Annotated in this window: 51 protein-coding genes and 9 pseudogenes (1 of these 60 cut by a window edge); 31 read left to right on the top strand and 29 right to left on the bottom strand. The window is 58.7% G+C overall.

Annotated elements, in window-relative coordinates:
• The 4 genes from gvpA to gvpO all read left to right on the top strand — a co-directional run.
• On the top strand, positions 1 to 95 hold the 3' end of the coding sequence (gene gvpA / locus HALNA_RS00900; RefSeq protein WP_049934333.1) for a gas vesicle protein GvpA. It extends 136 nt beyond the left edge of the window; the window shows 95 of its 231 coding nt (coding positions 137–231); its start codon lies off the left edge, out of view; it ends in the stop codon at positions 93 to 95.
• Between the two features lie 80 nt (positions 96 to 175).
• Positions 176 to 1285, top strand: a complete 1110-nt coding sequence (locus tag HALNA_RS00905; protein WP_084509832.1) for a MucR family transcriptional regulator — start codon at positions 176 to 178, stop codon at positions 1283 to 1285.
• On the top strand, positions 1282 to 2328 hold the full coding sequence (gene gvpN / locus HALNA_RS00910) for a gas vesicle protein GvpN (protein ID WP_049934337.1): 1047 nt from the start codon (positions 1282 to 1284) through the stop codon (positions 2326 to 2328). The genes HALNA_RS00905 and gvpN overlap by 4 nt, the downstream gene beginning before the upstream one ends.
• Before the next feature lie 25 nt (positions 2329 to 2353).
• Positions 2354 to 2764, top strand: coding sequence for a gas vesicle protein GvpO (gene gvpO / locus HALNA_RS00915; protein WP_049934338.1), 411 nt, complete (start codon positions 2354 to 2356; stop codon positions 2762 to 2764).
• A gap of 82 nt (positions 2765 to 2846) precedes the next feature.
• Here gvpO and HALNA_RS00920 read toward each other — a convergent pair whose 3' ends face one another.
• Complete coding sequence (locus HALNA_RS00920) at positions 2847 to 4097, bottom strand: RNA-guided endonuclease InsQ/TnpB family protein (RefSeq protein ID WP_049934339.1); 1251 nt, start codon at positions 4095 to 4097, stop codon at positions 2847 to 2849.
• 519 nt (positions 4098 to 4616) lie between these two features.
• On the opposite strand from HALNA_RS00920, the gene gvpF reads away from it, so the two are divergent.
• From gvpF to HALNA_RS00980, 14 genes and pseudogenes are all read left to right on the top strand, one after another.
• Positions 4617 to 5255, top strand: coding sequence for a gas vesicle protein GvpF (gene gvpF / locus HALNA_RS00925; protein ID WP_049934340.1), 639 nt, complete (start codon positions 4617 to 4619; stop codon positions 5253 to 5255).
• Positions 5256 to 5259: 4 nt separating this feature from the next.
• Positions 5260 to 5511 (top strand): gas vesicle protein GvpG, encoded by a 252-nt coding sequence (gvpG, locus tag HALNA_RS00930; protein WP_049934588.1) that lies wholly within the window; start codon positions 5260 to 5262, stop codon positions 5509 to 5511.
• Positions 5511 to 6068: a gas vesicle protein GvpH gene (gene gvpH / locus HALNA_RS00935; protein WP_084509833.1), complete on the top strand. Its 558-nt coding sequence runs from the start codon at positions 5511 to 5513 to the stop codon at positions 6066 to 6068. The genes gvpG and gvpH overlap by 1 nt, the downstream gene beginning before the upstream one ends.
• Positions 6058 to 6192 (top strand): annotated as a pseudogene (locus HALNA_RS21510) (protein gvpI); the annotation flags it as partial. The gene gvpH and the pseudogene HALNA_RS21510, both read left to right, overlap by 11 nt.
• A gap of 45 nt (positions 6193 to 6237) precedes the next feature.
• A pseudogene (locus HALNA_RS21515) lies at positions 6238 to 6394 on the top strand (protein gvpI); the annotation flags it as partial.
• Between the two features lie 75 nt (positions 6395 to 6469).
• Positions 6470 to 6811, top strand: coding sequence for a gas vesicle protein GvpJ (gvpJ, locus tag HALNA_RS21425; protein WP_049934342.1), 342 nt, complete (start codon positions 6470 to 6472; stop codon positions 6809 to 6811).
• Positions 6812 to 6815: 4 nt separating this feature from the next.
• Positions 6816 to 7151, top strand: a complete 336-nt coding sequence (locus HALNA_RS00945; RefSeq protein ID WP_049934344.1) for a gas vesicle protein GvpK — start codon at positions 6816 to 6818, stop codon at positions 7149 to 7151.
• A gap of 50 nt (positions 7152 to 7201) precedes the next feature.
• Entirely contained in the window at positions 7202 to 7990 is a 789-nt protein-coding gene (gene gvpL, locus HALNA_RS00950; RefSeq protein WP_169718992.1) for a gas vesicle protein GvpL, read from the top strand.
• Positions 7991 to 8001: 11 nt separating this feature from the next.
• Positions 8002 to 8250 carry a gas vesicle protein GvpM gene (gene gvpM, locus HALNA_RS00955; protein WP_049934347.1) on the top strand — a complete coding sequence of 83 codons (249 nt, stop codon included), beginning with the start codon at positions 8002 to 8004 and terminating at the stop codon, positions 8248 to 8250.
• A gap of 905 nt (positions 8251 to 9155) precedes the next feature.
• Complete coding sequence (locus HALNA_RS21290) at positions 9156 to 9578, top strand: DUF5658 family protein (protein WP_281172081.1); 423 nt, start codon at positions 9156 to 9158, stop codon at positions 9576 to 9578.
• Positions 9579 to 9873: 295 nt separating this feature from the next.
• Positions 9874 to 10545: a rod-determining factor RdfA gene (rdfA, locus tag HALNA_RS00965; protein ID WP_049934349.1), complete on the top strand. Its 672-nt coding sequence runs from the start codon at positions 9874 to 9876 to the stop codon at positions 10543 to 10545.
• 39 nt (positions 10546 to 10584) lie between these two features.
• Positions 10585 to 12522 (top strand): archaea-specific SMC-related protein, encoded by a 1938-nt coding sequence (locus HALNA_RS00970; RefSeq protein ID WP_049934350.1) that lies wholly within the window; start codon positions 10585 to 10587, stop codon positions 12520 to 12522.
• Positions 12523 to 12789: 267 nt separating this feature from the next.
• On the top strand, positions 12790 to 13113 hold the full coding sequence (locus HALNA_RS00975; protein WP_049934352.1) for a HalOD1 output domain-containing protein: 324 nt from the start codon (positions 12790 to 12792) through the stop codon (positions 13111 to 13113).
• A 129-nt stretch (positions 13114 to 13242) separates the two neighbouring features.
• Positions 13243 to 13560, top strand: coding sequence for a HalOD1 output domain-containing protein (locus HALNA_RS00980; RefSeq protein WP_157573382.1), 318 nt, complete (start codon positions 13243 to 13245; stop codon positions 13558 to 13560).
• Between the two features lie 243 nt (positions 13561 to 13803).
• Here HALNA_RS00980 and HALNA_RS00985 read toward each other — a convergent pair.
• The 7 genes and pseudogenes from HALNA_RS00985 to HALNA_RS01015 all read right to left on the bottom strand — a co-directional run.
• Positions 13804 to 15040 (bottom strand): annotated as a pseudogene (locus tag HALNA_RS00985) (RNA-guided endonuclease InsQ/TnpB family protein).
• Positions 15037 to 15477: an IS200/IS605 family transposase gene (tnpA, locus tag HALNA_RS00990; protein WP_049934354.1), complete on the bottom strand. Its 441-nt coding sequence runs from the start codon at positions 15475 to 15477 to the stop codon at positions 15037 to 15039. Before tnpA ends, HALNA_RS00985 begins: the two are co-directional and overlap by 4 nt.
• A 167-nt stretch (positions 15478 to 15644) precedes the next feature.
• On the bottom strand, positions 15645 to 19361 hold the full coding sequence (locus HALNA_RS00995) for a PAS domain S-box protein (protein WP_049934355.1): 3717 nt from the start codon (positions 19359 to 19361) through the stop codon (positions 15645 to 15647).
• Positions 19362 to 19587: 226 nt separating this feature from the next.
• Positions 19588 to 20424 (bottom strand): annotated as a pseudogene (locus HALNA_RS01000) (RNA-guided endonuclease InsQ/TnpB family protein); the annotation flags it as partial.
• Positions 20425 to 20936: 512 nt separating this feature from the next.
• Positions 20937 to 21248 carry a hypothetical protein gene (locus tag HALNA_RS01005; RefSeq protein ID WP_049934356.1) on the bottom strand — a complete coding sequence of 104 codons (312 nt, stop codon included), beginning with the start codon at positions 21246 to 21248 and terminating at the stop codon, positions 20937 to 20939.
• Positions 21249 to 21345: 97 nt separating this feature from the next.
• The gene (locus tag HALNA_RS20990) at positions 21346 to 21738 is read right to left on the bottom strand and encodes a PadR family transcriptional regulator (protein ID WP_245575967.1); all 393 of its coding nucleotides are present in this window, start codon (positions 21736 to 21738) and stop codon (positions 21346 to 21348) included.
• 496 nt (positions 21739 to 22234) lie between these two features.
• A pseudogene (locus HALNA_RS01015) lies at positions 22235 to 23722 on the bottom strand (transposase); the annotation flags it as partial.
• 69 nt (positions 23723 to 23791) lie between these two features.
• Here HALNA_RS01015 and HALNA_RS01020 point away from each other — a divergent pair.
• Entirely contained in the window at positions 23792 to 24760 is a 969-nt protein-coding gene (locus tag HALNA_RS01020) for an IS1595 family transposase (protein WP_084509836.1), read from the top strand.
• A 339-nt stretch (positions 24761 to 25099) separates the two neighbouring features.
• Here HALNA_RS01020 and HALNA_RS01025 read toward each other — a convergent pair whose 3' ends face one another.
• The 5 genes from HALNA_RS01025 to HALNA_RS01045 all read right to left on the bottom strand — a co-directional run bounded on the left by HALNA_RS01025 (position 25100) and on the right by HALNA_RS01045 (position 29050).
• Positions 25100 to 25675 (bottom strand): hypothetical protein, encoded by a 576-nt coding sequence (locus HALNA_RS01025; protein WP_049934362.1) that lies wholly within the window; start codon positions 25673 to 25675, stop codon positions 25100 to 25102.
• Positions 25672 to 26289, bottom strand: coding sequence for a transcriptional regulator (locus HALNA_RS01030; protein ID WP_049934363.1), 618 nt, complete (start codon positions 26287 to 26289; stop codon positions 25672 to 25674). The genes HALNA_RS01025 and HALNA_RS01030 overlap by 4 nt, the downstream gene beginning before the upstream one ends.
• 280 nt (positions 26290 to 26569) lie before the next feature.
• A complete protein-coding gene (locus tag HALNA_RS01035; protein WP_049934364.1) occupies positions 26570 to 27061 on the bottom strand; it encodes a hypothetical protein in 492 nt (163 codons plus the stop codon).
• On the bottom strand, positions 27054 to 27926 hold the full coding sequence (locus HALNA_RS01040) for a ParA family protein (RefSeq protein ID WP_049934365.1): 873 nt from the start codon (positions 27924 to 27926) through the stop codon (positions 27054 to 27056). The genes HALNA_RS01035 and HALNA_RS01040 overlap by 8 nt, the downstream gene beginning before the upstream one ends.
• A gap of 731 nt (positions 27927 to 28657) precedes the next feature.
• A complete protein-coding gene (locus HALNA_RS01045; protein ID WP_049934367.1) occupies positions 28658 to 29050 on the bottom strand; it encodes a winged helix-turn-helix domain-containing protein in 393 nt (130 codons plus the stop codon).
• Positions 29051 to 29162: 112 nt separating this feature from the next.
• Here HALNA_RS01045 and HALNA_RS01050 point away from each other — a divergent pair, with 112 nt between their 5' ends.
• Positions 29163 to 29831: a DUF7509 family protein gene (locus HALNA_RS01050; protein ID WP_049934369.1), complete on the top strand. Its 669-nt coding sequence runs from the start codon at positions 29163 to 29165 to the stop codon at positions 29829 to 29831.
• Between the two features lie 68 nt (positions 29832 to 29899).
• Here the strand turns inward: HALNA_RS01050 and HALNA_RS01055 are convergent.
• The 4 genes and pseudogenes from HALNA_RS01055 to HALNA_RS01070 all read right to left on the bottom strand — a co-directional run.
• Positions 29900 to 30607, bottom strand: a pseudogene (locus HALNA_RS01055) (hypothetical protein); the annotation flags it as partial.
• 44 nt (positions 30608 to 30651) lie between these two features.
• Entirely contained in the window at positions 30652 to 32007 is a 1356-nt protein-coding gene (locus HALNA_RS01060) for an RNA-guided endonuclease InsQ/TnpB family protein (protein WP_049934370.1), read from the bottom strand.
• Positions 32008 to 32179: 172 nt separating this feature from the next.
• A pseudogene (locus tag HALNA_RS01065) lies at positions 32180 to 32437 on the bottom strand (hypothetical protein); the annotation flags it as partial.
• Positions 32438 to 32466: 29 nt separating this feature from the next.
• The gene (locus HALNA_RS01070) at positions 32467 to 33738 is read right to left on the bottom strand and encodes an RNA-guided endonuclease InsQ/TnpB family protein (RefSeq protein ID WP_049934372.1); all 1272 of its coding nucleotides are present in this window, start codon (positions 33736 to 33738) and stop codon (positions 32467 to 32469) included.
• Between the two features lie 339 nt (positions 33739 to 34077).
• On the opposite strand from HALNA_RS01070, the gene HALNA_RS01075 reads away from it, so the two are divergent.
• Genes HALNA_RS01075 through HALNA_RS01085 form a run of 3 tightly spaced genes read left to right on the top strand, consistent with a single transcriptional unit; the run spans position 34078 to position 36342 of the window.
• Positions 34078 to 34383: a hypothetical protein gene (locus HALNA_RS01075; RefSeq protein ID WP_049934373.1), complete on the top strand. Its 306-nt coding sequence runs from the start codon at positions 34078 to 34080 to the stop codon at positions 34381 to 34383.
• A 19-nt stretch (positions 34384 to 34402) separates the two neighbouring features.
• Complete coding sequence (locus tag HALNA_RS01080) at positions 34403 to 35191, top strand: hypothetical protein (RefSeq protein ID WP_049934374.1); 789 nt, start codon at positions 34403 to 34405, stop codon at positions 35189 to 35191.
• Between the two features lie 59 nt (positions 35192 to 35250).
• The gene (locus HALNA_RS01085; protein WP_049934375.1) at positions 35251 to 36342 is read left to right on the top strand and encodes a tetratricopeptide repeat protein; all 1092 of its coding nucleotides are present in this window, start codon (positions 35251 to 35253) and stop codon (positions 36340 to 36342) included.
• A gap of 90 nt (positions 36343 to 36432) precedes the next feature.
• Here HALNA_RS01085 and HALNA_RS01090 read toward each other — a convergent pair whose 3' ends face one another.
• Positions 36433 to 37077, bottom strand: coding sequence for an HhH-GPD family protein (locus HALNA_RS01090; protein WP_049934376.1), 645 nt, complete (start codon positions 37075 to 37077; stop codon positions 36433 to 36435).
• Between the two features lie 118 nt (positions 37078 to 37195).
• On the opposite strand from HALNA_RS01090, the pseudogene HALNA_RS20995 reads away from it, so the two are divergent.
• A pseudogene (locus HALNA_RS20995) lies at positions 37196 to 37639 on the top strand (DNA polymerase domain-containing protein); the annotation flags it as partial.
• Between the two features lie 1144 nt (positions 37640 to 38783).
• A complete protein-coding gene (locus HALNA_RS21520; protein WP_394324583.1) occupies positions 38784 to 39398 on the top strand; it encodes a Cdc6/Cdc18 family protein in 615 nt (204 codons plus the stop codon).
• A gap of 305 nt (positions 39399 to 39703) precedes the next feature.
• On the opposite strand, the gene HALNA_RS01105 is transcribed toward HALNA_RS21520, so the two are convergent.
• The 10 genes from HALNA_RS01105 to HALNA_RS01150 all read right to left on the bottom strand — a co-directional run bounded on the left by HALNA_RS01105 (position 39704) and on the right by HALNA_RS01150 (position 46913).
• Entirely contained in the window at positions 39704 to 40027 is a 324-nt protein-coding gene (locus tag HALNA_RS01105) for a hypothetical protein (protein WP_049934377.1), read from the bottom strand.
• A 123-nt stretch (positions 40028 to 40150) separates the two neighbouring features.
• On the bottom strand, positions 40151 to 40564 hold the full coding sequence (locus tag HALNA_RS01110; RefSeq protein ID WP_049934378.1) for a helix-turn-helix domain-containing protein: 414 nt from the start codon (positions 40562 to 40564) through the stop codon (positions 40151 to 40153).
• An 84-nt stretch (positions 40565 to 40648) separates the two neighbouring features.
• Positions 40649 to 41467 carry a hypothetical protein gene (locus HALNA_RS01115; protein WP_049934379.1) on the bottom strand — a complete coding sequence of 273 codons (819 nt, stop codon included), beginning with the start codon at positions 41465 to 41467 and terminating at the stop codon, positions 40649 to 40651.
• Positions 41468 to 41616: 149 nt separating this feature from the next.
• The gene (locus tag HALNA_RS01120) at positions 41617 to 42420 is read right to left on the bottom strand and encodes a nucleotidyl transferase AbiEii/AbiGii toxin family protein (RefSeq protein WP_049934381.1); all 804 of its coding nucleotides are present in this window, start codon (positions 42418 to 42420) and stop codon (positions 41617 to 41619) included.
• A 5-nt stretch (positions 42421 to 42425) separates the two neighbouring features.
• Entirely contained in the window at positions 42426 to 43256 is an 831-nt protein-coding gene (locus HALNA_RS01125; RefSeq protein WP_049934382.1) for a type IV toxin-antitoxin system AbiEi family antitoxin domain-containing protein, read from the bottom strand.
• A 124-nt stretch (positions 43257 to 43380) separates the two neighbouring features.
• Positions 43381 to 44313 (bottom strand): ImmA/IrrE family metallo-endopeptidase, encoded by a 933-nt coding sequence (locus HALNA_RS01130; RefSeq protein WP_049934383.1) that lies wholly within the window; start codon positions 44311 to 44313, stop codon positions 43381 to 43383.
• Positions 44314 to 44399: 86 nt separating this feature from the next.
• Positions 44400 to 44747 carry a hypothetical protein gene (locus HALNA_RS01135; RefSeq protein ID WP_049934384.1) on the bottom strand — a complete coding sequence of 116 codons (348 nt, stop codon included), beginning with the start codon at positions 44745 to 44747 and terminating at the stop codon, positions 44400 to 44402.
• Between the two features lie 87 nt (positions 44748 to 44834).
• Positions 44835 to 45599, bottom strand: coding sequence for a pirin family protein (locus tag HALNA_RS01140; protein WP_049934385.1), 765 nt, complete (start codon positions 45597 to 45599; stop codon positions 44835 to 44837).
• A gap of 273 nt (positions 45600 to 45872) precedes the next feature.
• Positions 45873 to 46445, bottom strand: a complete 573-nt coding sequence (locus HALNA_RS01145; RefSeq protein WP_169718993.1) for a TetR/AcrR family transcriptional regulator — start codon at positions 46443 to 46445, stop codon at positions 45873 to 45875.
• Positions 46446 to 46583: 138 nt separating this feature from the next.
• Complete coding sequence (locus tag HALNA_RS01150) at positions 46584 to 46913, bottom strand: hypothetical protein (protein ID WP_049934387.1); 330 nt, start codon at positions 46911 to 46913, stop codon at positions 46584 to 46586.
• A 230-nt stretch (positions 46914 to 47143) separates the two neighbouring features.
• Between HALNA_RS01150 and HALNA_RS01155 the strand changes: the two genes are divergently transcribed.
• Positions 47144 to 47902: an SDR family NAD(P)-dependent oxidoreductase gene (locus tag HALNA_RS01155; RefSeq protein WP_049934388.1), complete on the top strand. Its 759-nt coding sequence runs from the start codon at positions 47144 to 47146 to the stop codon at positions 47900 to 47902.
• A 49-nt stretch (positions 47903 to 47951) separates the two neighbouring features.
• On the opposite strand, the pseudogene HALNA_RS01160 reads toward HALNA_RS01155, so the two are convergent.
• A pseudogene (locus HALNA_RS01160) lies at positions 47952 to 49213 on the bottom strand (MFS transporter).
• A gap of 974 nt (positions 49214 to 50187) precedes the next feature.
• On the opposite strand from HALNA_RS01160, the gene HALNA_RS01165 reads away from it, so the two are divergent.
• The 5 genes from HALNA_RS01165 (at position 50188) to HALNA_RS01185 (ending at position 57605) form a co-directional block, all read left to right on the top strand.
• A complete protein-coding gene (locus HALNA_RS01165; RefSeq protein ID WP_049934390.1) occupies positions 50188 to 52359 on the top strand; it encodes a hydantoinase/oxoprolinase family protein in 2172 nt (723 codons plus the stop codon).
• 140 nt (positions 52360 to 52499) lie between these two features.
• Entirely contained in the window at positions 52500 to 55019 is a 2520-nt protein-coding gene (locus tag HALNA_RS01170; protein WP_084509837.1) for a hydantoinase B/oxoprolinase family protein, read from the top strand.
• 11 nt (positions 55020 to 55030) lie between these two features.
• Positions 55031 to 55540 carry an acetone carboxylase subunit gamma gene (locus HALNA_RS01175; RefSeq protein ID WP_049934392.1) on the top strand — a complete coding sequence of 170 codons (510 nt, stop codon included), beginning with the start codon at positions 55031 to 55033 and terminating at the stop codon, positions 55538 to 55540.
• Positions 55541 to 55599: 59 nt separating this feature from the next.
• On the top strand, positions 55600 to 57177 hold the full coding sequence (locus HALNA_RS01180; RefSeq protein ID WP_049934393.1) for an AMP-binding protein: 1578 nt from the start codon (positions 55600 to 55602) through the stop codon (positions 57175 to 57177).
• A 5-nt stretch (positions 57178 to 57182) separates the two neighbouring features.
• Positions 57183 to 57605, top strand: a complete 423-nt coding sequence (locus HALNA_RS01185; RefSeq protein WP_049934395.1) for a VOC family protein — start codon at positions 57183 to 57185, stop codon at positions 57603 to 57605.
• Positions 57606 to 57671: the final 66 nt, after the last annotated feature.

Here is a 57671-nt window from a genome sequence, read left to right on the forward strand (position 1 = left end):
CCTCCGTCGACACGTTCCTCCACTACGCAGAGGAAATCGCGAAAATCGAACAGGCGGAACTGTCTGCGGGCGTCGAAGCGGCGCCCGAGGCCTGACGGTCGGTTGCTGACCGGATAGCCGGCCGTATAGCCTTTCGATCACCTCCCCCTGCTTTCTGAATCCAACAACACCACCCATGAGCGTACGAGACAAGCTTGAGGATATGGCTGAAACCCGCGAGACGTTCGAGGACGCACGAGATGAGTTCCATCGGTACACGCGTTCGTTCGCCGCCGACGTAGAGCGGAAACGCGACGTGAGCGAGTTAGAAGCTGCCGCCGCCGACTTCCGTACGGACATCGGACAGACGCAAGCGTCGTTCGAAACCTACGGTCGGGCGTTCCAAGCCGATGTCGACGCCCGCCGCGACGAGATTGGACAGGTACGGGACGCATTCTCGGCCTTCGGAGACGAATTCGCGGCGGACGTGGCGGCAATCAGAGACGTGAGCGCGTTGCACGCTGCCATCAGTGAACTGCGTTCGGAGATGAACGCGACTGGAGAGGCTTTCGGGGCGTACGCGACGGAGTTCGCCGCTGACGTCGACGCGATCCGCGACGTTACCGCGCTCCTCGACGCAATCGAAGAACAACGGGCCGCATTCGCCGCCGAAGCGGAGTCTTTCACTGCATACGCCGACGCGTTCGAGTCGGACGTTGTCGATCGCGAGGCCGGCATCGACGCGGTTGCCGACGCGTTCGACGCATACACCGCGGAGTTCCACTCCGAGGACGTCCAAGACCTGCTCGACGCCATCTCTGCGCTGTGCAGTGACATCGAAACGCTACAGTCGGAATTCGACGCGACGGAGGCGACTTTCGCCGCGTACGTCAGTACGTTCTACGGGGCGGCCGAAACGTCGACGGCTGAAGCTCCGGCCGGCAAGCAGGTGAGTGACGACGACACGGCCGCACCTGACGGGCCAATCGACATCCCGGTCGAGACAAACGACCCAGAGTCGGCCCCGGCGAGCGATGATGAGACCGGAACCAGTATCGCCAACGAAACCGACGACAATAGTTCACCGTCGACTCGAGCGGCGACGAGTACCGAGAGCGACGGCGACGGAAGCCACTCGGTTGGCGATGACGAGGTCGAGCCCGAAGACGGCGTAGAATGCTTGGAATGTGGCGAGTACTATCAGGCAATCACCGACTCGCACCTGCGAACGCACGATATGACGCTCGATGAGTACCGTGACGAGTACGGCGATGACGTGCCACTCCGGCCGGAGGATAGCCAATGACGGATGGATCTCGCGACCGGAAGGTCAGAGGTGCGCAGATCCGATCGTCACGGGAAGACAAGCGGAAACGGCGCTCAACGACGCGCCACGACAAGGAACTCGATCGGTTGACCAAGCCGACTACGGCGACGACTGAGCCGGAACCTGACTCGCATCTGGAGGAGACCTTCATCCCGGACGAACAGCCGTTCGTCGAGACGGAGTCGGTCAGGCGGATCAAAACCCGAACGCAGCGGTGGTTGGCGGCTGATCGGCCAGTCCACCTCGTCGGGCCGACAGGCTGTGGGAAAACCTCGCTTGCGATGCACATCGCCCGACAGCGCGACCGGCCGGTCGTCTGGATCAACGGGGATGCCGACCTCACGACTAGCGACCTAATCGGGGAGTACGCCGAAACTGAACGCGTCTCGGAACGCGATAAGTACATCCACAATGTGATGAAAAGTAAGGACATCGTCCGGGATCGATGGGTGGATAACCCGCTCACGCTCGCCGTCAGGGAGGGAGCGACACTCGTCTACAATGAGTTCTCGCGAACCAAGCCCGCCGCGAACAACGTCTTGTTGTCGGTGTTTGAGGAAGGCGTCCTCGAGTTGCCCGGGCGACGCGGTGAGGATCGCTACGTCGATGTCCACCCCGAATTTAGAGCGGTGCTCACCTCCAACTCCGTCGAGTACGCCGGTGTGCACGAGCCCCAAGACGCACTGCTCGATCGGCTCGTAGGCATCTACATGGATTTCTACGACCGGGAGACTGAGCGTGAGATCGTGCGCTCGCACGTGAGCGACGTTGCGAACGACGACATCGCGTACGTCGTCGAACTGGTCGGTCAGTTGCGTGACCGACTGGATATCGACGTTGGGACGCGAGCGGCGATCATGGCGGCGGAAGGTGTGGCCGTCACCGATGCCCCCGACGACGAGGCGCTCGTTGAGGTTCTCGTCGACGTTCTCGCCTCGAAGCTTCCAGACTACGAGGCGGTCAAAGACCTGCGAAGTCAGGTAGCCAACGTCGTAAGCGATACCGAAGGCGACCTTTCTTAACGCCTCGCAACAGTTCCGTGTTTATATGACCGAGCAACCGAGCGACGCTGGTAATCCGACCGATGCGAAAGGCGACCAGCCGGCAGAACGAGTCGGAGAAGCCAGAGATGGCGACGAGGCGCCGGAATCGACGCCACCAACAGGACACGACGACACCGCCGCCGATACGCCGTCGACGTTCGGCATCAGTGACGCACAACAGAGAGCTCGGGAAGCCGCCGCCGAGCTCTTAGAACACGAATTCGAGGGAATCATCAAGGTTGAGCCCGACGACAACCGCTGGCGAACGGTAGTCGAAGTCGTCGAGCGCCGCGCCGTCCCCGACACTCAGGACATCATCGGGCGGTATCAAATTTCGCTCGACAACGACGGGGGCGTCACTGGCTACGAACTGCTTGCCCGGTACAAACGGAGTGACATGAAAGAAGAGTTCTAGGTGTCCCGTTCTCGCAACGGGTGACATCCTCCCCGGCGTAAACGCCGGGGCTTCCCGTACCGCAGGTGGGATATTTGACGGTCTACGACACAACCTGTTCTCGCGGGGCGAAAACCCCACTGTCTGGGTCGAACAGGTGTACCGATGGCTGTGCCACGCAGCCGTTACTCCTATCCTCGCCGTGAGGACTCGGAGTTATCTTTTGCCGCATGTTCTCCGCTCCGTTGCAATCCGCGTTTCCGACCAACCCGCACGACGAGCAGACGCACAATCCACGGTGCTTCCGGTTAGACTTCGTGTCGTCACCACACGCAGAGCAGGTCTTTGAGGTGCTCCACTCGTTCTCTTTCAGCACCTCAACTCCACGTATCTCGCCTTTGTATGCGAGGTACTGGCAGATGCGGTCGAACGCCCACGAGTGCAACTTCTTGTTCCCAGTTGTGCCCCAGTCAGACTTTCGCACATCTTCGGGCCAACTCACCGCGAGTGTCCCCACGTTCCGTTCGACACACTCGGTGATAATGGCGTCCGTGAGCGTGTGGTAGAAGTGTGTCTCACGCTCTGTGAGTTTTCGACGTGCCCACATCGACTTCTCGGACGGGCCGTTCTCGCCTTCGGTGTCGTACTCAGCACGCTTGAAGTAGTGCTTGTCCTGTTTAACCGAGTTGCCGGGGTACAGGACGTATTCGTCGGGGAAGGCAACAGTAGCGACGTTCTTGATGCCAAGGTCGATTCCCGCTACTTCGTCACCTGCCGGGTCGTTTGTTTCGAGACTGACTTTGCAGACGAAGTGCAGTTCCCATTCGTCTCCGTTCCAGACGGCACGAACGTTCTGCACCGATTTGACTTTTGAAAGGTCAACGTCAGGTCGAGTCTGATACTCACAGAGCAGGAAGTCCGACCAATACTCCTTGAGGTTCGAGCCTTTGCTGAGTCGGACGCGGTTATTCTTTGGGTCGTGTTTGAATCCGTCTTCTTTGAACGTGACCGTACTACGTGGTCGGTTGTCACCGTGTTTTCGGTAGCCGGGTGGATTCGCCTCATCAAATTTGTGTCGCAGGTCGAACCATGACTGGAAAGCGTCGGAAAGTTCTTCGATGACTTTCTGACTGGATTGCGCGTTCAAGTCTTTCCAGCACGCTTGGTTCTTCATATACGATTTCAGCACACCCTCGTCGGGGATTTCACTGATTGCGTCCCAAACTCGGTCTGTTGTCCATCGTGCGACGTTCCAGATTTTGGAGGCTGAGTATCCGAGCGAGTCGAGGCCATCGCAGACCTGCTGGTGGTTCTGGATGGAACCAACGTAAGTCCGAGTGGCCTCAATCGCCATACATAGACTATGTAGGTTAATTTACTTAATGATTCGGATTAGCGTGGAATATCCATCCAGCTATAGTCGGTGGACTGTGTGAGAAGTGTCGGATTCACGCCCGCCGTGAACGGCGGGATTCTCTCCTCGAAGAAAGATAGTCCTGCTTCCGCCGACAGCGAACCCCGGGGCGGGCCTCCCGCGCGCCGACTGTAGGCCGGCGTACCGGAGGCGGCGGCGACGAGGTCCGACCGTTACGTGACAGTGCCGACGCGACTTCCTCTCTCGACGTGTCTGTCCCCGTCCTACGGTCGACCACGGGCGCCGATGACTGGGAAACGTGGAAGATGTCAGGAGTGTGGGTGCCGGGCCGCCCGTCCCATCGCGAACGAACAACAGAAGATACATATCATACGCTGATGTAGTTGTGTTCGCAGGGCGGGCAAAAAGTAGCTAACTGGACACCGACCCCGGCCTCAGGTCGGGTGCGAGGATCCACGTTGTGGTTCCCAGCAGCCAAACGCAGCGGAAAGCACGAACATGGCCCAACATCTGTACACATACGGCGTGATCGAGCAAGACGACCTCGAGTTGGAGGTCGACGGGGTGGATGGCGCCGACCGGATATACACGGTCGATTACCGAACGCTCTCGGCCGTGGTTTCGGACATCGATACCACCGACCCCGACCGGACCGATCAGAACGTGCAGGCACACAACGCCGTGTTACAGGAAGTGCTCCAGTACGACGGCGGTCGGTCAGTCGTACCGATGAGTTTCGGCATGGCGTTCAAAAACGCACGAACACTGAAAGGGGTGATGCGAGGCGCCAGACGTGCCCTGCGTAGCGGGCTGCAGGACATCGATGGCACGGTTGAGCTCGGGGTCAAAGTCATCGGCCCAGAAGAGCACCCAGTCCCAGAGGAAGTGCAGGTGAGCATCGCGGACCGCCTCTCTGCGGTAAGCATCGGCGAGACGGACAACGACCTCTTCAGCGACCGACTGGTACTCAACAAGTCCTATCTCGTCGAACGAGAGCAACGAGCCGCCTTCGACGAGGCGATCGACGCGATCGAAGAGGCCCATGGCGAGACGCTCCGCGTACAGTACACGGGACCGTGGGCACCGTACAATTTCGTCGACATACACATCGGTGCCGGCCAGCAAAGCGAGCGGTGACACCATGCTCATACTCGACGACCTCCTGATCAGACCGTTCGTCTCTCTGCTGGACATCCTCCACACTATGGCCCTCGATCGGACGTACGATACGAGCGCGATCCGGGACGAGCTTAAGGAGAATCAGCTGCTGTACGAGATCGGTGAGCGTCCGGAGGCGGAGTATCGGCGGCGGAAACAGGAACTCGAACGGAAGCTCTCGATGGCAGAAGAAATACAGGAACAGATGCGAGATCGGATCCAAGTGAAACGATAATGCCTTCCAACGACGCCCGAGATAGTGACCACGGAAAAGCGGGCCCATCTGCCTCGGGGTCCTTGTTGCAAAAGTTGCGTACACTGCTTGGCGAACTCGCCAGTCTGGAACGGAGTCGATCGTCTCGACAACGTGGCACTGGCGAGGCAACGTACAGCGGCGTGAACGTCGACTACCAGTACGATGTCTCGATCGGGTTACGCCGAGAAACGGAGGCAGACGCGTCGACACGATCGAGCGCCGCTCGCGACCGGCGACCGGTCGACCCGATCGACGCAGACGATCCCGGGGCAGTCCTCGAAGTACAGCGCACCGGAAACGGATACGCTCTCACCACGGACGTACCCGCAGACATCGACGAAGAGCCGACCGTGACGATCGTGCCGGGACGTGGACAGTCACGAGTAGTGCTCCATTACGGCGACGTGTGGAGCACCTCCGTGATGATCGACGAACCGGAACTCTCGGTCGAACGGACGCGGCTGAATAACGGCGTATTCGAGGCGCGAGTACGCACTGCAGACGACAGCAGCCCGGAGGAAACGAATGACCAGTAAGCAACAGCGGAAACACCAGCAGCGGGCGGACCGAGCTATTCGAAAGGCACAGATGAACCGCGACCGCGCTCGGGAAAAACTCCTCCAACAGCGGAAGCGGCTTGCACGCCGCAGGGAGCGGAACGTGGAGGCGACGGAGTCGACCGAAGAAGATGACTCGGCGTCGCTAGGGACGAACCCGACCGCCTACTCGACGGTGCCACGGCAACGGTCAAATGCCGAGAACTCCGCCCGACAGTCACACTCGACAGTCCCTCTGCGACCGAAGTACTCGACGGTACGCCCGCGCGCCAGACTGTACGGACTCCGGCTACAGGACGAAACAGTGTCGAGAGAGACCCCGAAGAGCGACGGGATGGCTGGGCAGTCACCTGAAGCGGACGCCACGGTGGGAGCCACGGATGAGTGATCCCAAGCCAACTCGGACGCAGGGCGACCTCGCCGAGATGCTGGAGTTGGTGCTGGATAAGGGCGTGGTAATCAATGCCGATATCGCAGTGAGCATCGGTGACACCGAACTCCTCGGCGTCGAACTGCGCGCAGCAATTGCGTCCTTCGAGACGGCCGCACAGTACGGTTTGGAGTTCCCGGGTGGCACGCAGACCGAGCGGATCGAAGCCGTCGCTGACGGAGATATGTCGGCGGGTGACGCGCCCCGGCGGGCGGAGAGCCAGCCAGCGTCGGAGTCGATCCTCCACCGAGAATCGGAATCCCCTGCGACCAACCGAACTGAGGGGGAGTAATGCCATGCAACTGGAGCTCGGAGACGAGACCGACCTCCACGGCGGGCTCACGGCCCTCGTCATAACGATCGTCGAGTTGCTAATCGAAGCGCTCGAACACGAGGCCGTGCGACGAATGGAGTCCAACGACCTTTCCGAGACTGAAATCGAGCGCCTCGGGCAGCGACTCGACGCTCTAGAAGACGAGCTCGACCGACTGAAAGAGCAAACCGAAATCGACGACGAGGTAACCGAACTCAAACAGCAACTCGACCACGTCGTCCACGGTGCACTCGATGAGGTCGCACACCGTCATCACTCCGTACAGCGCGCTGACCGACCACCAGGCAACGACCGATGACGAACTCCCCATCAGCGCCGGACGACGAGACACACCGCAGGTCCAGTACCGTGGAGACGGAGACTGAGCAACGGTATCTATACTGCCTCGTCGATACGTCGGCCACGAGCGAGACGGAGGTGCCGGCCAAGGGAGTCGATGACGTGTCGGTTCGCCTCGTCTCCCATAGAGAGGTCGGAGCCGTCGTACAGGACCGTGGGCATCCCCTCGAAACAGAACGCCTTGACCAACTCAAACAGTGGGTGATGATTCACCAACGCGTCGTCGATAAAGCCGGAGAGACGTTCGGGACGCCACTTCCAGTCAGGTTCAATACGGTCCTCGAAGGTGGAGACGACGCAGTCAGCGACTGGCTCGCGTCGCGGTATTCCCAGATACACGGCGAGCTTGCAACGCTGGCGGGCACGTGGGAATACCGGCTCCATCTCCTGTGGAATTCGACCCCGTTCGAAGAGACCGTGACTGAAGACGACGACGAACTGCGACAGTTGATCGAACGGAAGCAGCAGGCCGGCTCGGGGACGGCGTTCCTCCTCGAAAAAAAGTACGAAAAGCGCCTTCGGAGCCTGATGCAAGAGCGACGTGACGAACTACGGTCGAAGCTCTGGCGGACAGCCGAGTCGATCGCCGTCGAAGTGGCCGAGCAACCCGCGACGGCCACCTTAGAGCAACAGTCGTCCCCGGAGAGTGACAAGACAATTGGCTGCCTCGCCGTTCGCGTACCAGCCGACGCGGAGTCGACTCTCGGTCAGCGACTGGACGAGTTTGTAGATGAGACCGGCGCAGCCGTGCGATTTACTGGGCCGTGGCCACCGTACACGTTCGTCTCTGACCTGTAGGAAACAGTTTCATGGAACCAACAAAAACCGAGACGCACGCCCTCGTCGAGTTTATCGATGTCTTGTTGCGCGACGGCGCCGTCGTCCAAGCCGACATCGTCGTGACCGTCGCCGACGTTCCGCTCATCGGAATCAGTTTGCGGGCGGCTATCGCCGGTATGGCGACGATGACCGAATACGGATTGTTCGAGAACTGGGATCGATCACGGCGACAGCGCGCGCAACCTCCCAGTAGCGAATCGAAAACTCTCGAAGACTGATAGTACTGGCTCCAATTCAGCCTATCTTTCTACAAGGAGAGAATCCCGTCGTTTACGACGGGCGTGAATCCGACAGCGCCGACACAAACCACGTTCAGCGGCAATACGGATATTTAAGTTAGATCGTATTGTAGTATGATATACACCGAGGCGGCCACACCGCCCATCCAAATGCACAATATCGGGACTCTGAGGCCCAGAACGTTCGAGACACCATCTCGAACCGCTGTGGTGTCTCAGTTCAAGATAACTCCGAGTCCCCTACCGGGATAGGAGTAACGGCGGTGTGGCCCCACCAGTAGCCCCGTCATGCCGACCGGACTACAAACCAGCAAATATCCCAACCCAGCGGTGCGGTGCCGTGGGAAGCCTCGCCGTTTACGACGAGGAGGAGGTCACACATTCGCCATCGTGGAGCGGCGACTACTGTACACTCCCGCGGCCGACAATGTGATCACGTACGTCCGTGTTCAGGTGCATCCGGCGCCTACGGTGGAGATGGGCTTCGTGCCGCGTCTCCGCCTGACTCGACGGATTCAAACCGCTTACATTCCAAGCATTGTCTACCTGGAGGTCACATTGGCCGGACTGCTCGTTGGGTGTGCCCGACCTCTGCCTAGTTGTCGTCGCACTCGTGTCCTCTGAGACGAGTCACACCGTTGAGGGCGTTAGTCACACGTATACGACTGCTCGGCGGTCAGCACAGGCACTAACTGACACACGTTGTGACTCGGTCTCGGAGCAGGCGACATGGACATACTAGGGTCTCCGTCGCCGTACCGAGTAGCTAGAGTGAAGATCCATACCTCGCCGCAGCAAACAGGTGTTGATGCGGTACTGTGTCAAGTACGCGGGAGCTTCAACTAACCACTCATCGGCGGTCCGTTCGGGAGGATTGGTGAGCCGTGAGCTCTGATCGAGGACAGAGCCACTCCAAGCTAGCTGTACTTATCACACGACTGGCTGGTGCCTGTCGCAGATGCGTTAATTTTTCATCCACAAAACGCGTATGGCTGCTTGCTGGACTACTCTCGACGCGACTTTTCGATGCGACAGTTACCTACTATGGATTACAGGTCGGGATGACCGAGCTTAATCCGGTCGCCGTGTCGGTGATGAACCGCTTTGGAGCGGCGTTTGGATTACTACTTCTTTCGATATTTGTACTCCTGCTCATTGGCATCATGGGTGAGTTCGTCGTCCCCAAATTCTTCCAGTCCGAGCCTACGCGGCAGCGCATGCTGACGTTCGTATACGGCGTCCCCACGATGCTCTGGCTCGGTGTCTGCATCTACAATCTCGTTCTGATCGGCTTCTTTTTGAATTGATTGTTCGTACGACTCAAACCGTGTACGTCACTTGCTGAGACGGCAGCCGAACGGGGCATCCGCAGGTTCCGTCCCACCGCTCGTCTGTAGGGACGACCACTGTCTTAGACTGAGTCATTGGAGCTCTCACAGTCGGCACAGACTCAATCCGTCCCTGCGGCTGACTGTACGGCTCACTCCTGCTCGGAGCGTGCGCCGAGTTACGGCACTGGTGGACGAGTTCACACCGAATGCCTAAAATATACGCAACGGTAAAACAACAACCCATATATGGGATAAGCAGGTAAAGAACTGTATGTCGAACACAAACTCAGGTGGTGCCGAGACAGGAAGCGTCCCCCACCGCGGAGGGCGTGGTCCGAAGGTCGAACGGGTCGCAAGGGAGTACGGCTTGGACGGCCTCGGTGACGAGCTCGTCCAACGGTGGACCGGAGAGGAGGGCGAACAGTGGAGCCTCAGAGAGTTGGCCGACCTGGTAAATCGGCGCATTGTACAAGCAGCACAATCGCAAGCGGGCGTTCACCTCCTTGATGGGGAAGCGGAGAACTTCTACCGATTGCTGACCGACGACGATGTCACTGCGGGTATGCGGACCGACGCCCGGCGTAGTCTTACGGAGAACGGCGTCGATGTCGACGCGCTGGAAGATGCGTTCATATCGTATCAGTCGGTCTATAACTACCTGACGAAGCATCGTGGCGTGAGCCGCGAGGCTCAACAGTCAGCCGAGCGGACGGTAGAACGCGAGATCGAGTCAGTGCGGAAGCTCCGGGCGCGTCTACAAAAAGTCACGACGGATGTCGTCGACCGATGGAAGCGAAATGACGCCGTCGATCTCGACGAGTACGACGTCGAAGTCGACGTACGCGTCACGTGTCCGGACTGCGACGTTCGGTTGACCCCGTTCGCGCTTGCCGAGGCAGCGGGGTGCGACTGTCAAGACCAAGGAGCTGGTTCGAATGAGTGAGACGATGGCACCGATACATAACACACTGGAGGGCACCTAATGTCTCAACGAACGTCCACTGCATCGGCAGCCGTCCACGTGGAGAACATCGGAGGGATTACCGAGGTCGATGTCGAACTCGCCCCCGGCACAACGCTTTTGACCGGGCATAACGCGACGAATCGGACATCGTTCCTCCGAGCAGTTATGGCGGTCTGTGGAAGCGACGATGTCGCAATAAAAAGCGACGCCGACGAAGGCTCGGTCAGCCTCGACCTCGACGGCGAGACGTATTTCCGGCGTCTCTCTCGGCAGGGGCGAGGCACAACGCTGGACGGCGAGCCGTACTTGGAGGATGCCACCGTCGCAGACCTCTTTGCGTTCTTGTTGGAGTCGAACGACGCCAGGCAGGCAGCCGTCAACCACGACAACCTCCGAGAGCTAATTATTCGGCCGATCGATACAGAGGCCATCGAGTCGCGGATTCGGGACCTACAGACGGAGCGAGATCGTCTCGACGATCGTCTCGATTCGCTGTCTGATCTCGAGGACGAGCGGCATCGTCTCGAACTTCGACGTGACGAGCTCGAGGACCGAATCGACGAACTCGAGACGCGTCGCGAGGAACTGGAGGTCAAAATAGAGGCGGCAGAATCCAGCGTCGATGCAGAACAGGAGAGTCAGCGCGAACTCGAGTCGGTGCTCGAGGATCTGCAGTCCGTCCAATCGGAGATAGAGCAGGTTCGGTTCAGGATCGAGACGGAGCGCGAGAGCATCGAATCACTCCGTGAGGAACAACAGGAGGTCAACGACACCCTCGACAGCCTCGAGCCGATCGAGACGGGTGACGATCCCTCGGTGCGCATCAGTCAACTTCGAAGTCACATCGAGGACCTCAACGAGACAATCACCGAACTCCAGACGATCGTTCAATTCAATTCGGAGGCGCTCGAAGGCTCGCGTATCGACGTAGTTGAGGAGGCGTTCGACACGGACGACGACGAGGCGCTAACTGACCAACTTGTTGATACTAACGAGGTGCGCTGCTGGACGTGTGGTTCGGAAGTGGACCGCACGCAGATCGAAGAGACGACCGCACAACTCCGTGAGTTGCGGAATACCAAGCGCGAGCGCCGAGAGGAGCTTCGCTCTGAACTCGAAGAGGCGATAGAAGCACGGAACGAGCGCAAACAGCGGGCCGAACGACGTTCCGAGCTCGAGAACCGGCAGGCGCGTATCGACGCCGAACTGGAACAGCGCACGTCGGATATCTCCGAACTCGAAGAGAAGCGCGACTCACTCATCGAGGACGCCAAGCGTCTCGAGGACCGTGCGGAATCGCTCCGCGACCAGACACAGGCGGACCTGCTCGACAGCCACACCGAGCTCAACCAATGTGAGTTCTCGCTCGAGCAGTGCTACGACGAGCGGGCGGAGATAGACGAGGAGTTGGCCGATATTGAGTCCGAACTCTCACAGCGCGAAGACCTTCGCGAGCAGCGCGAGCAGGCGACCGAGGCGCTGCAGGACGCGCGGACACGGATCAAGGACATCGAGACAGCCGCTGTCGACTCGTTCAATCAGGAGATGGCCGACGTAATAGACCTGCTTGCATACGAGAATATCGAGCGCGTGTGGCTCGAACGCGTTGAACAGTCCGTCCGCAAGGGCCGCCAGACCGTCTCCGAAGGCCGTTTCGAGTTACACATCGTCCGAGAGTCTGCGGCGGGCGCCGCGTACGAGGACACCATCGACCATCTGTCCGAAAGTGAACGCGAAGTAATTGGGCTGGTGTTTGCCCTCGCCGGGTACCTCGTCCACGAGGTGTACAAGACGATCCCGTTCATGTTATTAGACTCCGTCGAAGCGCTCGATGCCCCCCGAATCGGCCGACTCATCGACCACTTCGAGCAGTACCCGACCTTCCTGATCGTTGCCCTCCTCTCGGAGGACGCGCAAGCGCTGGAAGCCTCCTACGACCGCGTAACGTGGGACTGACCACGGTCAAGGAGACATCGGTATTTTATCACATTAGTACACAAAGCGACTTGAACGTGTCCGACTACCGTCAGAGGTAGTAGCCTGACCGGATTTGATCCTTCGACGGGTGGGACTTATACGGTTTATTGTAAGTCATTACCGGTGGATCGCCCGTCCGTCTCGGCGATCCACCGGTAAACAGTTACAATAATCCGTATTAGCCGACCGACAGAGACATAAGCTTATGAGCGGTATACAGTGCTGCAGGCCGAATTAAATTCACGTATGACCGTCGAGCGCTCCCCAGTCAACGCTGATTCGAGGACGTACAGTAGCGAAATTTACTGGCACGACCCGGAAGGTAGTTACTCCGTTACCGAGAGCATCGTCAGTGCCGTGGAAGATTACACGACCTGGTCACGGAACGACATCGGCGAATTAGCCCGGTCGCTGCCGACGAATCCACTCAACAGGCTACTCGGCGGCCACGGTACCAGCCTCCCCAGTCTTGACGGGAAGTTTAGATTCAGATACCGTAACCTACTGGTTACCGTCGACCCCACCGGTCGGATTACACTCGTCAAACGGAAAGTGACCGACTGTGGCTGACCATCAGTTACTAACAGGAGAGTCACAGACATCTGACCACCTCATATATTCGGTTAAGAGAAGTAATCAGAATATATCCGTATAAAAAGTCTAAAGCCACCACGAGTACATACGATTATGCACCACCGTGTGGAGTACGATGATTCCAAGTACAGCGAGCCGGTAGACTTCTTGATCATCGAGGCGGCAGACTTTTTATCCGAAGACCCAGCCGACCTCCCGCCGCTCATCGAGTATATTGACCCCGACGCGCTCAACACGTTATTGACTCATAATACACCGGAGGGGGCAGATGTCGTCGACTGGGCTGTGGAGTTCCGGTGGGGCGAGATATTGGTATCGGTCACGTCGACTGGCAAAGTGGAGTTTATCCACTCAGAGTCGGAGGATCCCGAGTTGTCGCAGTTCCTCGAACAGTCGGCTGGCCTCCAGTCACTCTCCGATTGAGCGGCCGTTGTACTTGTATTCCGCCTCTTAGCGGTGAGAATTGCCCGAGTTAAGCAGTCCGCGATGCTTCCGCGGAGGGAACAATCCGAGGGCCTCTAATGACACGCCCTCAATGGTATTGTGCGCCCCGGATGCGTGGACAATATGCCCAATCCGATACCAAACAGGCGATTGACCTCCTTCCGCGCCTGAAGACGCGGGAATCCCACCACGGGATTTCAGGCCGAGCGTGGCCCTATGGTTTCAAGACGCATACGTCCCAAGCGTCTCCTGCGTGATAGCATCGGCTTGGGTGTCTTGTGGGGCGGTCAAACGCCCCCCCATCCTCAGCCGAGTCATTGCCATCCGTGTGTTCTCTTGAATGGCTCTCTCCGCTGAGGTAGCGGTCTGCGATGTTTATCGCGCCGTTCATGTCCGCTTGGTACTCGCCCATCCAGCAAGCGTCGTTCGTACACTTGAACGTCGCCTGTCGCGGGCGATACCCCATTTCACCGCACGCGTGGCACTCCTTCGACGTGTTGCGCGGGTTCACCGTCTCGACGGGGATACCCTTCTCGACGGCCTTGTAGCGTATCTGCGCGTGGAGTTTGGCGAATCCCCATCCGTGGAGACGCCGATTCATGAAGTCGCCGTAGTCCATCGACTCCCGTATGTACGTCAGGTCTTCCAGAACGAGAACCGGGTTCTCGACGGACTCGGCGTACTCCACGACCTCGCGGGTGACGGTGTGGAACACGTCGTCTATCTGATCACATATATAGTCCCCGAAGGACTCCGCGATACGCTCGCTCCCGCGCGTCTGGAGTCGGCGCTTGGCGGTGAAGTAGGTCTTGCGGAGCCGACGGACGGTCTTGCCTTCGTCGGCACACAGTTCGGGCGCGGTCGGAGAACCGTGGCCGTCGCGGTGACACACCGTGACGAGTGACGCTTCCCCGATGTCCACTCCGATGGGCGTCCGCTCTTCGGCGGACACATCGGAGCGTTCCTCTATGTCGCGGGTGGCGGTAACGTGGAGATACCACGTTCCATCCCGCTCGAACAGCCGACTCTCGCCCATCGTGGCGTCTCCCGCGTTCAACGCTTCCAACCAGTCCCGCTGTTCGGGATTCGGTTGAGCGGGCATCCAGAGGTGGTAGTCCTCGTGGTGCGGGATTTTGACGTACCACTCGATAGCGTTCTCGGGCTTGTGGTCGAGTCGTAGCCCTTCGTTCGTGAAGCGGACAGGGTGGTCGTCGTGAAGTTCGCCCGCGTTGTAGGTTGTCGTGAGTTGCGGGACGTACTTCTTGAGCGCGTTCTTTGCGTACCCGCTCAGGTCGTAGTTGACCACCACGTCGTTCGCTTCGGTCTGCGTGGTACATCCGGCGTCGAAGGCGTCTCGGAGGGCGTGTTGGTACGCCTCTCGCGTCTCTCGGAGTTTCCTCCGCTTGTGGACGTTCGGGTCTACAAGTTTGAGCTCGAGCGTCTTCGTGAGTTCGGTCACGAATCGCCCTGCTTGTGCTGTTGGATGTAGTTCTCGACCGTCTCACTCGAAACGTGCCCGGCAGTCCCTGCGTAGTACCCTCGCGCCCATCCGATTTTCTCGCCGTCGTGGTCGGCGTATCGGTGGTTGTACTTGCGCGAGGAGATGCCCTTGAACCAGTTGGCGAGTAGTGCCGGTCCGTTCTTGGGCGGGCTACTGACGAACAGGTGAACGTGGTCGGGCTGTACGGTAAGGTCGAGAATTTCGACGCCTTTGTCGTTGGCTATTTCGTGGAGGATGGACCGGGCACGAGTGGCAACCTCGTTGACGAGTACCGACTGGCGGTACTGAGCGGAGCACGGCTCCGCGATGTCCGCAGAACCATCGGTTCTGCGAGACTTCGGCAACCACACTATGTGGTAGTTGAGGTTGTAGGTCGCGTGCCGTGTGGTCTTCATCCGTATTGCACACTATGATCTGTCGGAGTTTTAATACTACCGATAGGACGGTGGGAAATCCAGCAGTAACGTTGTCGGTGGGTGTGTAGGCTATGGTCCGCTTGACCCCCGCCTAAAGATGAGGGTATGCGCTCGCAACTTTATCAGGGGCTTCAGCACGGTTCGACTCAGTGATCGGGGGTTTCGAACAATTGTGAGATGATCTTGCGCGCACCGCTGCGTAAGTGCTGGTGGACCGTCGATGCCGACAGGTCGAACTGCTCGGCTAGCTCCTCCCCAGTCGTCGATTTCGGTTGTTCGTAGTAACCGAGCTGATACGCTGCCGATATAATCTCGACTTGCCGCTCGGTCAGTTCACTCAGCAGGGCCCGTCGAGATGCACTCTCAGCAGCTTGGCCGGTGGGTCGCTTGGTTCGAAGCGCGCACGTCCCGACGGTATCCTCAAGCCCCTCGAGCAGGTCGGTTACCGATTGAGTGGGAACCTGCACTGTGACCGTCTCCGCTTCCGCGTCGGTCGATACCGCCCGTAGCGTCGCATTGCAGCGGTCCAGTTGCTGCTTGAACTCGACCACGGGTGTCGTCGGTCCATCGACGATTTTAATCCCGAATAAATAGTCCTCACCTTTCGGTGTCACGTCGATGTCAGCGACGCCAGGTCGATCAGCGAGATACGATCGAAGTGCGTCCTCGTCGGCTGCCTCGGCCTTCCCGTCAAGGAGTATCTTATCGCCGACGAAGTGCACTTCCTCGGAGTCGATCCGCATCTCAGTGTCTGCGTGCTCGAAAAAGAACTGCTCCTCCGGAAAGTCGATGTCGATGATAGACATACTCGAAGAGGACCGCTGAGACAACTGTTCGAGGAGGAGGCCCGCACAGTTGCACAGCGTCACGGCGTAGTCGACGACTTCGTCGGGAATGCCTCCACTGTCGGCGCTGACGATTTCGAGGGCCGCGCAGGGGAGGCCGTTCCGGCTGATCGGGAGTGCGACCGAGGACTGGTATCCGAACCGCAGCAGTCGCTGTGACCACGCCTCGTAGTCAGTTTGCGTGCGCACATCGGAAATTTTCGTCGGCGTACCCTGCCTGACGGCTGTGAACAGGGGCGACGCGTCAGGCGCGTCAGCGACGGTGTCGCCGTGTTCGGTCGCTGGCCCTCCATCGACCGCTTCAGTGATCGGCGTGAGCCGCTTCCGACGCGCATCCCACGCACCAACCCACGCGTTGGTCCCCTGACTCGCGCCGAATTCAACCAGTATGTCGAACACCGTGTCCGGTGACGACGCGGTGATCAGCCGCTCGTGCGCTTGGCGAAATTCCTCCGCAATCGAGGTCTTTTTTTCGAGTCGGTCGTTCTGCTCGCAGAGTCTATCGTTGAGCTGTTCCAACCGCTTCTCGTCGGCGGTCCGATCCAACGTTGCAGTGAGATTCCTCGCTACCGTGTGGATGAACGTACTGTCGCTTTCGACGTCGGTCGGTAGGTATATTACGAGCACACCGTGAGCCGGCAGGCGAGTCACGACCCGTGTGAGCCCGTCGCAGTCTTCGCTATCTATCTCAGGGTCGACATCGCTATCACGGGATGCCGCTTCGTGCTGACTGAATGCTTGCCACGCGAAATGCTCGCCCGGAGAAATCGTATCACGGTCCGTGGCCGCATCGGGGAGTTCACCAGCACTGGCTGCCCGTTCGAGTTGCGCCGACTCGGGGTCGAACAGGTACATCTGTGCAGCGACGGCGTCGAGTGCCTCAACGATAGCTTCGGTACCTGTCCGGGCCATCTCTTGAGCAGACACGCTACGAGTGTATAATTCTCCAACCCGACTCAGCGAGTTCAATTGTTGCTCGCGGCGTAAGGCGAGTTCAGTCTGCTTGTGCTCTGTGATATCTGTCGCGACGCCGAGCACTGCCCGGTCGGCATCGTCGTCAGCTGGCTCGAATGGAGACTTCAACGTATCGAGCACTCGCTCGGTCCCCTCAGCGTCAGTCAGTCGCTCTTCAGATCGATGGAGCGACTTGTTCTCGGAAAGCACTGTCTGATCGTCAGCGCGGAAGGCTTCGACTTCTTCTTTGCTCGCTGCGAAGTCGGCATCTGTCCTCCCTTCAAGATCATCGACGGTCGTCCCGTACGCTTCCGCCGTCGCCTCGTTCGCTAACACGAATCGTCCATCAGGATCTTTTACGAAGATCAGGTGGGGTACCTGGTCGATGATGTCACGTAGCTGTCTTCGTTCTGTATCGATTTGGGCTTGGGATTCCTCCAACGCTTGGCGGTTGGCGAGCAGTTGCAGCGCCGTCTCTGTGTGCATCGCCAGAATTCCGAGGAAGTCACGCTCTGTAGCCGAGAAATCGTCCGCGACGGATGACCCGACCAACAACACTCCATGTGATCCTACAGGGACAATTACCTCCGATTGCAGCGCAGGTTCGGGGGCGTGCGTGTCCGTCTCGTTGGCAAGGTTGGGGTAGTACCGCATCTCGCCAGCTTGGAAGGCCTGCCACGCGAGGCTTGAGTCATCGGGACCGAACGTCGGCGAGGGCAGCGAAAGCTCGTCCGCCGCGTCAGAAACACACGCCTGAACGAGTTGGTTCGCCTCCGCGTCGTGTTTCCAGTAGCCTGCGATAGGCTGGTCGACGATGTCCTTGACCGCCCGGAGCAGTTCATCGATCACCACCTCCGTATCAGCAGCAGTAACGAACGTTTCGACTCGCTCCCGAATCGCCCGTAAGCGGCTCTCTCGCTGGTGTTCGTCACTTCGATCCCGGTTGACACAGATGAGACCGCCATCGGAGAGCTCTGTCAAATGTACGTGCTGTGGAATGGCTGAACCATCCGGTTGCTGGCCTACGAGATCGCCCTCCCAGACGTCTCGGTCGCGAAGTTCAGGGAACACCTGCTGCTCGATGTATTTGATCCGCTCCTCGTCGTATATTGATCGCCATGTCTTACCTAAGAGGTCCCCAGGATCGTCATATCCAAGGATTGCCGCGTGGGCTTCGTTCATGTAGATGTACACGCCCTCGGGATCAAGGATCGAGATCCCCGTCAACGATGCATCCATCGCCTTTGCCTGCCGTTCGATCGTCCGCAGTCGTTCGACCCGCTCCGTCGCGTCGCGGAACACGCCAACGATGTACGTCCGTCCATCGAGAGTAATCGTCTTCCCGGTGATATCGACCGGTACGCGTTCACCACCGGGGCGCTCGATCCAGATCTCATCACCAGGTTTGGAATGAACGGTATCGTACCCTTCCTGTACGGCTGCTGAGAAGGCTTTCCGGTACTCGTCGCGCTCCTCGAACGGATGCAGCTCCCACTGTTCAGAGCCAATCAGCGAGCCACGCGACCGACAAAAGAGCTCGGTCGCCGCTTCGTTCGCCTCGACGATGATACTGGTCTCCGCGTCGGCGATAACGAGCGGTTCCCCTGCGTGCATCATCACCTGTTCGCGGAACGTAGTCCGGGAGATGTCCTCGAGTTCGTCGCTGGGAGAGCGGCGAGGATCACGCGTGTCGAACACCCCGGACGACTCACTGCCCGAAGTCGACCCCCCCAGCAATCCCTCAAGCCCGCCCTGGACGGTAGTCAGGTCTACGGTATCGGTGGTCGACAGCGAATGCGGATCCCGAAATTGAATCACCTCAGACGCAACGTCGACCGCGACAAGCGGGACTTCCGCAGGGAGTTCCTCCTCAACGTACGACTGCTGTGCTGTCTTTGCAGTGCAAAGAACGGCGTCGACCTCGCTCCACTGTTCGATCTCTTCGAACGGTTTCCGGTCGATACGTTCTCTTTCGATGGCCACATGATCTACTAATGTCTCCCAACCCTGCGCCGCATCGTCTCCCAACAGGGCAACGAGTCCACCCTCAATTGTCAATGTCATTCCTATTTTCCACCCTGATGTTAGATATTAAACATTTACGAGTCCCGAGACAGATGGCACGTTTGTGCCACAGCGTCTCTCAGTGGAGGATTCATATGTTGATGGTATCGTCATTTCTCTTCTGAGTCATAATAAATCTGTATCATAGGACCCCATATTTCGGGTGGCTGCGTCAGCAACGAAGTTGTGGCCCTGACGGACACGACACCCCGCGAACTACCCCGCCCTACTCAGCCGCTGGCGCGGCTTCCTTGAGGGCAGGGCTTCCTGCTTCTACGACGCGACTTGCATCCACGATGATAGACGAGAAATCGCCACCATCAGTAGACACAGCAGTCGCAGTTTCCACAGGCGTTAACGAATCGCTCTGCGATTCGTTCGCACACCAGAAATCTTCGATTTCTGGGGACGTTGCTTCGGAGTGAACCACTCCTAGTTTCTTGAGTCCTCGTGAGAAGACGTTCAACGACGCGTTCCAATCCCTGTCGAGTTCGAACCCGCACGCCGGGCACGAGTGTTCTCGAATCCACAACGGCTTGTCCATCGAAACGCCGCACGACGCGCACTCTTTGGTCGTTCCACGTGGATTGACCTGCACAACGTGACACGCGTTTTTCTCCCCGTGATGTTCGAGGATGGTGATGAAGTCACGCCACCCGACTTCGGCCTTGTTCCGCGCGTTCTCTGGGGATTCGAGCATCCCTTTCACGTTGAGGTCTTCGACGAACACGGCGTCGTACTCGGTGGTGTAGAAGTGCGCGGGCTTGTGCTTGAAGTCGTGCTTCTTGTTCGACATTCGCGAGTAAACCGCAGCGACTCGTCGTCGTTGTTTCTGCCAGTTGTTAGACTCGTATGTTTTGCGGGAGAGCGAGCGTTGCTCACTTTTGAGTCGCTCTCGCTCGTCAGACAAGTCGAGTCTCCCGACGGAACGTCCATCCGAGTCGTGGATGAAGTTGAGAACGCCGAAGTCGAGCCCCACCGTATCCTCGGAGTCGATGTCTTCGACGACGGGTTTCTTCGGCGTCTCGGTTTCGATGCAGAACGAGACGTACCACGCTCCCGTAGTTCTAGGAGTTCGCCACACGCTTCACAGAACTCACGGCGCGAAATCAACTCGTTGTCATAGAGGATGTAGAACAGAACCGGTGGTGCCACCACATGGATATCTTCGTCCTTGTCGTCGACGGCCCGACGAATCGAACGGCGGCCGGCCGCGTCCATCAAGATGACGTAGTCGACAGTCTCCGGATTCTGTATCACTTCCTGTCGGAGTGATTCCTCACCGGCGTCTGCTCCGTGGGGTCGGGGTATGCTCGTCACCTGCGTAAGCGGCGTCCCATCGTCCTCGAGGGCATCGAGCGCGGCACGGCTTCCGTCATGAAGCCGGTACGGCCGGCTTCCCTCGGGCGCTGTCTCGCGCGTGTTCTTGACGTGCCGCTCGAGTTCTTGTTTACAGACGTTTGTCGCCGTGAGACCAACATGTTCGATGATTTGGGGCCACAAGGAACTGTTCGCGACGGCGATCAGCGCGTCGGTATCGATCAAAAGTGGATACCGTGTGGTGCCGCTGGCCATTTAGACGAGGTAGTCGCTGGTGTCGTCCTCGGCAGCCTCACGGAACGCGTCGATATCTTCCTGGAGCAGATCGAACTCGTCACCGATGAGTACGCGAGCGGCATCCCCCGAGAGGTCACCCGCCGAATAGCGTTCGTAAATCGCAATCTTATCTTCGTCCGTTATCGTTCGTCGAAGCATCTGCGTGAGCCCTTCGCGTGCGAGTTCACTAATGTTGATGCCGCCCAGATGGACGGAATCGAGTTCGGTAGCTGCCTCTTTGAGCGGGCCAGCGCGGAATTTGATCGTATCGTCGAGCGATTCCTGACTCATACCCAAAATACACAGGCCTGCTTGATAACTTGTTCCCCTTTGTGTGAACACATGGGAACAGTCGAGCGATGATGGCCCCATACGCCCGTATTCAGGATTACGGCTCTTCTTGTTCGGTCTCCGACTCGATGGGGTCGACCGCGGTCTCCATCCACGCCTCGACGTCGCCGTCGGAGAACCTGCCGTCGATGTCGTCGGCCGTGGCAGCGCCGTGAAGCCCTGCCGACGCGACCGCGTGCTCGGCGTCGGCGATCGTCCAGAATCGGTCGCGGTGTTCGACGAGGCCGTGTCCTTCGAGGCGCTTCAGCGTGGGGCCGACGCTCCCTTCGGGCACGTCGACAGTGTCGACGATCTCCCGCTGGCGAAACGCCTGGTCGGCGTGCTCGAGGAGGAAGCGATAGACCGCACCCTGCGTGGTGTCCGGCGCGAGATCGGGAAGCGGGGGCCCGTCCTCGTCGATAGAGCGGAACTCGTCTTTCGAGATGGGCATCTTGAGTATTGGTTTGTATTAGAAGCTATTAGGTCTTATCGACAAAGCTCTTCACACGGACTGTAGGATGGCGGTGTTTGCCGGCTTTTCCCCGGGTTCGAGGTCTTCTTCGTGCGGTTCCACGTTTCGTGCTTCACCGACGGCGGCGGGTCACTTCAAAGTGGTCGTGATTACTTGCCTAATCACGACCAACAGAAATAGAAGTCTCATATCCATTATTTCTATGATAGAGAGGTTCTACCCTCCGAAATACGGATCTAGTTAACGTCATAAATCATATGACGCTATACCAAAACCGCGGCCGTGGAAGTTGAGACTACAGTGGGTTTAGCGGGGCTGTGATGCGTGGTTTCGGGCGAATTTTCGAGGCGAAGCTGCTTCGGATCTACTCTCGATAGTCTTCTGCTGGCGTACTACCAACTAAACCGGTGAATTTCCAAGATCTCCGACAGTGTTGCCACTCAGGAACCCGGATTGCCCCGGACAGAGTATCTCTCTATCCGATTCCAGTTTCCTTCTTCAGCAGCGTCAGCGTATTGTCGGCTGTTACGATCGGCGAATGTTCATACTCACCCGTCAGCTCGACTTGGACGAGCAAATCGACCGCTCGCCAGATCGAGTACAAGAGACACGCGAACGCGAAATAGAAGAAGCGAAGCCCGAAATCCTTCGACGTCGTCGCCGCCATGAACCGCTTTATTGATCGGTAGCCGCTCTCGATCTCCCACCGATAGCCATACTCAGTGAGGTGGCCACTCCCCCGATTCGTCATGAACACCGAGTACTGCCGGTGATCCTCGTGCTCAGTGTTCTCTTTCCGGCGGTAGATCAGCGTCGTCTCGTGCCATTCGTTCTTCCCGAGGTGGAGCTTCCGGTCGGTCTCGTATCGATCCCGATCTCGTTGGAGCAACCGGTTGGCCTGCGCTTTCTCGCTGGTCTGCATCCGCTTGGGAACGACGTACGACAGGCCACGCTGGCTGAGCATCTCTAAGACGTGCTGGCTATCGAACTCCCGGTCCATCAGTACGTTATCGACGTGAACGGCCGCTTCAGCAGAGTCCAAGAGATCCTCAACGATCTCCTTCCGTGACTCACCCCGCCGCACAGGTCGCACATCGAGTACAATCGGGACAGCATTCCCGACTAACTGAACCGTCGCCCACTGGTACGCGTATTCGTTGGTCTTCTCTTTCGTGCCGATAATCTCGTTTTTGTGGCCCGTCCTATCGCCAGTAAACGGGTCAGCTTCGGTGATGTCTATGGCGACGATACCCGCCCGAAAGAACTCCTTAGTCTCCGCAGCCTCGTCGAGTAGCCGGTCAACTGCTCGTCGGTACATCTCGCGAATCTCCGGGATAGACAGATTTCGCAAGTGTTCCCGATGGGCGTGACCCAGCGGTGTCCTGTCCCGCGTCGACTCGTAGACGAAGCTGCGAGCGCCCTCGTTAGCAGCCAAATTTTCGCGAAGCCCCAGATACGTTTGGAGGCCCCAGTACGCGTTCTCGGAAATCTCACAGCCCTCACCTCGATCCAGCGAGAACGCCGGAAAGACGACACGGCTGACGTGGTCGGTGATTCGACCCGCCTGTTCCAAGACAGTCCGATCATCGGGGAAATCCTGCTTTCCGCGATTGTTCTGCTGCTGGGTGTGTCTCTCAGGCTCGCGCGGGACTGAAACACCCTCGTTATCCGCCTTGATGAGGATCGTCCGAGCGCCCGTCAAGACTGTCTCGCGTAACTCTGCAGTAAACCGGTCGTGCCAGCTTCGCCACAGTGTCGATTGATCCGGAATCGCCTCGAGTCCAAGTTGGTCAACGAGATCGGGTCGACATTCGAGGTACTCGACTAGCGTAGTCTCGTGATCGAAGCCGTGGATTTCCTTGAGCAAGAAGACGCGAGATAGGGCCTCCATCTCGTATCGCGGAGTCCCTGAGTAGGTGTCGTGTACTTCAAACCCGGAATATACCAGGGGGAGAGAAGCGACGACGCTCTTTTGTAGCGTAGCGGAACCAGACCACGAAGATTAGTGCATCCCACCGAGGGAGGAACGAGCATGTGCACTGACCGCCCCGCTCTCGGTGAGATGCTAGAGTATCTCGTCACGCTCGGTGCAATAGAGTTTCGCCCGGAGCCGCTCGACGCCATCGTCGAGCGGCGTCTCAAGGCGATCTGGGCAGCTCGCTCCTGTCCGAACTGTGGTGAGGACACGCTCCAGGCGCTTGATGGCTCCGACCGCATCTGGTGTGGTCGCTGTGACTGGAAAACCACGTACACGCGGGGAACCCCGTTCTACGATTCGGAACTCGCCCCCGGCGAGTTCCTCATCGCCTTCATCCTCTACGCCGATACGCTGCTCAGCATCAACCAGATCGCCTTCCTGCTGTCCCCGTCGTACAAGACGCTCTACGACCGGATCAAGGAGACAGAAACCGCGTTCGTGCGAGGGTTTCCGACCGTCTGGGAGCGGATCTCCCAGACGGTCGGTGGCCCGACCCAGGTCGACGAAACCCAGCAGGTGTGCTCGGGGTTCAAAGGGAAAGAGCCGCCACGGGAGGGCCTCAACCGCGGCGGCTCGCCGGAGGGAGGGCGGACACGCTGGACGGGAGAGCAGGGCGACGAGGTGACGCTCGTCGCGGCGTGCCGCGACGTGCTTCGCGTGGTTTCCGCAGCGGAGGGCACGGACTACGAGGACGATTTAGCGCCGGTGATCGAGCAGGCGGCTGACCTCTCCCAGCCGCTGGGAGAGGTCTGGACTGACGGCTTGCCGGCCTACCAAGGCATGGAACACGATCACCGGTACGTCGTCCACGACGATGGATACGTCTCTGACCAGGGCGTCCACACGAACCAGGCAGAGTGTCTTTGGTCGCTGTTGCAGCCGTGGTTGGCGAAGTTCCGCGGCCTGTCCAAGCAGGGCTTGGAACAGGCCGCTCGAACCTACGGGTTCCTCCGGTCGCTGAATCTTACTAGAGCACCGGTCCACGCTCTCATCGATTGCGTCGTCGTCAACGCATTCCGCTAGACTACAGAAGAGCGAGCGACGAACTCCTCGACAGAGTGGTGGGCGTCGTGTCCGAACCACGTCTCTGCAACGGTACGGATGTCTGATTCCAGACCAGCGAGCGTGGATTGATCCCAGACCGGATCTTCTGCGTATGATGCCCAATCACGGTACTGTCGGCGCGCGATTTGTCGAAATACCGTCCGACGACTGTCGCGTGTCGAAGCCACACCGGAGCCTTGCACAGGCGAAGCCAAGAATTCGTCTTTCTGTATCGCGTTTCTACCCCCCTGTCCAGTAGAATTTTACGAGGGAGAGACACAGTATCTACGACTAGATGGGACGCGATCCGAGAGAGTACTACTGATCCCAACTAAGACTGGCGATTGTGGGGAATTGCTCTTTCGCAGTCGCAGGCGGATGGTAGTATCGTGATACAACCTCGTGGTAGCCGAACTCCGGCGGGATGATTGCACAGGCTTTCGCCAGCAGTTCGTCGGCGGTATGGGTGATGACGCGAATCCGCTTGTTCCGCTCGAAGAGGTGGACTCCGAGAGCTACTATCGTTCCATCTCGCCGGTTGTTCGTCGTGGGATACTTGCTATGCTGGTTGAGGAAGTGGTTGGCCTCCTGCCACGCCTCCATAGTGGGACCGGACTCGGCGTCAGCCGAGTCACTCTCTGGATCTGGTAGCGATACGACACGAATCCACCCGTCGTCGATTCCGTGATCCAGATACGGGTTCGTCGTGCCATCTGTGCCGTGGTCTGCCAGTTCCTCGTAGATGAGTTCTGGAACCCAAATCTCAGTTTGTGCTTGCTTGACGGCACCTTTGAGCCTGTCGAGATGTGAGTTCGGGTGTTTCCCGAGACTCCGAAAGACGACTGTATCGACGATGTTGGCCGTGTAAACCCGGCCGTGTTCGCCCGCGCTCATTCCTCAGTCTCGTCGCCGTTGTGCTGCTTACTGTCGACGGTGGATGGAGTGTACGTCTCTGGGCTGGACGCACTCTCACCGAAGTCCCGAATCGCGTAGATGGCGTCGACGAGGTCGTAAGTCATCCCGGAGGAGAGGCCTGTGAGGTCCCCAATCTGGCGTATGGTGACTTCTCCTTCGTGATGATCCATCACGAGATCGTGTGCGAGAGCAAACGTCAACAGGCCGTGTTCTTCGAGGACGCGGTCGATGACAGGATATTCGTCTTGATGGCTCAGTACCGCCACCAGCGACGGTGTAATCGACACTGCCACGTCTCGTACCGTCAGGGTCAGTTCGAAGTCCTCGGCGGCGTAGGTTGTCGCGCTGTTCTCTTCGCCGATGTCGGTAATAAGTCCTGCACTGGCGAGTGTACTGAGATAGTCGTAGACCGTTTTCTTCGAGACTGCCGCCTCGTCGACGAGTTCAGGACCGGTCGCAGTCCCTTTGCTGCGGATATTCGTATAGAGGGCGGCAAGGGCGACGTTATCTACGAGGTCCGTGAACGTATGGATACCCGTGATTCGCTCAGGAGTTCCACCCGCATTCTGGACGTGGTTCGTGTCGTAGGACATTCTTGTATAGAGTTACGAAACTTGAAACAGTAAATGTTGGGGTCTGTAGGCTACCTCCTATCGCAGGGAAACTACGACAACTCACCGAGCAAGATAGATGATTACGGCCGATCAAGCCATATGCATTGAGACAACCAGCCTCAACTACTGCGCGGCCGCCGTTCGGGCCCAGTTCTGAGAATAATCGCGAGACTGCAAGCAGATGGCTTGCTACACAATCTACATAATGTACAATGCGCACAAAATCTGAATGGTGAGGGGAAATCGGCCAAATCCAATATTAGTCGTTCGTAGCTTGCTCGCTCAGCATCTCCACAACTTCCTGTACACGTTCCTCATCAGCTTCGATACCACGCTCCCGGAGGATCTGGAGGGCGACCTCATCACCGTGGTCCGCAATCACCTGGAGACACGCATCTTGAAACTCTCTTCCCTCAAATTCGGGAACATCAAACATAGAGCACGCCGCAGTTACCGAGGATCGCATCCGGGTAACGCCATTCCACGTCTCCTCCCGGACATAGAAGCCGTGCATATCAGTCTCGTCAAAGGAGAAGGCCGGTCCACCGGTAGATTCGTCCACATCCTCCCTATCCTCATCCTGCTCAGCAGTGAACTCAGTCTCCGACTCTGTGTCCTCAGTAGCTATCTCCGCATCCGGTTGCGGTTCATCCTGGGTGTCAGTACGCCCGTCGTCGTCCGATTCTACTCCTTCCTCCGTTTGTTTGAGCTGTTCAGCGACGTCCCCGAAACGGTCGTCCTCATTAGGCATGGCTGTGTTCCTCCACGAGGTCCGCTAAGTGGTCGAAATTCGGGATCTGGTCGCAATCTTCGTCGAACTCCGAGACGGGCATTCCTTGCTTGAAGGCGCGGGAAATTGCGGTCCGTTCGCGAATCCCTGGCTTCGGGATACTATCGATGGTGCGTCCCGAATCATCGAGAGCATCGAAGATCTCCGGATCCACACGAGCGTACTCAGGGACGAACGAACCGAACTCTCGGTTGAGATTTTCAACGAGGATCCGATGCTCGTTGTGTTGCCCCATCGTTTCGCGAATCATATTCGGAGTGACTGCGAGGATATCTAACCCGATATTCTCCCGGATTGGGGAGATCTGGCGTTCAATCATCTTATTGAGGCCGTTGATCGAGCCAGCACGCGGAATCAGCGGGATAATGACGCGCTGAACGGCGATGAGGGCGTTATCGGAGAGTTTCCCACGGCCGCCGGCGGCATCAATTATCACGAAGTCGTATCCGTTTTGGATGAGTGGATCGACGACATTCCGCCGAAGCTTCACGTCTGCAAACCGCTCGTCCTTCAGCCTCGTCTCGACGTTCTCGAGTTCGTTACTCGACGGGAGGAGGTGAACGCCGAAGTCCGTCTCGATAAGTAGGTTCTCGGGGTCTTCACCATCGATAAGGGCGTCACCGAGGTTCGCATCGCGGTCGTACGCATCGTCGTACCCAAGCTGGGTGGTCATGTGTCCGTCCTTATCCAGATCCAGTAGTACCGTCTCGTGGCCGCGGTCAGCGAGTCGATCAGCGATGTTGAGCGCGATTGTGGATTTTCCCACACCCCCCTTGAGCAACGAGACAGCTGCTCCAGGAAGTCCTTCAAACTCGTCAGCACTCATGGATCAGCCCCCCGCGATAGGTGGATTTTGTACATTTCGTAGGCAATCTACATTGTGTAGGTTTTGGAGGTTGTGCACGTTCCGTTAATAATGTGAGTTTTGCCTTGCTCATACGCGGCTAATGAAGTTCACCCATCTTAATTCTGCGTCAGACAAATTGGGTGCGCTATCTACACAATCTGCATTTTGTACATTATTCTAATTATGAGCACAATCCCAATTTGCCCTGATCTCCACCAATCAAACGTAATCTACACAATTTGCATTATCTACATTTCGCACACGTCCATCACGATTATCGCTACACCTCAAACGCCAATGACACAATGTACGGAACCTACATTATCCACATTATTTACATTATGCTAATGATGTGCGATATCGACATTGTCCAGCCACTCTGATATGAGAAACCGGGGTGGTGAACTGCCTCGGATTTCGCCAGACGAAGGCACGGTGGCTGTTCACCTATCTACACGACCCCAGACAGGAACAGGAGGTGGCCGGTGGGACAGTGACGACGACCGCCTGAGTAATCGATGGATCAGTACTCGTGATAGTGAAGCTCCAGGGCAGCCACGAGACGGATTGCAGAGACGTTCTGATGGTTGTGGAAGTGATCAATCCGATTCAGCAAACCGTGTTTGTTGGTTGGCGATATGATGTGCTGAAACCCGGCAAAAGTTCCGATGGACATTGGGAACGACACAGGCAGAGAACCCTACGAGAGCTTACGAATAGGCGTCGTTGAACTCCCGTTCACGGCGCATCAGCTCCTCGACACCGTGCTCAAGAATACCCCGCCCCATTGCCGTCGGCCGATAGTACGTATAGAAGCCTTGGCTGTCGGCGGTCCGTCGCTGGCGCTTGTCGACAAGCCCGACGTCGACCAGTTCGTCGAGGTGGTAGTGGAAATTGTGGGATTCGACATCGACCGCGGCCTTGAGATCGGCAGCACTCAGTTCCTCGTTGGCGACGAGCGTGCGAAGGATCCGAAACCGCGTCGGGTGGCCGATCGCCTGTTGCATCGCGAGGTACTCCTCGAGCGTCAGCCCGCTCTCTTCGGGAAGCGGCGGATCCGGCTGACGAACCTCCTCTGTTGGCTGGCGATCGGTTTCGGACATTTGGGGATGCCTCGGGTCCTACGTTGGGACGCCACGTACTTAGTTGTTCTCGACTAGAATATTACTGAAAAAACCGAGATTTATATACTACCGTTCCGAATCGACGAGTCGAATGCGGCAACGGATTATCGACAATCTCCCCCGTGTCGCCGGTGATTCAGATGCGCTCGCTCCAGTCCGGCGGGAACAGTTTCTCGTCTATCTGATGGGCCCATATCGGACATTCGACGTCGACGCGCTGCTGCCGGCGGACGCCGATGTCGAAACCGATGCCCCATCGTTTGCGACGTGGGACGATACAAGCGGCGAGTACGCCGAAGACGAGGTGTTGCGGCTCCTGCAGGAGACGCGGGACTGCCTCCGCGCCCGCGGGTTTAATGCCTTTCTCGCAATCGACGTCGGGATTCCGCTCGACGAGATGGATGCCGCCACACAGAGTATCGCCTTTGCGCAAGCGAGTAATGCAACCATCTTCGTCGCTCCACAGGTCGGCGACAACCTCGGTGTCGGGATCGAGATCGGGAGCGTCCTCGAGGATATTCTGTCGACAGCTGGAATGCAGGGGCCGGCGGCCGATGCAACGCCACCTAGGCGTGCGCGACGGGTTATGGTCGCGACCGAACCATCGGTTCGAAGTGCGATGCTTGGCGCCGTCCACGCGCGCTGGGACGCCAGTGTCCGGACGTTCACCGACGCCGCGGACTGCTGTCGGCTCTGCGCACAGTTCTGTACCCACATTCAGAACGGGGAGCTCTATGGCTCGCTCGACCGTCTGGACTGATCGGACTCGCGGTCAGCCCGGGAAGACCTCTTCCCGGAGCTGCTGCGAGAGTCACCAGAGAGCGATACTCATTGTACCTCGGAACCTGTCCGAAAGCTCGTGAGTTCGTCGATGCGGTCTTCCAAGTCTTCGATCTCGCTGCGGAGGACATCTGCCTCCTCGCTTTCAGTGGCCGCGAGTCGGTCCTTCAATCCCTGCAATCGCGTCTCTTTCACGTCCTCGTTGACGTCGGCTTTCCTGACGTACGCCCGCTCGTCGATTTCGTAGACGTCCTGCTCGTGGAGGTCAGTCACGTCAAGTGCGTCATCGACCTTGTCCGGGTCGACGCCGAGGACACGATCCCGATCGATACCGGCGTCCTCCAACGCAGCGATGACCTCTGTGTCGTCCTTCAGTGACTTCGACCGGCGCGAAGTTCGTTGGACGGAACCGTACTGGGCATGAACTGGCTGGTCGTGATGGACTCGATCAAGGAGGGTATCGGCGATGTCTTTCCGAAGGTCGTTCGCGCCACGTTGCACGTCCGAGAGTAGCGTGTAAAGATCGATGAGTGTCTCCGTATCTAGGGTGTCCATGCTGGTCGGATCGTGGCGTTCTAATTCATCGATCAACAGGAGTGCATCAGCATAGACGCCGACATCCGGCTCAGTTCTATCATCAGTCTCGGTAGAGCCCTCACCAATCACCTGGGTGGCAGCCGGGGCGTCCGTTTCAACGAGGGTCCCAGCGTCTTCGTCAATCTCGAATTGCGGATGAAGCGTTAGCACGGCAGCATGACATCCTCCGCGGCGTAAACGGCGCGGTTTCCTCCGTGGGAGTCTCAAACTGCCTGAGAGTCCCCGGAGGCAACATTCCCGTCACGGTCGACGGTACTCGGGTCTGTGCGCTGTTCTTTGGGACTTTCCCTCGTGGGAAAGCGTGGTGGCTCTGACCATTCGTGGTCGTCCCACTCGAACCGCACGGGCCGTGCCATCGGCCTGACCGCCTGCTCTGTGTGCCGTCTCAAGAACGTTTCTGACGCGGTAAGGTCAGCGTGGCCTTCGAACCCACACTGACAGGTGAGCGTGTCTTGATGCCGTGTTGTTCTGCCTGTCGAACCGCACTGAGGGCACTCTTGACTGGTCCATGCTTCCGATCGAACCTTGACCGAGATACCGTATTCCTCGGCGGTACACGCCAATCGTCCGGTGAATCGCTTGAATGCCCAGAAATTGTGGGTCTTAGCGTTGGTTTCGACCGACCAGTGCGTTTCGAGTACGTCGGTCAACCCGCCGATATACACTGTATCTACGCCCTCGGCGTACAGCTGTTCAAGCAGGTCACGACACAGTGCTTCTTGTGCATGGTCGCGGCGATGAGTTCGCTTCCGGTACAGTCGTCGGATGCGCTCGCTACTGTATCGGCCTTCCGGTAGCTTGGACTGTAACCTGGCGATTTCCCGTGCCGTGTCACGGAACCGCTGGAACAACTCGCGGCCTTCGTACAGGTATTGCTCGTCGGTCGTCGTGGTACAGGCAACGAGATTGTTTGCACCAATGTCCAGAGCGGCCTTCTCATCGGCCAGTGGAGTCTCCCGTGCATCTGTAACAGTCACGGGTTGCGAAGCTCGGAAGGTGCTGTCTGTCTCGTCATACCATAATTCTAACCGGCTCTGGTCTTCGTAGTCAGGCCAGTTCGGGGCGCCAACGATTTCCAGCCGGAGACGGCTTTTCGGACTGTTGTGAGTATCTCTCAGCTCTTCACCGACAACCATCTCAAGCCGGGACCGCTCGCCCCAGTCGGCAGTGTATGCGTCCTTTCGGACGACGCCTTTGAGGACACGTCCGTCGTCTTGGTTGCCACGGAATCCCGGCGGGTCCGGGTGTTGCGTAACCGACGTGTTCGAGTCGTCGTGATACGCATTTTTGTTCTCGAAGAACCCGCGCCACGCTTCGGTGTTTGCTCGCCGGACGGTTTGGGCGGTGGACGCGCCGAGAACATCTTTATATTTGCCTTCGAGGCGGCCTGTATCGACGTCCCACACGTCGCCCTCAAAGCCGTCTTCGTCGTTGTACCGCATGAGGCGCTGGTAGTTGATCTCGTTCCAGAGAGCGGCGGAAGCGTCCAACAGGTCCCGTAGCACCTGCTCACCATCGTTAGAGAGTGGTCGCACGGCGAACGTGTTGGTACGCTTCATCAGCCATTTCAGTACACGTTCGCTCAGTACTTGAATTCCAGTCAACTACAGTGAAAGTAGAACTCAACCAGCCACGTTGGAGACTCGAAGCCAGTAGTAACACGGCGGTTTCTCATCGGAGTTTACGCGATTCACGCCCGCCGTGAACGGCGCGATTCTCTCGCTGTCAAAGATAGGGTTCGGCATCCGGGGGAAGCCGGTCAAGCTCAAAGCCGCCGCCCGCATCTTGGACTCGGCGATAGAGCGTTTCGAACTGGTCGCGCTGGAGCGGCTGAGAATCATCCGAGTCCAGAATTTCGATGATAACGCGGTATTCCTGTGTATCGGTAATACGAAACTGGGTGTGTGAAAGCGGTGTAATGAGAGTGGCCTCCGGCGAACGCTCCTCGGCCGCTTCAAGGAGCGTGTGCCAGTTCTCACTGAACGACATATCTATACTCTCGCTGCTGAGAGCGTGAACTACCCCTGCCTACTCGCCTGCTTCGCAGGTTCCTTGAGGCAGCGGCTTCCCGCTTCTACGACGCGCTTTGCAGGAACCGAATCGGTTCCCACAGGGAGCGCAGTCTCCACAGGCGTTCCTTCGGAGTGAACCACTCCTAGGTCCTCCAGCCCGCGAGAAAACACGTTCAACGCCGCGTTTCGATCCCGATCGGCCTCGAATCCGCACGACGGACAGTCGTGCGTCCGGACCCACAACGGCTTCGCTGTTTCGACACCGCACCGGGCGCACTCCTTGGTCGTCCCCACCGGTTCCACCTCGACGACGTGACAGCCGTTCTTTTTGCCGTGGTGTGTGAGGACGGTTATGAAGTCGCGCCATCCGACTTCGGCCTTGGTTCGCGCATTTCCATCAGCCTCGAGCATCCCACGCACGTCAAGATCCTCGACAAACACGGCATCATACTCCAGAGTGTAGAAGTGCGCGAGCTTGTGCTTGAAGTCGTCCTTGCGGTCGGTCATCCGTTGATGCACCTCGGCAACTCGACGGCGTTGCCGCTCCCAGTTCTTGGAACCGTGTTGCTTGCGGGAGAGCGACCGTTGCTCACGTTCCAACCGCTCGCGATCGTCGGAAAGGTCGAGGCGGTCAACCGCTCTGCCGTCGGAGTCGTGGACGAACGACCGGATGCCGAGGTCGATACCAACGCAGTCCTCGGGTTCAATGTCTTCGACGGCGGGTTTTTCCGGGTAGTCGGGATTGTAGTCAACGACGATGCTGACCGTCCACGCCCCGGTCTTTTGTTTCTTCAGGTGGATTTGCTTGATGGTGCCGTCCTCGGGCAGCGGGCGGTGGTAGGTGAGATGGAAGCGACCGATTTTCGAGAAATCCACAACGGCGTGGTCAAGCCGGCCCGTGTTACTATCCACGTCGAAGCCAGACTGGTTGTACGTGATGCTGCGGTACTCCCGAGGGTTCTTCCACTTCAACCGCCCGACATCGTAACCTTTTGCTTTGAGTTCCTTGAGGACGGTTTCGCCGTGTGTGATGCGGCGGACGGCCATTTGCAGGCACTTCGAGTATACCTCACCCCACTGCTCCCAGTCTCGTTTCCAGTCGGGGAGTTTGTTCTGCATCGCGGTGTAGGATGGCTTGTCACCGTCGGGTGCGGGGTGATACTCTTGGGTGAGCGCGTGATTGTAGACCTCGCGGCAGGTCTGGATGTCGCTCCACGCACGCCGGGCTACTTCTTCCGAGGCGGGTTCGGCGTGGTACTGGAACGACACTTCGACCATACGGGTAAATGAGGATGTTGATGGTACTTAGTGGATTGTGTCCGCTACATACGGCTGTCTCCCCGTCCTCCTGCGCTACTCGCTCCCACTGGTCGCTGTGTTGCTACTTGAGGGCGGGGATTTAGCCTGCAAAAGTTAAAATCCCCAGTTCGTCCAGATTGCAGGGTAGACAGAGCTGTCGACAGAAGCTCGTCATACTGGCGTATATCCCGATAGTGTTCCACTCTCTCCGAACAACTCATCAATACTGTCGGTACGCATACCCGCATCAACAGCGAAGCGGACGAGCTGTCGCCGAAGCCACGCGCATACTTGTACGAACGGGTAGTAAAATCGGCTATGACGGATGAGAATGAGCCGGTCCAGCATTGCACGGTGGGTGAGCCGGTGAATCTTCCGACAGCACTCGAGACAGCCGCAATCGAGTATCTCGACGTCGACGACCAGCGGACGATCGTGATCTATCAGCAGGCGATTCTGATGGTTATCGCCAGTAAGGGACAGGCAACGGCAGCGCGAGAATTTGCAGTCGAACTCTGGGAAGAGCCACCGGACGGCCTTCCTTGCGACCCCGATGATCTCATCACAGCATTCCTCGATGAACTACTGGCACCAACCGATGCAGTTCGCACTGGGTTCGAATGACAACAGGATTCCGAAGACCATGACTGAGACAGCCACCACAGACCGTTTCGTCATTGAGGTGAGCCGTGTCGGGACCGTCGATCATATCGTCGATCTGGAAGCCGACCCAGCAAGCGGGCCGTCGTATTCATTTCGACGGGAGTTACCGGGCGAGAAGCTGTGTAATCGAAGCACGCGCTCACCCGCAAGCGAGCACATCGACCTACAGGACTACGCCGACTGGAAAGCGTTCGATAAAACTGCCTTTGAGGGTGATGCACCCGACGAGGTGTGTTCGTATTGCTGGAACGAGGTAGTAGAGAGAATCGAGAGAGTAGAACAACACGCGAGCGGGGACATAGGTGAACGCCTCGGAACAGTCGGGTATCGCTTGCGATGGAAGCAGAAGGGCCGGGCCCGCGAAGAGTGGTACGACACCGTCGTCCGACCCAAGACGACGATGGCAGAACTCGACGCACTTGTCTGCCGGTTCACGACGCTCGATGATCTCCATCTTCGCATGTACGGACTCGAAGACGAGTACCTCGACTCAACACTCAACGTTATCCCAGACCTCCAGTTCGCTGAAGTCGACGATCCCTCATACAGGAAGGCAAGCGAGATGACGATTGCCGATATCGCCGAACGCGCAGCACTCTGGAAGGGGGACCGGCTCAGCATGGTCTACGATTTTGGAACCCCCTCACACTACTACTGCATCGTCAAGGAGGTGTACGATCCACGGCAGATCGAGAAACTCCTCGAAGAACGTGACCCGACCGTAGCGACCGAGACAGCCGCGATTATCGACGAGAAACGACCCTTGTAATGGCCACGATCGAACAGTTGCCCCGCTCTTTTTCACCGGACTCCTCGAACACTCGACCAATGGCCGACTGCCCGTACTGCGAGCAATCCTTCGCGGACGAATCCGAGATCCGCAAGCATCTCTATGAAGCCCACGAGTACGACGAACTGGGTCGGATCGACACCAAGCGGGTTGACCAGTACATCGACGATCACGACCTCGAAGAAAGCGACGACGATACCACCGGTGCGCAGCAAGACACAGACGAAGCGGTACATATGTCCCTGGGGTCCGACCGCAATGCGGGTGAGCGGTGGGAGTTACATGACGTACAAGCACTATCGACGGAGGAAATTCGGGACAAGCTTGCCGAGCACGGTATCGATACGACTGAGGAGTCGTTCCGTGACCGTGCGGCCGAGGTTGACTCCGCGATGGCACTCGCCGACCAGTGGGAAACCGACCACGACGTCGACGCGTCGGGGTACGATCGGGATTTCATCTGGATGGCAGCTGAAGTCCTCTGGAGCCGGTGGGCACCCGATCTCCCCTATCAGGAGCAGATCTACGACCTGGTACAGGAAGGTCGAGAACTCCGGGAGCAGGGGAACGACGCCGAAGCTTGCCAGCGGTGGCTGACTGCCTGGGAGACCATTATCGCCGTCACGCCCGACGACATCACGACACTCGAGGCCGCTGACGATCACCTCCCGAATGTGCTCTCGTTCGAACCATTCCTGCGGTCGGTCGACAACGACCTTGCCACCCTGGCAGCGGACGATCCGACCTATCACGAGCGACGTCTCGAATTCTGTCGGGAGGTCTGTACCCGGTTTCCGGATGCACCTGCCGAGCTACTCCTTGATTTCCGCCACTTCATCGCTGATTCGCTGACAGAGCTGGGACGACTGGACGAAAGCAGAAACGAGTTCGAGACGCTCATTCGAGACTATCCCGAAGATCCCTGGGCGTACAAGAAACTCGCAGATAGCTACTGGCAGGATGACGCTGACGAGCCAACAGTCGAAGAGTTGGAACGCGCTGCCAAACTGTACCAGCAGGCTCTAGACGCCGAAGGTACCCTCGAACAGCCATCAGCCGTCTCTGACCGGATCGACGAACTCGAACGCCGATTGGCTAACATGGACACGTCCGAGGCACAAGAAGAATAGAGGTCTCTATGGACTGATTCTGTTCCTCGCTGCTGGGCTGGAGTGGGCTGTTCTTGAGGAGGTCAAGGAATCGGCGATGAATGTGGATTCCTAACCGCTCTGGTTCGCCTGGTAGTAGTGGCAGGAATCGGTGAAGAAGCACTTGTCGCAGACCGGGACCTTCGGCTGGCAGACCATGGCGGCGAAATCCAGGATCGCGAGATTGTACCTGCGAGCATCGTCCGCTGGAAGGACGGCGGCAGCGAATGACCAAGTATCTTCACCACGGTAATCGAACTCCTTGTCGAAGATCCGATTGTACACGCGGACCACGTTCGCGTCGACGATCGGTCGGGGCTCGTGATAAGCGAAGCACAGGGTAGCGTTCGCCGCATACCGACCGACGTATGGAAGCTCCAAGAGGTCTTGGAAATCTTGGGGTACGCCAGAGTCCCGAAGTTCTTGGCCGATCTTGATCAGGGCGTTACTCCGCTGATTCTGGAATCCGAGCGAATAGATGATGTTCCCAAGACGGTCCCGGTCCGCTTCCGCGAGGTCGTTGAGAGAGGGATAGGTTGTGAGAAGTTCGATATAGATGGATTCAACCTTCTCAGCAGCTGTCTTCTGGAGAAGGATCTCTGCGACCAAGACCTCGTACGGGTCGGTCGTGTCCCGCCAAGGGAATGACCGCAGGTTGTCCTCCGCCCAGTTAAGCAGGTCTGCACGGAAGTGTTCGACCGTTTGTCTGTGCTTCACTGCTGTTTTATTGGTGGCTGGAGTAAATGAAAGTTCTCTATCAGGTGCCTCGGTACGTCAAATCCCGCATTCAATCGTTCAGATGTATTTCCGGAAGTAGGTATTTCCGAGAGGAGGAATTGAGGCCGTCCAGCAGGACTTCCTCAACCGACTTGATACCACGCGGTCCGCGGTACTTAGATGTCTCGAACGAGCAATCGAGGAACGGCAGTCGGGTACTGTTGCAGTGGAGCGACTCGTCGAACGGAATCGCGTCTCCAAGCCATTGGAAGGCTATACGCAGAATACGCTGAACGTGGCGGTATTGAAACGGGCTTGCGATCAAGACCTCGCTGTCCACCCCGGACAGGACATCAAGTACGTAGTGGTCGACGACGAGAAAACCTTGCGAGAACGGGTCGCGTTGACCCACGAAGAGATCAAGTCGTACGATCGCTCGTACTACGAGACACAACTGATCCGAACTGTCGAAAGCATACTCCCGCAATTTGTCTGGGATCGGAACGATATCCGACGAGAACTCAACGGAACACGTGTCGTCGGTATCATGGACTGGATCTGACGAACCCCCTCCCCCCTTTTTCGAGTTGTAAACTCGTGATGCCGGAGAGGGGGTGAACAGCAAGAGGGACTGCAAAACAGCCGATTATGGCAGATATACGCGATAGAGAGGCTGAGTGTTTCATCTTCTAACTTGTAACTAGAAATGCGAAAGTTTATATTGTACATTACCTTACCAAAACTGCACTAGAGATAAAGAAAACAAATCGTCTAGCTGGAGCTAGACGATTGAGATATCTGGAGCAGATGACCTCTTCATCTCGTCCGTGATTCTGATCCCGTGTAATATCACGTCTCATCGCCTCTACGCCAACTTCTGTTAACTCAACGCTCGTTATATGGCGTCTGGTGTGGCCTATTCCCATCGGCTTACAACTCGAAAAAGGGGGGAGAGGGTACAACATTCGAGATCACCAAATCAGCTTCATCAGCTACCATATCTGGAACCTGGTATTACTCTCATTCGTGAACGGGTCCTACGAGCGTCGTTCTTTCGCTACTATTCTGGTGCTTACTACTCGAAAACGGGGAGTGTGAGTAAGACCGTATCACCCAGAGCATCATTCACATAATTCAGATTATGTGGATTTTGCTTCGAGACTCACTTCGACTCGCTCCTCCTTACAACACGAAAATGGGGTAGGTGGGTGAGAGCATCGAATCAGGTGTGTTACGTGAGTGCGAGGAGAAAGCCCCGCCCTTCGGGGCGGGGATGAATCCGACACGCTCATGCCACTCGCTCTCGTACAGTGGCCTACCGGAGTTCCCTCGCCGGGACACACCGGCTTCGCCGGTACAGACGCTTTGCGTCCACGTCCCACGGGGTAACAAATCCGACACCAGTCCACGGCGTAACACCTCAGGTGACGCGAACCGTGGTACCCAGTCGGCTGAATACCCGATCGTGGAGGGGCGAACGGTATTCGCCCCGTCGAAGCGTCCGGCACGTCCGGGTGGGAAGGCCGCTTTGACACGGCTAAACGCACTGCAAAGCACGCCCTTGGTAATAACTGGGCGGCGACCCCCGACGTGGGACGCGAAAGCGTACTTCGCCACCGAGGAAACGTGCAACCTCGAACTCCCCTTCGGGGAATCCTCGCCCTTCAGGGCGGGGAGGATGTCAAGATGCGAACCAACTCCGTAGTATTCTCCACAACCGGCAGGACGCCTTCAAACCAGACTCACTTGCCGATGACGTCGTTCCGCTTGTTGCTGCGTTCGGATCCCAAACGCACGGGGATGCGCGGAAAGCGATTGACCTCCTCAGATGGGCTGGCGAATTAGCTGAGCGGCATGGAGCTGACACCGTCACCGAGTCTGATGTCCGTGAAGCTCAAGAGAAATACACCGAAAACCGCAAACTCCGCCATATCAGCGGTATTTCGACTCAAAAGAAACTCTCCATCTACGCCGTGGCGGCGACGGCCAACTACGCAAGAGAACATCCTGAGTGGATCCCTGCTGGACCTGCGTTCAAGACGTACCAATTTATTGCTGATACGATGGACGCAGACCAGTACAGTCGCGAGACGTTCGTAAATCACGTCACCGAGCAGAGTACATACGGTGTGTTGGACTTCGAGCGTCGAGGCAAGGGGCGAGGCAGAGGAGTACATATGTATTTCTCTCTCTCCGAGGATCCGGAAACGATCATGGAGACGATCCGTGAGGATTCCCGGTTCGAAGATCTAGCTCACGAAGAGGCGACTATCAGCGCGGTTGTCCGCGAACGGCTGAAGCAGTTCCGGAGTAAGAACTAATCTCGCCCGTATTCTCCCCGCACTTACTTCTCGAAAACGGGGGGTGTTCGTATCCCGCGCGATGCGTTACAACTCGAAAATGGGGGTGTCAGTCGTCGGGATTTCTCGTTACTACTCGAAAACGGGGGGTGGGTGAGCCAAGTGATTCGACGTGCCGGGCTATCTGCTGTCCTATCTCCTTTCCCTCTCCCATTTACAACTCGAAAACGGGGGGGTTCCTACGAGTTCTTTGCCGTCGATATCATCGATCATGGGGAGACCGTGGGGGAAACGACGGTAACACGGGGAGGGGGGCTGAGTGGGGTTTACTCGTCCGGACTGACCGGTCCTTTGTACTTTGACGTCACTTTATCCCCCTCCCTCCACTGCCAGTAGTAGTAGCGGTTGTCGTTGATCTCCTTGATCGTGATCGTTGCCTTCGACGGGACGTCGTCCGGGAGGTCGTCGGGCCGCTCGTCGATCTCGTCGTCCTCCGACTCCTCCTCGAGGCGGGCCTCGCGAGCTTTGTGCTCGGCCAGTTCCTCGGCGTAGCGGGCAACGTGCTGGAGCTGGTCTGGGGAGTATCCGTTGAGCGTATCGACAATGTCTGTCGGGAGTTCCGCCGGCGGCGTCGGTAGCTCGTAGGACATCAGCGGTCGCCTCGTGTTAACCAACAAAGTGCGTATCGGCATAGATTTGTTGGTTAATCAGGTATCGGCTCGTCACGGGCTGAAGAGTATGAATAGCAAACTATTCGGGAATAGAACGTTCCATTAGATGTGGTTGGGACGAAGCGCATTCTCGTATTTGACCATCTTCTCGGGTTTATCGCCGATGGTGTCGTAGATCTGCTGGAGCGACTCTTCAGCGGCGAGCAGGTTGTGGTCGTTGAGGAACTCCCGACCCTCTTCGGTGAGACCGTAGAACTTCCAGGGGTAGCCCTGTCGGCGCTGGTCGTCGTCTAGGGCGACCTCCTTCACGATGCCCTCGTCGATCAGCTTCTGGATGTGCTTGTAGACAGTGGCGTCACTCACGCTGGGGTTGAGCTCCTCGAGTTCGTACATCGAGGGGAGCTGCTCGGGGTGCTGGAGGATGTTGTTGATCAGCGCGAACCGCGTTTGCTGAGTGACGAAATGGATGAGTTCCCGTGGTGCCGTGTTCTCACCGTTCCCAAGGCTATCGTCCATATCCGGGTGTTCAACCGAGCACGTCAAAGTAGTTTACTCCAGAGTAAACTACTGTGCAGAAGCGACTGAGGAGCAAGATAGGACCTACGCCTGTGGTGGAAGCTGACCATCTGGACGTGGAACCTGCCCCTGTTTGATTTCGTGGTCGACGCGACGCATATGTTTACAGCCACCGTCTGGAGCGCGCTGCTGCCAATCGGGACAGGTACAGGATTGCCCGATGATATCGACTTCGTATCGATTTCCGGACGCCGCTTCGACTTCGTATCGACCACCCTTGGCGAGTAGGGAGACGGTCATCGCTTCCTCGACAGCGCGTTTCGTTCGTGGCTCGAGATCCTCAGCCGAGGTGGAGCCGTCCGATACGAGCATTCGGTCGCGAACGTCTCCCGCCTGTCCGCCGTCTGGAGCGACAGCGCCGCCCGTCTCCTGAATCCGGCTTTCCAAGAGTGCTTCCGCAAGGTTCCCCTCCGGCCAGAGAAAGTGGACTTCTCGTCGCTCTCGATGATCGTAGGAGCCACAGGCAGCGGCACTCCCTTCCCAGACTCGCCAGGCCCCCAGCGCGGCCATCACGGTGAGGATGACCCGGGGAACTGTTGTCCGTTCCTCAGGGTAGAACACTCGAAACCGCGTACAGTCGTCCTGTGGCGGTACTGTGTCCCACCACTCGACGTCGGACCCCCAGCTGTCGTACATCGCTTGATCCTGGCCGTATCCGACCGTCACGCTATCGACCTGCGGGACCTCCTCGGGGATCGAGTTGGCATCGCCTTCGAGGAGTCGGAGTACCGCGTACCGGAGATACTCGTGTGCAGGGGAGTTCGTGGTTTGGGCGACCTGGTCGTACTGCTCTGCGACTCGCTCCGCTTCCGTTAGAACGGCTCTGAGATGTCGCTCTGTCATGATTCGGTGAGGCTGGAATGCGCCTCCGCCCCTCGGCGGGCGCTCAAAAACGTAACCAACGCACCAGCCAGAGATCCCGAATTGTTGGTTAATCACCAGAGCTCCAGATGCGACTCCCATCGGGTATCAACACCGACATCGGCCGTTGTCTACGACGAACCCTGTTGGGCGATCGCCGTATCCAATCGATTCCAGACCATTTCGAACGCCGGCGGATCACCGGTCAGGTCCGGCAGCGTGGTCTCCCACTGGTGGCGGATCGTCTCTTGTTGCTCGTCCGGGAGTCCGTCGTTCAGATCAACGGTGAGCCCATCGTGTTTGCACTTCGCGTCGAAGGCGGGCCCCACGTTGGCAAAGTTGATTGCGACCGAATCGGTCTCGAGCAGCTGATAGAGGTCGTAGTAGTCGCGAGCGGCCCCGCGCTGGTAGATCGCTCGGAGCTTTTCGGCGAAGATCTCCTCGACGCTGTACGCCTGGAGGTCGAATTCGGGCACGTCTTCGTACGCGTGCGTGTGCTGAACAGGGTCGAAGGCGACGTGCTCGTCGACCATCACGTCGATGCTGGTCGTGTTGGGGTGGTTGAGGACGGCGCGGTACTGAATGCTGACGTCGACGTAGTGGGTCGGGTAGTGGTCCTGCTGGGATTCGTGATGCTCTCGAATCTCGAATTCGATGCCAGAGCGGTCGGCAATCGTATCGAGGACCGTTCGGAGCTCCTGTTTGGACCCCTGGTACTCCCCTTCGACGCCAAAATCGAGGTCCTCCGAGAATCGCCACGATTGCGGGAAATACAGCTTGGACAGCGCGGTCCCGCCTTTGAACAGGAGGTTGTCGCCGTAGCCGCTCGTGAAGATGCCCCAGAGGAGCCACGAATTGACGTAGTTCTTCTCGGCGTACCCTTGCCGAACGCCCAGTTCGCGAGCGAGAATACGGAGCCGGTCCTGACTGATCATCGCGATCAGGACTCCGTTGGCTCCAGCGTGGCTGGCTCGACGTTGATCCGGAGGCGATACGTGCTGTCGGTCGATCCGGTGTCGGGCCGCGTCGGGTCTAGTGGGGAATAGCCACTCGTGAACGACGCGACGAGTTCCTCGCGGGCGGGGAGGTCGATGCCGAGCTGGTCGGCGAGGTAGACGATTCGCTTGGTCGCAGCGCCGTTGTCGAGGCGTTCGAGGTACTCGCCGACCGTGTCCCAGTCGCAACCCCGTTCGTCGGCAGTACGCATCGCGGTTGCGAGTTCCCGAAGGCCACCGCTGAACTCGGGGTGGTCCGCACAGTCGACCAGCGTCTTCTCCAGGTCGCTGACCTGCACGGTCGTGCCCTCGATCGATGTCGGCTCAACGCCGAAGAATTTCCGCTCGGTGACCGTCGTGACGCGGTACGGGACGCCGTGGATCTCTCGGCTTTGCGCTCGGGTCGGCGTGACGACGTACACCGTCCGGGGGACCTGTTCGGTCAGTCCGTGGTGGCTGAGAGCGCTGTAGTAGCCGATGTACATCGGCTCGGCGACGTGGGCGGCGATGAGGTACTCGTGGGTCGTGTACATGCCTTCCTCGCCGGCAGTGAGTGGAACGATGAGATACGTGCCCGGGAAGAGCCGGTCGAGCCAGCCCTTCTCGGTGAGCCGGGAGGCAATCTCGCGGGCGGTGTTTGGGGAAACCTCCAGCGTCGTCTCGATGTCGTCGACGGAGATGATCTGGTGACCCGCGCCAGCGAGTCGTGCAAGGAGTCGACTTTCTCGAGTCGAGAGCCCCTGGCGTATATTTTCCGTTTGTTCTATGGTACTCATGCCTGCGTTTCTTACATGGAGTATAAACACGGGCTTGCTTTAGCCTTGTGACTGCCGCGGGCGGCGGAGACGAGTAGACTTAACCAACAGAATCGGGGTGTGGAACCGTGCGTTGGTTAAGTATTCAGACGCCGTCTTCGAGCACGTCGATGAGCGCTTCTGCTGTGGAACTGATCCGGTCGAGACGGTCGCGAACGATCTCGGGATCGTCCGACTCCCACGCGGCCAAGTAGAACGCCGACCCGCTGGTATCTAACCCACAGTACCGCCCGACCACGTACGCGACCGCCTCGGCTTCGACTTCGCGTTTCGACCGCTCGGTGTCGTCGTCGACGTCGAAGTGAAGCAGGGCGTGAGCGTACTCGTGGATCAACGTCCGCGCAAGGTCGGCATCGTTCTCCCGATCACGCACCTCGACTCGCGGTTGCATATTGACGAGGCTTAGCTGCTCGCAGATGCCCTTTGCCTCGCCGTGGGTCCACTCCGCTTCCGGGACGATCCGAACCGTCACGCCAAGTTCGTTGGCGGCTCCAGTCAGCCGACCGACGAGGTCGCCGGCGTCGCCAGTGGCTTCCGTATCGAGATCAGGAAGTGGTTCGCCTTCGGTCTGAGAGACGTCGAACACCGGCGCAGGCTTGAACCCGACCAGCCCCTCGGACCACTCTTCGGGCGGTGTCTCGTCGTACTCACAGTCGGTGTCCTCGTGGTAGCTTGGCGAGTTTTCGCACTCTGGACATTGCTTGGTGATGATCGGCGCCCAGATCCAGATGGCCGACTCCCCCTCCTGGACGTGCCGGTCGAACTCCTCCTGCCACGTCCGGTAGCCGGCGACCGTTGTCGCGTCGGGGTACTGCCGCTTGATCAGCAGCGTGTTCCGGTAGGAGTAGTCGTGGAAGCGGCTCTGAACGTCCAGCCACTCCTGGAACTCGGCGCTGGCCTGTGCGTCGTCGACGCCGGCGACGAGGTCGTCGATCCACTGTTCGATGGTACTGTTCATCTCGTCGGATCGCGTGTCGGTCTGGTCGAAGGAGACCGACGAGTCTCTGGTCGTGGACATAGTGGTCACTGAATCGGTTGAACGCGATTTCGCCAGTTCAGAACGCGCCGCACCCCTCAGGGGGGATGAACAACCCTCGAGGAACGCTATCGAAGCTCGGCTGTATCGTCCGCGAAGCCGACTGTGACGAGATATTCGAGGAACTCGTCGAACCGATCCACGTCGCTGGGCGTGTCGGTTTCGAGGTGGCGGGCCCACTCGATCGCCCACTGAAACGCAGGATCAGCTCCGCCCTTCCCATGGATATACCACCAGCGCGCCGCTTTCAGCACGACGAGCGGGTTTGTCGGCGGCTCCGTACCTGCCAGCGCACGGGTCAGCGACTGGATCTCCTCGGGAACGTCGCTTGCGTGGACGTCGCCGGACTGCGTGTTCGCGATATCGACGGGAATCTCGTCGATCGAGACCTCTCTCGGTGACTGTTGTTGACTCACGGGAATCACCTGACTGCGAGGGCGTTCGCTGAAGCCCTCACCCTCTCAGGGGGCAGAAAAACAATCCACAGCCGGTCCGCCGGTGTCTCAGCGGCCGATGGTGCCCTGGCGCGTGACCGGCGCGTCGGGATTGATGCTGAACGCGACGATGGTGGCGTCCTCGGTTGCCGTGACCGCCACATCGTCGTCGCCGGTCACGAGTGCGCTCTCGGTGTACTCGACTGACTCATCACCGACTTCGACGGCCCCGTCGAACACGTACAGGTAGGTGTGGCGGCCCGGTCGCGACGGGAGCGTGGTCGTTGCTCCGGCTGCGAGTCGACAGTCGTAGAAGTCGACGTCGTTCCGCACGTACAACGGGGCGTCGGTGCCCTCGGGGCCGACCAGGTGACGCCACTCGCCGGCGACCGGGTTGGGGATCGGCTCGTGCTGAATACCAGGGTCGAGGTCGAGGCTGTGCGGGCGGACGAAGATCTGGAGCATTCGCAGCGGCGGGTCGTCGGCGAGCGTCTCCTCGGAGTGCCATAAGCCGCTGCCGGCGTTCATCACCATCAGATGGTCGGAATCGGTGACCAGTTGGTTGCCCTGGCGGTCGTCGTGGCGCATCACGCCCTTGGGCACCCACGAGATGATCTCCTCGTTTTTGTGCTGGTGCATCCGGATCAGGGTCCCGGGGTCCATGAACGACTCCACGACCGTCGCGAGCGGCCCGTAGCCGTGGTCGTCGTGATCGGGGACGGCACGGCCGGGGAAGTTGAAGTGGATCCGGAACTTGCCCTGGTTCTGCGAGACGTCCGTTCGTGGTGCCGTATAGATGCGAGAGTGGGTCTGTGCGGAAGGCGACTCGTCCATTACCTTGTGTAGTCGCTCACCCGCTAAATGGGTTCTGCGCTCCTTCGTGGCTTCACGCTGAGTAGATGGGTCGCTACCCTCATGCCGGCGGGAAGTAGACACTCTGATCGCTGGGAATACCTTTCTGACAGGTTGGTATTGTATTAAATTATTGATGGTTTCAGATGGATCTGTTGCATACAGGGACGGTATGTGGCAGGGCTATTCGAATAATACCGAAATGACTGAACCAACCGGTAGATGTTACTGGCACGTCCAGCACCAGAAGTCCGATCAGTTGCCGTCTAGTTCACCGAGTAGTTGTGGGAGAATGATCCTATCGAGGATTTCACGGCCTCTTTCGATTGCTTCGTCATCTCCGAGACATACTTTTCGCATTCGGGATGTGGAGATGACATCGTTGATGGCGGTCGCAAACGTATCTGCATCGACATCTTGGAACTCTCCCTCCTCAATCCCTCTTTCGATGATCGCGACGAGAATCCCTTTGAGATGGAAGTAATTCTCCAGTAGTAATTCTTGATGCCGGGGATAGTGTTGTGCCTGTGAGCGAAGTTCGATGAGTGCCGTGACGAACGCCCAATGGTCGAAGTTCTCGAGATCCGGTCCATAGAAAAATTGCTGAATGTAGCTGTCGAGTTGCTGTTCGGGGTCGACATCATCTCCGACCGCAATCCCACGCTCATATTCTTCAAGTAGATACTTGAGAACAGCCTCGATCAGATCGTCTTTGCCGTCGTAGTAGTGATTGATAAGTTGACGGCTTTTCCCGAAATACTCGTCAATGTCTCGTACCCGGAGGCGGCTGTACCCGTGTTCACACAGCGCACGAGCAGTCGCTTGCATCAGGTCTTCGTAGGTTTCTTCGGGAATCTCCGGTCGACTAGTCCTCGTCATATCCAATTACTACAGCCTGAGGAAGTTGCCCATGATAACGATGGGGGATAGTTTGGCCTGTCTCGGATAGATCTACACATCGGATGTCTACGCTTCACCAGCGATCTCGTCCCATAGCGGTGGGTACTTTTCGATTCGTTCCCAGCCTTCTGTCTCCCTTACATTCTCCTCAACCACTACGAGGTCGTCGAAATACTGGCCCAGAACTTCACGTTCCATTGCGAGCGGTGGCGTATAGTAATCCTCCTCGACCCAGACAGCCTCTCCCGTATCTGGGTCGAAACGTGCATTGTTTAGAGACTTTGTCATTGCACGTCCGAAGGGATTCATCTGCTCGATTTCACCAGTATCAAGTCGTTCACGCAGCTCGGGGAATTCGTCGGGTTTCGGACACCCACGCACGAGTCGATATGCCATGATACAAACTATGAGATTTGGGAATATAAGGCCATAGCTCGCCTTTTCAGGTCGATTCAAAGCAGACCAGCGATACCGGAGAGTGCCCTCGGGTCGAGGGTCGGTTTATTGCTACTCTGAAATCCACAGTTTGATTCTGCTACTTTATATTAGCTCAGATATATCCCTCTCAACACTGTAGAAATCGTCATACGACAGATTCTTGCCCGCCAACGGCAACAAATCGGACGATGTCTGAGTCTGAGTTTGCTGACCGTGTGGCACTAGTGACAGGAAGTAGCCGCGGAATCGGAGCTGAGACGGTGAAACTGCTCGCCGACCGTGGCGCGAAGGTCGTCATCAACTATCGCTCTAGCGAGACGGAAGCGCACGCGGTGGCTGAGGAGATCAGTGACGCCGGCGGCGAGGCACTCGTCGCGCAAGCCGACGTTCGAGACGAGGACGCGGTCGAGCGAATGGTTGAGGGCGTCCTCGACCAGTGGGGGCGGATCGATGTGCTCGTCAACAACGCGAACATGCCGTTTGCGGTCGAGCCATTCGAGTCGATGAGTTGGGATGAGTTCTCGTCGAAACTCGACGCCGAACTCAAGGCTGCCTTCACCGTCTCGAAAGCGGTGTTACCACACATGGTCGAGCAGGAGTACGGCCGCGTGGTGTACGTCTCGAGCGGTGCCGGCGAGAGTCCGACACCGGGATTCATCGCCCACGGCACGGCCAAGGGCGGCCTTGACACGTTCGCCAAATACATCGCCCAAGAGTACGGTCCCCACGGCATCACCGCGAACGTCGTGGCGCCGGGACTGGTCGAAACTGACGCCACGGCTGATCGCATCGACGAGGTACGCGAGCACGTCGCGTCACAGACTCCGATGGATCGGGTGGCTCAACCCGAGGATGTCGCCCACGCGATTGCCGCACTCTCCGGTAAGGACGCCCAGTTCGTGACCGGGACCTATACGCCCGTCAACGGCGGGAGCGAGATGGAATAGCGGCAGCCTCTGGCTGACGTCTTAACGCTCGAGAAGTATCGCATACTCACTAGTCTGCTGGGCCAGTAGTCTGTACGCTGGATTCTGCAGTCGGTTCTTCAACTTGAGTCGACACGAGAACGAATCCAATCACTGCGAGCGCACCACCGAAGGCAAATGGAGTGATAAATCCGTATCTGATGAGAAAGCCGGATATAACTTGACCAAAAGAGATTCCGAGTCCGAATGCAACCGTAAGAACGGAAAGCTGTGCACCGGATTGGCCCTTTTTTGCTAGGTCCCCGGCTAAGGCGAGTGCTGGTGCAAAGACCATCGCCCCGCTCACTCCCTGAAGAATCCGAGCCACGATCATCTGCCACGGCTCGACAACTATACCTTGGACGAGAGTAGTTGGGACGAGGAAGGCGAGTCCTGCAATGATGAACAGGCGGCGTCCTATCCGGTCACTGGCCGTTCCAACAATCGGTTGTGTCACCGCTAGTGCGCCGATAAACGCTGCAAACTGAATCGAGAAGAGAATCGCCCCCTGACCGAGCCGGTCATTTACTGTCGGCTGTATCGGCGCTAATAGCGCGATGCATGTCGACATGGCAAGGGTGGCCAGCCCCAACGTGAAAATCGGATCCAACAGGTGACGACCGGTTTGATCGCGAACGGCTAGAGCAACGTCGTCGCTTGTCGGCATCGTCTCTTCCGGATCAGAGACCAGTACTTGGACTAATAGAATACTCGCTAGCGCGGCGAATGCCGCAGTTGCAAACGCAGCATCAAATCCGCTCACCTGAATATTGGTTCCGAACGACAGTTGATACGGTCCGCCTTCGACGATGACACCTGCAGCGAGTGGTCCAGCACCAAATCCCGTCAGTCGAAAGGCGTTGTAGACACCCATGTTTCCACCACGACTCTTCGATGCACTCAGTTCGTTCACGAGCGCAATGCTGGCAGTGATCGTCAGGGCGGCGGCGATCCCCTGAATTACTCGGATGAGCATGAGACTTACGTAGCTCCCGGCAACCGAGAACGCAAGGTCGGTGAGCGCGAGTATGGCCAATCCGACGATGACGAACAGTTTTCGTTTTCCTGCCCTGTCCGATAGACGCCCAGCGATCGGCTGGACGACACTACTGACGAACCCAAAGAGAGCGAGGACGAGTCCTGAGACGAAGGCCTCGGTGAGGCCGAATGTCCCCCTGTAACCGCACCACTGGCCACGTAGAGTGGAAGAACGACGATAAGAAATGAATTCCCGACCGCGTCGGCCATTCGGGCAATTCCAAGCACGACGACGCGGCGATCCGTATCAACCATTCCCTTCGTCACCTCGGAAACCAATTCGCTCGATCATCGTGTAGTAACGCCTCTAAGAAGGAGTCGGATAAATATTTTCCACTTGGAAAACAATATTTCGGAAAGTAAGCAATGGGCGAGAGTTGACTTGCCCACGCGACTCGCTACAGCAATATTACGCAGGGAGTAACAGGCCAGTGTGACATCCTCGCCGGCCTAAAGGGCGACGCTTCCCGAGGTTCCGATGTTGCTCCGGTCACTTCCGATGGTTGGGAATCTAAGGTTTGTGACCGACGGCACTGGCAGTGCCACGCTACCGATACTCGTCCCCGGCGTGGGGTAGCGAGTTATCTGGTTGGTTTGTGTCGGTCGGCGCGGTCGGCTCACTGTTTTGATTTTGGCTCTCGCCGTGGCAAACACCGAGTCGACTGCCAGTTTTCCGCGCACATCCCCGAATATGACGCGATGGGATCTGAACCTTCGCCATGCACAGTGAAAGTAACCGAAGACGGGCGCTGTATCCCCGCGCTGAAGCGCGAGGTTTTAGCGCCCTTCACCGCAGTAGATAAAGAATCGGAGAGGCGTCCAGTGGTGATGCCAACCACGGTTGCCCCTCAATTGCGAAGTACTTCGACCGCCGGGGTTCGGGGGCCATGCATCCACTCCGAGGATGCAGTTTACCATATGGCAAACAGAGATATAAGTTCATCGCCGTTTGATGTCTCGAAAACCCGCTTTCGACCGTCACCAGGCGCAAGAGTGGCAGATCAGGGAATCGGCTTCCGCCTGAACGTGCAGAGGCTCTTAGTGCCGGCCACCTCTACGTCTCACCTCTCCTGCTAATCGTCCGAGATGGTCTCTCTGTCCACGTTTCGGCACCGGGTGTCCATAACAATTAAACAGTAAACATATATCGTCGAGTGTCGCTGCCTGTTATCGTCCGTCGTTCGACTTCGTGATAATGACTATCACTCTACCATTGTTCGAGGTGGGTGATGGCAAGTTCAGAAGACGATCCGTCCGAGCACCACAACGCGGAGATCCTGTCCATCGACGCTGGAGGGACGATGACGGATACGTTCCTCATGGACTCGAATGGCGAGTTCACCGTCGGGAAAGCCAAAACGACTCCCGACGACGAGTCCCGTGGATTTCTCAAATCATCGCAGGATGCTCTTGAAGACTGGAACCTCAGTGTTGCCGAGGGGTTCCCGAACCTCGTGTCCACGGTGTACTCCGGGACAGCGATGCTTAACCGACTCGTCGAACGGGAGAGCGAAGTCGATGTGGGGATCCTCATCACCGGCGGGATGGAGGACACGCTCCGAATGGGACGTGGCCGACAGTCGTACACCGGCTACTCCTACTCCGACCGGCTCCACGTCAACACGCACAAACACCCCGATCCCCTGATCCCGCGCAACCGAATCCGCGGCGTTCGGGAGCGTATCGACGTTAAGGGGAACACGCTGGTTCCGCTTTACGAGGACGACGTTCGAGAGGGTGTCAACGACCTCCTGGACCAAGGGGTTGACCACATCGTCGTCATGTACCTCCACTCGTACAAGAACGGGGAGCACGAACATCGAACCGAGGAGATTGCGATCGAGATCATCGAAGAACGAGGGGCGGAAACGTCGGTCATGCTCTCCAGCGAGTACTACCCGACGCTGAAGGAGTCGGAACGGCTGAACACGGTCACAGCGGAGGCGTTCGCTGCCGAACCGTCGCGTGACCAATTGTCGAACATTCAGGAGGCTGTCGACGATCAAGGAGGGGAAGTCGGCGTTCGCGTCATGGCGAGTCACGGCGGGACCATCGACATCAACGCCAACGAACTGGCTCGAACGCTGATCTCCGGGCCCATCGGTGGGATGATCGGTGCCAACTACTTCGGGCAGAAACTCGGATACGAGAATCTGGTCTGTACCGACATCGGTGGCACCAGTTTCGACATGGGCATCATCATCGATAACGACTGGCAGATCGACTACAGCCCAGAGATGGCGCGTCTGCTTCTGTCGCTGCCGATGGTGAACATGGAGAGCGTCGGGGCAGGGACGGGCAGTTACGTCCGAGTGAATCCCACGTTCGATAAAATCGAACTCGGCCCGGAGAGCGCGGGCGATCAGGTCGGCGTCAGCGCGGTCGAAACCGATGTCGAGACGGTGACGGTGACGGACTGCCATGTGGCGATGGGCTGGATCAACCCGGACAACTTCCTCGGCGGCGATATGCCCATCGACCGCGACGTGGCCGAACGCGAGATCAAAGAACAGATCGCCGACCCGCTCAACATGGGCATCTACGAGGCCGCACAGGGAGTCATCGACATCCTCGAGAGCAAACTCCGGAACGACCTCGAAGCCGTCGTGACCGGCGAGGGGTACGCCCCGTCGAATTTCAAGTGCCTCTCGTACGGCGGTGGCGGCCCGGTCCACACCGCCGGCTACACCAAGGATCTAGGATTCGACGAGGTACTCATCCCCGAGTGGGCGGCCGGCTTCTCGGCGTTCGGCTGTGGTGCTGCGGACTACGAGTACCGCTACGACCAGACCACAAGCATCGACATCGACGCCGACCTCACGATGGAGGAGGCCGCGGAAACCGCCGGCGCGAAGCTGACAGAAGTCTGGAAGAACCTCGAACAGAAGGTCGAAAACGAGTTCGAGAACAGCAACATCGGGCGGAGCGAAATCGAGTTCCAGTACAACATCCTCGGTCAGTACCAGGGCCAACTCAACAGCATCGACATCGAGTCGCCGGTGTCCCGCGCCGACTCGCCGCAGAAACTCGAACGACTTCTCGACACTTTCGAGGAGGGGTACCGCCGTCAGTACTCCGAGGAGGCTCGCTCGCCGGAACTCGGTCACACGATCACGCAGGCGTCCGTTCGCGGCGTCCGAGACGTGGTGAAACCGGAGATTCCGACGGAACGGCCGGTCGGATCCGAGCCGCCTGAAGAGGCGTACAAACACTCCCGAGAAGCCTACTGGGACGGCGAGTGGCTGGAGACCGATATCTACGACCTCCACGCGCTCCAGCCCGGCAACGAGTTGCAGGGTCCGGCGATCATGGAGGGGGCCGCCACGACGTACGCCCTCCCGCCGGACTGTGAAACCTGGCTCGACGAGCACCGCGTCCACCACCTGACCCGGACGGAGTGAGAGCGGGCGACCGCTCTCGTGCAGAGATGCATCTGTCCCGCTCGTCGTTCCCAGCGAGCGACTCGGGGGGCAGGTGCACTGTACGAGCCCGTATCTGGCTCAGAACAGATGCCAACGTAACCGACGCAACTAAGCACACAATGAGTTCGACACAACATGGGGAAGAGAACTTCCCCCGGATGCGACGCGAGAAAGAAAAGGTCCACGAGAAGCAGGCGAACGGCAAAGGGATCGGCTGGGGTGGCCAGTCGCTCCGCGAGCAGTTCGAGGACCTCGAAGAACGAACGGAGGAGACGGGCCACTACGCCGGCTTCGAGAAGCTCGAAATGAAACGCGAGCGGCCGATAGAGTACGAACAGATGTTCGCCCAGCTCCGGGGTGACCTCGTGACCGCGCGCGAGACGTCGAAGGAGGTGGCCGCGACGCCCATCGTCGAGCAGGAGGGTGAACTCTGTTACGGCCTGTTCACGCCGGAGGGCGATTCCATCGCCGTCTCGACGGGGATCATCGTGCACATCCACACGATGAGCGAGGCGATCAAGTACATGATCAACCACGACTACGAGGAGAGTCCCGGGATCGAACCCGGCGATGTCTTCGTCAACAACGATCCACACGTCGGCGACGTTCACCCGTGTGACATCATGACGATGATTCCCATCTTCCACGAGGGAGAGCTCGTCGCGTGGGCAGGTGGCGTCAACCACGTCATCGACACCGGGGCCATCGGTCCTGGGAGCATGAACGTCTCGCAGGCGTCCCGCTTCGGCGACGGCGCCCACTACACCGCCCGCAAAATCGGCGAGGATCTGGAGCTGTACAACTCGTGGAAGAAGGACTATCCCGACAAGACGCGGACGCCGGACTTCCTGAAACTCGACGAGCGGACTCGCATGACCGGCTGTCTGATGATTCGGAACGCAGTCAACGACATCATCGACGAGTACGGCGTCGAGACGTTCAAACAGCTCTCTCGCGAGGCCATTGAGGACGGCCGCCGTGGCTTCAGGAACCGCATCCGGAAGACGATGCTCCCCGGCACGTACCGGGGCGCGTCCTTCGTCGACGCCCTCTACGAGGGGCAGAGTAACCTGACACGCGCCTACGCGAACGAGAACCACCTGATGCACGCACCCTCGGAACTGCACGTCCGGGAGGACGGCTCGTTCCAAGTGTCGTTTGAGGGGGCGAACAAGTGGGGGTGGCATCCGTACAACTGCACGCCTGCGGCCATTCAGGGCGGTATCTGGGTGATGCTCACCCAGACCGTCATCCCGAACTCGAACGTCAACGACGGCGCGTACTACAGCTGTGACTTTCACCTCCCGGTGGGGTCGTGGGCGAATACCCAGAACACGGAGACGGCTCACGCCTACGCGTGGCACTTCCTCGTCTCGGCGTGGGCACCCTTGTGGCAACACCTGTCACGCGGCTACTTCGCACGCGGCTTCTGGGAGGAGATCAACGCCGGCAACGCCAACACCTCGAACTGGCTGCAGGGCGGCGGCATCGACCAGTTCGACAAACTCCACGCCGTCAACTCCTTCGAGTCGGCGTGTGAGGGTGTCGGCGCACGCTACGTCGAGGACGGCGAACCGCACGCCGCGGCCATCTGGAACCCGGAGGGTGACATGGGCGACGCCGAGGTCTGGGAGATGACCGAACCGCTCCCGTTCCTCGGTCGGTCGGTGAAGCCGAACACCGGCGGCGCGGGGCGGCGGGCCGGCGGGTCCGGCTTCGAGTCGATGCGGACGGTCAAGGACGTGAGCCGCTGGTTGCTCTACGAGATGGGCAACGGGTACATGACCAGCGACGGTGGCCTCTTCGGCGGCTATCCGGCCGCCTCGGGGTACATCCTCAATGCCCAGAACACGGATCTGCAGGAGCGCTTCGAGAATCAGGAGGACTACCCCCAGCACGACCTCGACCCGGAGAGCGGCGAGTTCGAGTCGAAAATCGACGGGGAGATCACCCGTCGACCGGAGGGCATCAGCACGCCCAAGGAGTTCGACGACTACGACCTGTACCTGAACTACCTGCGTGGTGGCTCGGGACTAGGTGACCCGCTCGAACGCGACCCCGAAGACGTAGTCGACGACATCCACGACGGGTACGTCCTGCCGCGGCACGCGAAAGACGCGTACGCGGTGGTCGTGGAGAGAGTCGACGACGAAGCCCGACACAACTCCGCGGTCCACGGCGAGTACGAACTCGACCGCGAGGCGACCGAGGAACTCCGGGCCGAACGGATGACCGAACGGGCCGAGAAGGCCCAGCCCGTCTCCGAGTGGTACGACGAGGAGCGCGAGCGAATTCGCGAGCAGGACCTCATCGACGACGTGAAAAAGACCTACGAGAGCAGTATGCGCATGAGCAAGCAGTTCACCGACTTCTACCACGAGTTCTGGGAACTGCCCGACGACTTCGAGTGGGACCTGAGCGAGAAAGCCCAGCGCTCCCTCGAGGGTCGATTCAAGAGCGGCACGAAGATGAAGTGGGACAACCCGACCCACGGTCACGAAACGTGGCTGGACATCGGCCGCGACGACGAGCCGCGAGTGCCGTACACATGGAACGCCGACCGGTCGATTCAGGAGCTCTCGAGCCCGACTGCATCGTTCGGTGGAGTCACCACCGGAACAGCGACTGACGACGACTGAGGTGAGAGACAATGCCAGAATCATACCCACGCGAACACATCGAGGATCTCGTCGACGACAATCTGGAGTGGAATCAGCTCCACGACATGATGAGCGATTTCAAGGACGCCGACCGGTTCCAGAAGGTCCGGGACGTCCTGCAGGAGCGGGTCGACTGGGATGACCCGATCATCATCCCGTACGCCGACCATCTGTACGTCGTCGCGAAGTCGGCGGACCGCTGGGTCATCAAGTGCGACTGCGGCCACGAGTTCTGCGAACACGACCAGAACTGGAAGGCGGACGCGCTGATCAACGTCCGGGACACGGAGGAACAGTACCTCGAAATCTACCCCGAGCAGATGCATCCGCATCCGGATTACATGGAACTGCGGGAGTTCTTTTGTCCCGGCTGTAACACGCTGCTCGAAGTGACGAACGTCATGCCGGGCTACCCGCTCATCCACGAGTTCGAGCCCGACATCGAGACGTTCTACGAGGAGTGGATCGGGGAACCGATTCCGACGCCCGAGTCGGCGTAACCGAGCCCCAGCCGCCTTTCCTCAGATGCCTCTCACCGACACCACCACCGGAGCCAACGATGTCTGAACACCGTCCCCCGACGCTGAAGGGCCTCTACGAGTCCACGCTCCGTCGGCACGCAACTGCGCCCGCCATCACGTTCGACGGCGAGACGCTGACCTACGCCGAACTCGACTCACGGTCGGCCCGCGCTGCTGCTGCACTCCGCGAATGCGGCCTCGAAACGCCGGATCGCGTGGGCGTTCTCATGTCGAACCGGCTGGAGTACCCCATCACTGATATCGGACTTACACGCGCCGGCCTCGTGAAAGTCCCGCTGAACGACATGCTCTCGGCAGGCGACATCGAGTATATGCTGGCAAACAGCGACGCGAGCGCCGTCGTCGTCGGTCCGAACTTCGTCGAGACCATCGCGACAGTCGCGCCGAACGTACCGACGCTGGAACACGTGATCACCGTCGACGCCTACGCTCCGGCCTCGATTGCGGAGCAGTATCGGACCGTTCGATTCGACCGGCTTCTCGACGAGGTAACTCCCGAACCACCGGCGGTGTCGGTCGGTCGGGAGACGCTCGCGGGCATCTTCCACACCGGCGGCACGACCGGCGATCCGAAGGGGGTGAAACACACACAGGAGAACCTCGCGTTGAACGCGTTCGCCCACGCCGTCGAACTCGACATCTGCCCGCGCGAGACGCTGTTGTTGATGACGCCCCTGCCGCACTCGGCCGGACTCATCATGGCCGGTGGACTCACGCAGGGGTGTCGCCACGTTGTCACGCAAGGGTTCGACGCCCGGCGTGCGCTCGAAACCATCGAGCACGAGGGGGTGTCGTGGACGTTCATGGTGCCGACGATGATCTATCGCGTCCTCGACCTGCTCGGCGAGGAGTCGTACGACACCACGACGCTGGAGACGCTCGCCTACGGCGCCGCCCCGATGAAGCCGGCTCGACTGCGGGAGGGACTCGACCGACTGGGGCGCGTCTTCGTCCAGTTCTACGGCCAGTACGAAACGCCGGACCTTATCACGGTGCTGCCGAAACACGCCCACGACCCGGACGACGAGAAACGGCTCTCGTCCTGTGGTCTCCCCACGTCGATGTGTGAGGTGACCGTCGTTGACGACGACGGTGATCCGGTTCCGACCGGGGAGCCGGGTGAAATCCTCGCCCGTGGCGCCTACTCTATGGCGGGGTACTACGAGATGCCCGAGCGAACCGAGGAGACGATAGTCGACGGCTGGATCCACACCGGCGATATCGGCCGGATGGACGAGGACGGCTACGTCTACATCCTCGACCGCGACTCCGACGTCATCATCACCGGCGGGATGAACGTGTACTCGGTTACCGTCGAAGACGTGATCCAGCAACACGAACAGGTCGCGAACGTCGCCGTCATCGGCGTACCGGACGACGACTGGGGTGAGGCGGTCAAGGCCGTCGTCGTCCCGGAGGACGACACCGTGGACCGAGCGGCACTCCTCGCGTTCTGTGCCGACCGGCTGGCCGACTACGAGACGCCGAAGTCCGTCGACATCGTCGAGTCGCTCCCGACGACGCCGTACGGAAAACTCGACAAGAAGCGGCTCCGCGAACCCTACTGGGCCGCCGAGGAGCGCGAAATCACCTGACTGCGATGATCACCAAAATCGACCACTTGGGGGTGCTCGTTTCGGATATCGACGCCAACGAGGCGCTGTTCGAACTGCTTGGGCTCGATGTCGGCGCCGTCGAACACGTCCCGGCTTTCGGCGTCGATATCGCGTTCATCCGGGTCGGCGAGAGTCTCGTCGAACTGGTCGAACCGGTCGACCACGATAGCGACATTGCGGCCGACCTCCGCGCGGCGGACGACGACGCGCTTCTCCACCACGTCGCCTACCGCGTCGAGGATATCGAGGCCGAGTTGGAGACGTTGCGCGCGGCGGGCGTCCCACTCGCCGACGAGACGCCCAGACGCGGGGCGGGCGATGCGCGGGTCGCCTTCCTCGATCCGGCGGCTGCGAACGGCGTCCGTGTCGAACTCGTGGAGCGACCGTCCGACGTGGCGCTCGACTGAGCGGGGTCGCCGTCGCCGTCTCCAGGTGTGCCGGCGTCCGCCGACTGCACCCCGGTGGCGACTGTC

Origin of the sequence: Haloplanus natans DSM 17983, from assembly GCF_000427685.1 — an archaeon.
GTDB lineage: Archaea > Halobacteriota > Halobacteria > Halobacteriales > Haloferacaceae > Haloplanus > Haloplanus natans.

Bases quoted from the DNA above. Each gene is read 5' to 3' on its own strand.
- HALNA_RS01145 (WP_169718993.1), bottom strand. From the start codon at position 46,445: ATGCAAGCGACTGCTCGTGCGCTGTGTGAACACGGGTACAGCCGCCTC.
- HALNA_RS01040 (WP_049934365.1), bottom strand. From the start codon at position 27,926: ATGAGTGCTGACGAGTTTGAAGGACTTCCTGGAGCAGCTGTCTCGTTG.
- HALNA_RS00905 (WP_084509832.1), top strand. From the start codon at position 176: ATGAGCGTACGAGACAAGCTTGAGGATATGGCTGAAACCCGCGAGACG.
- gvpH (WP_084509833.1), top strand. From the start codon at position 5,511: ATGCCTTCCAACGACGCCCGAGATAGTGACCACGGAAAAGCGGGCCCA.
- HALNA_RS01075 (WP_049934373.1), top strand. From the start codon at position 34,078: ATGACGGATGAGAATGAGCCGGTCCAGCATTGCACGGTGGGTGAGCCG.
- HALNA_RS00975 (WP_049934352.1), top strand. From the start codon at position 12,790: ATGACCGTCGAGCGCTCCCCAGTCAACGCTGATTCGAGGACGTACAGT.
- HALNA_RS01180 (WP_049934393.1), top strand. From the start codon at position 55,600: ATGTCTGAACACCGTCCCCCGACGCTGAAGGGCCTCTACGAGTCCACG.
- gvpM (WP_049934347.1), top strand. From the start codon at position 8,002: ATGGAACCAACAAAAACCGAGACGCACGCCCTCGTCGAGTTTATCGAT.
- HALNA_RS01120 (WP_049934381.1), bottom strand. From the start codon at position 42,420: ATGATCAGTCAGGACCGGCTCCGTATTCTCGCTCGCGAACTGGGCGTT.
- HALNA_RS01060 (WP_049934370.1), bottom strand. From the start codon at position 32,007: ATGAAGCGTACCAACACGTTCGCCGTGCGACCACTCTCTAACGATGGT.
- HALNA_RS20990 (WP_245575967.1), bottom strand. From the start codon at position 21,738: ATGCCCATCTCGAAAGACGAGTTCCGCTCTATCGACGAGGACGGGCCC.
- HALNA_RS01155 (WP_049934388.1), top strand. From the start codon at position 47,144: ATGTCTGAGTCTGAGTTTGCTGACCGTGTGGCACTAGTGACAGGAAGT.
- HALNA_RS01185 (WP_049934395.1), top strand. From the start codon at position 57,183: ATGATCACCAAAATCGACCACTTGGGGGTGCTCGTTTCGGATATCGAC.
- HALNA_RS01140 (WP_049934385.1), bottom strand. From the start codon at position 45,599: ATGGACGAGTCGCCTTCCGCACAGACCCACTCTCGCATCTATACGGCA.
- gvpN (WP_049934337.1), top strand. From the start codon at position 1,282: ATGACGGATGGATCTCGCGACCGGAAGGTCAGAGGTGCGCAGATCCGA.
- gvpO (WP_049934338.1), top strand. From the start codon at position 2,354: ATGACCGAGCAACCGAGCGACGCTGGTAATCCGACCGATGCGAAAGGC.
- HALNA_RS01030 (WP_049934363.1), bottom strand. From the start codon at position 26,289: ATGTCCTACGACACGAACCACGTCCAGAATGCGGGTGGAACTCCTGAG.
- HALNA_RS01175 (WP_049934392.1), top strand. From the start codon at position 55,031: ATGCCAGAATCATACCCACGCGAACACATCGAGGATCTCGTCGACGAC.
- HALNA_RS01005 (WP_049934356.1), bottom strand. From the start codon at position 21,248: ATGAGTCAGGAATCGCTCGACGATACGATCAAATTCCGCGCTGGCCCG.
- HALNA_RS01070 (WP_049934372.1), bottom strand. From the start codon at position 33,738: ATGGTCGAAGTGTCGTTCCAGTACCACGCCGAACCCGCCTCGGAAGAA.
- gvpF (WP_049934340.1), top strand. From the start codon at position 4,617: ATGGCCCAACATCTGTACACATACGGCGTGATCGAGCAAGACGACCTC.
- rdfA (WP_049934349.1), top strand. From the start codon at position 9,874: ATGTCGAACACAAACTCAGGTGGTGCCGAGACAGGAAGCGTCCCCCAC.
- HALNA_RS01035 (WP_049934364.1), bottom strand. From the start codon at position 27,061: ATGCCTAATGAGGACGACCGTTTCGGGGACGTCGCTGAACAGCTCAAA.
- HALNA_RS01150 (WP_049934387.1), bottom strand. From the start codon at position 46,913: ATGGCATATCGACTCGTGCGTGGGTGTCCGAAACCCGACGAATTCCCC.
- gvpJ (WP_049934342.1), top strand. From the start codon at position 6,470: ATGAGTGATCCCAAGCCAACTCGGACGCAGGGCGACCTCGCCGAGATG.
- HALNA_RS00970 (WP_049934350.1), top strand. From the start codon at position 10,585: ATGTCTCAACGAACGTCCACTGCATCGGCAGCCGTCCACGTGGAGAAC.
- HALNA_RS01045 (WP_049934367.1), bottom strand. From the start codon at position 29,050: ATGTCCGAAACCGATCGCCAGCCAACAGAGGAGGTTCGTCAGCCGGAT.
- gvpG (WP_049934588.1), top strand. From the start codon at position 5,260: ATGCTCATACTCGACGACCTCCTGATCAGACCGTTCGTCTCTCTGCTG.
- HALNA_RS00995 (WP_049934355.1), bottom strand. From the start codon at position 19,361: ATGACATTGACAATTGAGGGTGGACTCGTTGCCCTGTTGGGAGACGAT.
- HALNA_RS01025 (WP_049934362.1), bottom strand. From the start codon at position 25,675: ATGAGCGCGGGCGAACACGGCCGGGTTTACACGGCCAACATCGTCGAT.
- HALNA_RS01125 (WP_049934382.1), bottom strand. From the start codon at position 43,256: ATGAGTACCATAGAACAAACGGAAAATATACGCCAGGGGCTCTCGACT.
- HALNA_RS01115 (WP_049934379.1), bottom strand. From the start codon at position 41,467: ATGACAGAGCGACATCTCAGAGCCGTTCTAACGGAAGCGGAGCGAGTC.
- HALNA_RS01110 (WP_049934378.1), bottom strand. From the start codon at position 40,564: ATGGACGATAGCCTTGGGAACGGTGAGAACACGGCACCACGGGAACTC.
- HALNA_RS01080 (WP_049934374.1), top strand. From the start codon at position 34,403: ATGACTGAGACAGCCACCACAGACCGTTTCGTCATTGAGGTGAGCCGT.
- HALNA_RS01085 (WP_049934375.1), top strand. From the start codon at position 35,251: ATGGCCGACTGCCCGTACTGCGAGCAATCCTTCGCGGACGAATCCGAG.
- HALNA_RS00945 (WP_049934344.1), top strand. From the start codon at position 6,816: ATGCAACTGGAGCTCGGAGACGAGACCGACCTCCACGGCGGGCTCACG.
- HALNA_RS01165 (WP_049934390.1), top strand. From the start codon at position 50,188: ATGGCAAGTTCAGAAGACGATCCGTCCGAGCACCACAACGCGGAGATC.
- HALNA_RS01020 (WP_084509836.1), top strand. From the start codon at position 23,792: ATGTGCACTGACCGCCCCGCTCTCGGTGAGATGCTAGAGTATCTCGTC.
- tnpA (WP_049934354.1), bottom strand. From the start codon at position 15,477: ATGAAGACCACACGGCACGCGACCTACAACCTCAACTACCACATAGTG.
- HALNA_RS01105 (WP_049934377.1), bottom strand. From the start codon at position 40,027: ATGTCCTACGAGCTACCGACGCCGCCGGCGGAACTCCCGACAGACATT.
- HALNA_RS00920 (WP_049934339.1), bottom strand. From the start codon at position 4,097: ATGGCGATTGAGGCCACTCGGACTTACGTTGGTTCCATCCAGAACCAC.
- HALNA_RS01170 (WP_084509837.1), top strand. From the start codon at position 52,500: ATGAGTTCGACACAACATGGGGAAGAGAACTTCCCCCGGATGCGACGC.
- HALNA_RS01130 (WP_049934383.1), bottom strand. From the start codon at position 44,313: ATGTCCACGACCAGAGACTCGTCGGTCTCCTTCGACCAGACCGACACG.
- HALNA_RS01050 (WP_049934369.1), top strand. From the start codon at position 29,163: ATGCGGCAACGGATTATCGACAATCTCCCCCGTGTCGCCGGTGATTCA.